The sequence below is a fragment of the Bacillus sp. SA1-12 genome (genome assembly GCF_000981385.1).
Classification (GTDB): Bacteria; Bacillota; Bacilli; order Bacillales; family Bacillaceae; genus Metabacillus.
The window spans coordinates 1-57,671 of record NZ_LATZ01000018.1 but is presented as its reverse complement, the minus strand read 5'-3'; the positions used below and the strand labels follow the sequence as shown (position 1 = coordinate 57,671).

Sequence of the window (57,671 nt, the reverse complement as noted above, 5' to 3'; positions counted from 1 at the left end):
TGCCCATTTTCCTGCTTCAATATTTGCGTGCCCCTCAGCATTTAATTTCGCTCTTTTAATAAGCATCAGCATTAACGCCATTTGCGGCGGCTTAAATTCTTTTACTTTAGAAGAAAGAATCGTGAAAACAGCAATATCAGAGGTGTACCCATCAGGTGTTCGAAATTGTTTGTGATCATATTGTTCTAATGTTTCTTTATTAGACATGGTACGCTCCTATTTGGTTTCTTTTAATTAACAAAATGTTAATTGTTAATTGCATTATATGTTAAATTTTGCACAAAGTCTACAGGTTTTATTAAAAATAGGGAGAAAGTTACATTGAAATTTAATTTGGGTGTTAGGAAGGGGGTTCTGCCGATGAAAGGGAGGAGGGATTATTTTATTGTTTCATTTAATGGAAGAAATTATTTGACATAAAAAAACCTGTCTAGATGGATAAATGGTTCCGTTTTGAGGTGCTTTTCCGAAAAATCGTGCCGAAATGACACTAGCTTTGCCATTGAAAATGGTAATAATAAAAGCAAAACTCGCCACAGTGAAGGAACGACCAAAAACTGGTTCGATATTATGGTGAAAAACAAGTGGTTAGAACAGCCGCCACTTGCTCCCAATAGAAAAGAACTTGCACAAGATAAATAGGATATGCCCCTCATTAGTGAGGGATTTAATTGCTTTTTAATTTAATTGTACAATACTTAATGTCCGTCATAAAAATAGATGTCAATTGCTATGTCAATAATCATTAATAACTCCAAATTCTTTGATAAATAAAGGAAATGACGTATGCCAATTCATACGTCATTTCTTATGTCTTTTATTAAGAAAGCACCTGAAAACGGAACATTCACTAAATGGAATAAACTCTTTTAGACAGCCCAGAGATTTATATTGATAAAATGATTTTATTTTTAGATGGATCAAATGTTATTTGCTGGTTATCTTCAAGAGAAATTTTTGCGCCTATTTTTTCTAGTTTTTCAATAGAAGCTTTTCGTTCTTCATCACTTGGAAATGTAATGGTAAATGTTTTTAAGCCAACTTCATTTTCAGTTGGTGCAGATGCTCCTGCACTTTGCCATGTATTTAGGCCGATATGGTGATGATAACCCCCAGTTGAAATAAATAAAGCTTGATGTCCGTACCGATTTACTGCCCGAAACCCTAGTGCCTGGTAAAATTCCTCTGATTCTTGAATAGATGAGACCTGAAGATGGATATGGCCCATAATCGTTTCAGATGGTAAGCCAATAAAAGTTTCACTGCTCCTTTGGGATAATAAATCCTCAGCATCAAGCGGATGGGTGGCCATTTCAATGGTACCGTCATTTTTTTTCCAAGTATCTTCTGGACGATCAGCATAAATTTCGATCCCATTTCCATCAGGATCTCCTAAATAAAGGGCCTCACTAACAAGGTGATCAGATGCCCCTTGAAGGGGATATCCCGATTTTAGCAGGTGATAAAGGACATTTGCCAATTCCATTCGATTTGGCAACAAAAGAGCTAGATGATATAATCCAGTCTTTCTTCCTGTGTTTCGAATAGGGTGATTGATTTCCTCAAGAACGACTAGCGTTGTTTTTCCGTCTGCTGTAAGATGTGCGACTTTATCGGTTTTCGTAAGAATTTTTAAACCAATAATTTCTTTATAAAATTGTATCGATTGATCTAAATGGCTGATTTTAAGATGAACTTCACTTACATAAGTGTTCGGTTGGCGATGAAAATTCATGGATAGCGACCTCCCTAAAAATAATAAACTTACTTTTTGATAGTAAGTATATAATAGTAAATTGTTTACGTCAAGAAATTAATGATATCTCTGTTAATAGAGCAGCAATGAATAAAAATGCATGGGTATTTATATATAACCATTCTTTTCTAATATAAAAGTTAGGTAAAAAAATTGTTGATTTCCCTGTAATATTGAAATGCAGTGTTATGTATAAGAAGCGATCTCTATTAAATGGAAGAGTAGGGACGTCGCAAGAGTTCTTGCGGATAAGGGATTCCTCCCTATATAGAGGGGATCCTGAACCAGTAATTGACAACAAGTTTTAATAGACAATAGAAAAAGAGAAAGTAACAAAATAAAGCAAAGGAAAATGGTTTGGGATTTTGTAAACGCTTTACTAGATAATTTTATAAAAATACAGAAAATTTAATAGAAAAACACTTGTCAAATTTACAATCTTTAAATATAATAAACCCATGTTATAAAAATCGACATTGAATGAGAGGTTATCTAACATGGCTGAAGCGGTTATTTCAAATCAAAAAAATGATACGGAAATTCTTTCTCAAATTAAAGAGACAATTAAAACGAAAAGCGTAGAACTTATACATCTTCAATTCGTAGATATTGAAGGGATTCTTAAAAATATTACTGTAACTGTTGATCAATTTGATGATGTTGTTGCAGGAAAGCAAATGTTCGATGGTTCTTCAGTAAAAGGTTTTTCGCCAATCAATAAATCAGATTTATACTTAATTCCAGACTTAGCAACGTTTGCAGTATTACCTTGGACAGTTGAAGAAGGATATTCAGAAGCGCGTTTCCTTTGTTCAGCAGCAAACCCGGACGGAACTCTTTTTGAAGGTGATACACGCAATGTGTTAAAAAAGACTGTTGAACGCGCTGCAGATAAAGGCTATTCCATCTCAGTTGGTCCTGAATTAGAATTCTTTTTATTCAAAGCAGATGAAAACGGAAATCCAACAATGGAATTAGGTGATAACGGCGGTTACTTCGAACCATCACCAAAGGATTTAGGTGAAAGAGTTCGTTTAGAAATCTACCGTGCATTAAAAGCAATGGGCTTTACAATTGAAGCATCTCACCATGAGGTAGCAGAAGGCCAGCATGAAATTAACTTTAAATATGCAGATGCTCTTGGCGCAGCTGATATGTCTACAACATATAAATGGGTTGTTAAAACAATCGCACAAAAATTCGGTTTGCATGCAACATTTATGCCAAAACCAGTATTTGGAATTAACGGATCCGGCATGCACGTTAATATGTCATTCTTTAAAGACGGTGAGAATGCATTCTTCGATCCAACTGACGAATTGCAATTATCACAAGAAGCATATTCATTTATTGCTGGTTTAATTGAAAATGTTAAAAGCTTTGCAGCGGTTACTAATCCGCTTGTTAACTCTTATAAGCGTTTAGTTCCAGGATATGAGGCGCCTTGCTATATCGCTTGGTCAGCATCTAACCGTTCTGCATTGATTCGTATTCCTGCGAAAAAAGGCATGGCAACTCGTGTTGAGCTTCGTTGTCCAGATCCATCTTCAAATCCATACTTAACATTTGCTGTTATTGCTTCAGCAGGTCTTGATGGAATTGAAAATGGATTACAAGCACCAGCTTCTATTAACGACGATATTTTCCATATGTCTGAAGAACGTCGTGCTGAATTAGGTATCGAAAACCTTCCAGGAAGCTTAGAAGCAGCGGTTGCTGAATTAGAAAACGGTGAAATTGGCCGTAAAACATTAGGCGACCACGTATTTGGTGAATATGTTGCAGCTAAAAAAGCTGAGTGGGACAGCTATCGTACTGCTGTACACACTTGGGAATTAACAAACTATCAAGCAAAATTCTAATTGATAACATTAGATGTCTAAAAAGGGTCTGACTCTTCCAACAAACACTTAGTTATGGGATGACTAACTATTTAGTTCCTGAATAAAGTGTTAGAGGGGTCAGACCCTTTGTTTTTAGACAGTCTTATATTTCAATGAAAATTGGCAGGATCATTGGTTTTCTTTTCGTTTTTTCAAATAAAAATTGCCCGACTGCCTTTTTAATTTTTTGCTTCATAACATTCCATTGGTATATACGATCATCTTGCAAGTCGTTTATCGTTGTTTTCACAAGGCGATTTATATCTTTTAAGAGATCCTCTGACTCTCTAGTATAGACGAAGCCGCGCGAAATTGTATCCGGGCCGGTAAGGATTTTTCGTTCATGCTTACTTATCGTTACGACGATGACAAGCATTCCATCTTCAGACAATTGTTTGCGGTCCCGTAAAACGATATCGCCGACATCTCCAACACCAACTCCATCTACAAAGGTATTTCCAGCAGGTATTTTTCGAGTTTGCCGCGCTTCCAGATGTTCAATATCAACGACATCACCATTGCTAATAATAAAAGTATTTCCATTCTCTACGCCAACAGACTCGGCCAATTGACGATGCTGGTGCAGCATTCTAAATTCACCATGGATTGGGATGAAATATTTCGGTTTCATTAGGGTAAGCATAAGCTTTAAATCCTCTTGATATCCATGCCCGGAAACATGCATTTTCGTTGAGCTTCCAGAGCCGTAAATAACCTTCGCTCCAAGGGAAAAGAGATTATCGATGATTTTTGAGACGTTTCGCTCATTTCCCGGTATTGGCGAAGCTGCTAATATGACGGTATCTCCAGGCAAGATATCGACATCGCGGTAACTTGAGCTGGATAAACGTGCAAGTGCAGCCAGCGGTTCTCCCTGACTACCAGTACATAGAATCGCTACATTTTCAGGGGCTAATTTATTAATCTCATGCGGTTCGATCAGCATATCATCAGGAACCGTTAAATAACCGCGCTGGATCGCAACATCCACGACATTGACCATACTCCGACCAAGTAATGCCAGCTTTCGATTTGTTTTTATAGCAGCATCAACTACCTGTTGGACACGGTTAATATTGGACGCGAAGGTAGAGATAATAACTTTTCGGTTTGCCTTCATAAAAGCTTCTTCGATATGATCGCCTACTATTCGCTCTGATGGGGTTATGCCTGCTCGTTCTGCATTCGTACTTTCAGATAATAGAACCAATACACCTTGCATGCCGATTTCAGCCATTTTGTGAATATCAGAATATTGATTGTTTACAGGTGTTAAATCAAATTTAAAATCTCCGGTATGGACGACATTCCCTTCAGGTGTATGGAAAACAATCCCTAAACAATCGGGAATACTATGATTTGTTTTAAAAAAGCTTACGCGTACCTTTTCAAACTCAAGGGCTGACTCTGAATCAATCTGAATCAGTTCAGTTTCTCGCAGCAGTTTATGTTCTTTTAATTTTAATTCTATTAAACCTAAGGTAAATCGAGTCGCATAAATAGGTACATTTAATTTTTTTAAGAAGTAAGGAATTCCGCCAATATGGTCTTCGTGTCCATGTGTAACAATTAAAGCTCTGATTTTATCTTTGTTTTCTAGTAAGTAGGTAATGTCAGGGATAATTAAGTCAATACCTAACAGGCTTTCATCTGGAAATTTGGAACCGCAATCAATGATGATGATCTCGTTTGAATACTCGATTGCATACATGTTTTTTCCGATTTCATTTACCCCGCCTAAAGCAAAAATGGATAATATCTCCTTATTTGTACTCAATATGATATCCTCCCATATGTAATTAGAAAAGCATAAGGCGTTAAGTATTAGGTGACAAGCTTATGGCGAACAGGATAGAAGGTATTCTTTATTACCTCTAATTCCTGCTTGACTAGATCCTTGCGACTGGCAAAAACGGTACGTCAATTGCCATCATTGCACTTGTCCTTCATGTGCTTCGCCGATGGCACCAGAAGCCAGACACTAACACTAAATAATCTTTTATACCTGCTTATCTTTGAAATAAGTATAGTATTCCCTATTTATCGTTCATTATCACTAGTTGTTTAAAATGTAAAATGAATCGAATTTCACAGAAGTTGAGTTAGATGAATTCTTCCTTTATAATAATAAATAGAATCGTACTTTTTCTAAAGATAGGGCGGTGGTTAAATGAACAACACTAGCGCAACAAACGTCATAGAAAAGTTTTCAGAATGGCAAAAAGAACTAGGTAAAGCTGAAGGTACAGTTAAAACCTATGTAGGGATTTTAGAAAAGTTTCAAGCGTGGTTACATGAAAAGGACTCAAGCCTGAATCAGATCTCTGCGAATGACGTTCAATTGTATATGAACCATTTAGAAGAACAGCAAAAAAGTGCAGGTACGATCGAAAAATATCTTGCAGCCATTAGTGTTTTTTCCCGCTATTTAGGGAGATCTGAAATTATTACCGGTATTCATAAAAAGGAAAAAATAAAAGACACAGACATTCCTGATTCTCTGGAAGAAACAGAGGAAAAGCGATTATTATTAGAGGTTGAATTAGAAGGTAATCTTCGAAATATAGCAATTGTCTATACGCTTTTGTACACTGGTATTCGAATATCAGAATTATGTGCATTAAATGTAGAGGATATTGAAATAAACAATAAAAAAGGAACCCTTTTTGTGAAAAATAATAAAGGGGAGCTTGAGAGAATCATTCCATTATCGAAAGAAGTAACGAATCACTTGAAAAAATATATTTATTCACTAAGCACCAATCAATCAGCATTATTTGTTTCAAATGCTCATAAACGGATCTCAACCAGAGCTGTGCAATATATGCTGCAAAAATACAATGTAAACCCACATAAATTACGGCACACGTTTTGTCAAAAACTCATTAATAAAGGGATCGATATCCAAACTGTAGCGAAATTGGCAGGACACAAAGATATTAATGTAACAAAAAGATATGCCAGCGCTTTAGAGCCAAATTTAAAGAATGCTATTGATCGGGCTTTTTCATAAAAGATACACACGGGTGCTTTGTCATAGTGTGCAGGGAACCTTTTATGGACGATAAATAGGGTGTCTCAAAAGTTTGTTGAAATAGCAATCTTTTGAGACACCCGATGAAGAAATCAATCAATATGCTTCTTAAAAATGTTAGTGATCATCTGATTCCTCATCAAGCACATGCTCGTCTATATTTTCTTTAAAAGCAAAAGATAGAAGCAGTGAAACTAAAATGCCGCCGCCGATTAAATTTCCAATGGAAGCGGGTATGATATTAAAGAAAATTAATTCTGACCAACTGTATGTAAATCCTTCAAGTACGGTAATGCTAAAATACCCCATATTTGCTACAGCATGTTGGAAATTCCCTGCTTCAAAAATGATAACCGGCAGAAATATGCCTAAAATTTTCCCGGCAACATCTCTGGCAGCTGTTGCTAGAACGGCAGCCATACCAATCAACCAATTCGCTAAAATCCCTGAAAAGAGAACTTGAAACCAACCCCATGTTCCTCGCTCAGTAAACTGCATTTTTTTCTTCATAAAGCCGAGTAGACCTTCATAAAACTCTTTATCTAATGAACCTGATAGATTAAGTAAAAAACCAACAAAAAGGGCTCCTAGAAAATTTCCAAGATAACAAACAAGCCAAAATCGTAACACCTTTTTACTAAGCCAGTATTTGCTATATAGAATATAGCTTGGCAGTAAAACATTAATTTCTGTAAACAGGATAGAACCTGATAAAAAAATCATTGCATACCCCATAGCGAAACCGATTCCGGATAAAAGGTTATAATACCCGTCAATTTTAATATTTGCCGACATTAAAACGGAAGCGAGTGCGCCAAAGGATATAAACGCTCCTGCCATGATTGAAAGGATGAATTGGGAGCGTTTTGTCATTTGCTGTGTTTCTTTCCCTTTCAAAATAAATGATTCGATAATTTGTTCTGGGAAGTAATATTGTCTATCAGGATATAGATGATCTTGCTCTAAATTTTCATTTTTTTTATTCATCATATTCACCATCGTTTTTAAAAAAACAGTTCCCCTTGATTACAAACCGTAAACCTACAATTTATAAAGATAGTTAGCTCAAAGCCCTTTGCTGATTTTGTTTTATTTGATTGGAATGTATCGTGAGGCTCTCAGAAAGGAACTGGACAAGAGGACCTAAAGATGTCAATGCGTTGAGAAGGCTTCCAGATCACCGCTCAAGATGAGCGTCAGTAGCTAAAATCTGCAGGCTGGACTGTCATGCAATAAAGGTAATCATTTTTGGTAAGGTCACCTAAAAGTGAAAAAAGTTGAAAACGAGCCATACTAAAGAGGAAAAGTTTACTAGAAAATTGCAGAGGGTAAACAATTAGTACATTCGTTGAAAACATTAGCAAAAGATGTAAAAAAAGGAGTTGAATATAATGGATGTATTTTTCACCTATTTACTAGTTTCGAGTACGACTCCATTGTTTCTTTGGAAGGAAAGGAGAACATTAGCCATCCTCCATATTCCAGTAGTTGCCGCAATGTGGGGGGTCTATCTCACATATATAAACATGGATTTAGGTGAATTAGGACATTACCTATTTGGATTCACTTTTGTAGTGAATGTCGTCATCGCACACTTAACGATCTACCATGTTTTTGTAAAACGATTCTTTAATAAGAAAATGAGAAATATAAGAGATTATTAAATAAACATGATTTTTTCATTCGGTAACGTTAGTATGCGAAGCAAGTTTCATTCCTGCTTCGCTTTTCTTTTTATATAGGATGGTGAGAAGAGGATTAGAATGTTCCGTATGAGGGAATAGAATACTATTGGGTTATAAAATTGTATTCCAGGATGGAAGGACGTAATTGTATGTTTGAATTTATACTTACTACATTAAATAGCCTTGGAATTTGGGGATTGTTTTTAGGACTGGCCCTTGAGGCATCATCACTTCCTTTTCCAGGAGTGCTTTTTGTATTAACTTATGGATATCTATTAAAACCTTCATGGGGAATGGTCGCTATTTTAACAATAACAGGCAGCTTCGTTTATACTATTTTTAGCTATATTCCATATTTCATAGGATTAAAATTACAAGATAATCTTAAACAAGAAAAATATGAGAAAAAAATAAAAAGAGCGAAGGCATGGTTTGATAAATATGGGGAATGGACCATTTCACTTTCGCGAATTTTAGGAGTCGGAAATTATATTTCTTATTTTGCAGGAATGATAAAAGTGAACCCTTGGAGATATGGGGTGCTTACTTTTATCGGAATTCTCCCATGGGTCTTATTTATGCTTATTCTTGGGAGAGCCGGGATTATTAAAACGGTTATCGATTTATTTACGAGTATTCAAAAATACCTAGTAATCGGACTGGCGCTAGGATTGATTGTTTATCTAGTTTACCGGTTTAAGAAAAATCCCGAAAATAGTCCGAATTAAGGCCGTTATATTCTATGGGTGAAAAAACATAAAAAAAGTAATAAAAAAGAAAAAAACTTTGTTTATCCGATAGACAAACTAAGTAAATGATGGTACTATATCTATAAGAATTAAATATTAACAATCTACCTGATGTAAGCGATAACAAGCAGGTTGTTAATGACCAATCAACATACAATGTCCAGGAGGAATAAACATGGCTTATTTTGAAACGATTAATAAAATCCAATATGAAGGTGCTAGTTCAAAAAATCCATTATCGTTTAAGTATTACAATCCAGAAGAAGTCATTAACGGAAAAACAATGGAAGAGATTCTTCGCTTTTCTGTTGCATATTGGCATACTTTTACAGCAGATGGAACAGATCCATTTGGCGTTGGAACAGCCATCCGCCCATGGAATCATCTCCAAGGAATGGATTTAGCTAAAGCTCGTGTCGAAGCAGCATTTGAATTATTTGAAAAGCTGAACGTTCCTTTCTTCTGCTTCCATGATGTAGATATCGCACCTGAAGGAGCAACATTAAAAGAAACGTATCAAAACTTAGATACAATTGTAGCAATGATTAAGGAATATATGAGCACAAGCAAAACAAAGCTTTTATGGAACACGGCTAATATGTTCACACATCCGCGATATGTACACGGAGCAGCAACTTCGAACAATGCTGATGTATTTGCTTATTCTGCTGCAAAGGTTAAAAAAGGCTTGGAGATTGGGAAAGAACTTGGTGCAGAGAATTATGTATTCTGGGGCGGCCGTGAGGGCTATGAAACACTGTTAAATACAAATATGCAGTTGGAACAGGATAATCTTGCCCGCTTCTTCCATATGGCGGTTGATTATGCGAAAGAAATTGGTTTTGATGCACCATTCTTAATTGAACCAAAACCGAAAGAGCCTACAAAGCATCAATATGATTTTGATGTAGCAACAGGTCTTGCTTTCTTGCAAAAATATGATTTAACAGATTACTTTAAATTTAATATTGAGGCGAATCATGCTACTCTTGCAGGACATACATTCGAACACGAATTACGTGTTGCCCGCATTAACAATATGTTAGGTTCTGTTGATGCAAACCAAGGAGATACATTATTAGGCTGGGATACAGATGAGTTCCCGACAGACTTGTACACAACAACTCTTGCTATGTATGAAATTTTGAAAAATGGCGGCTTAGGCAAAGGCGGACTTAACTTTGATGCAAAAGTAAGAAGGGGTTCATTTGAAGCTGAAGATCTTTTCCACGCACATATTGCAGGTATGGATAGCTTTGCTATTGGATTAAAAGTAGCTAATAAGCTGATTGAAGACAATGTTTTAGATGGATTCGTTGAGCAGCGCTACAGCAGCTATTCAGAAGGCATTGGTCTTGAGATCGTTGAAGGCAAAGCAGACTTCCGTAAATTAGAGGAGTATGCATTACAATTAGGTGAAATTAAAAACGAATCTGGCCGTCAAGAACGATTAAAGGCATTAGTAAATCAATATTTATTAGAAACATTAGCAAATGTTACTGTTTAAATAATATCCAAAGAGGATGACTTAAGGAAGAGAAGACCTTCTTAAAGTTATCCTCTTTTTTATGAATGATGAACAGAAAATATAAATTGAATCACGATAGCCTATCCACTATAATAAATGATAAATTACCATACTAGCATAAATACATAATCAGAGCGGTGTGTGAATGAGGTGAAGCATTGGTATTATTTGATGGTAGAAGCGGTGGTTCAACAAGCAATTATATCTATCAAACATTAAAAGAGCAAATTATCAATTTAACATTAGAACCCGGAACGAAAATGTCCGAGAAAGAAATTGCAGATCAGCTTAAGGTAAGCAGAACTCCAGTGAGGGAATCTTTTTTGAAATTATCGCAAGAGGAACTTTTAGAGATATATCCGCAGCGAGGAACGTTTGTTTCACGCATTGACCTTGCCCATGTGGAGGAATCTCGATTTGTTAGAGAAAATATTGAGAAAGCAATCGTTCGATTAGCTTGTGAAAAATTATCTGAAGATGATTTATTTCAATTGGAAGTTAATATTACTATGCAAGAAGCCTGTGAAAAAAAGGCTAATTATATTAAGTTATTTGAATTAGATGATGAGTTTCATAAAATCTTATATGATGCATGTAATAAACAAAGGACATGGAACATGCTTCAGCAAATGAGCAGTCATTTTAAACGGCTTCGTTTATTGCGTCTTTCCTCAAATCCAGATTGGAATATCATTATTTCACAGCATAAACAAATTTTTGAATTGGTTAAAAATAATGAACCGGATCAGGTAGAAAAAGCGATGACAGAGCATCTGCGGCTGGTTGTTATTGAAAAGGAACTTATAAAACAGCGTTATCCAACTTATTTTAAATAGGAGTTTGCGAAGGATTACAAAACCTTTCGAATGTAAGAGGCTTCACTTTCGGGAAGCCTCTTTTATATGGTGAGAATCTTTTCCGATACGCTGAGGGTTAGTTCACATGCATCAGAACTTGCTCTTTAGTAGAAATTTATAATGGAATCATGCTATAGTTTTGATATTAAATCTTAGAGGGTGTTAACATGTTTTATGTTGTGTTAGATCTTGGCTGTGCCGAATGTGGAGAAAGCTCAAATATACTTGGTATATTTACAACACTTGAGGCAGCTAAAAGTGCTCAAGAAGAGTATATAGAAAAAAATCGCTTGGACGAATATTCAGATCATGAATTTTTTATCTATAAAATAGATCAATTAAATAAAATTTATCATAATAGTTTTGAACATCTTGCTGAATAAACGCAACATACAATCCCTTTCATCATATAGTGTAGAAAAAGGGGTTTCTATATGGAAAAATATTATTGTTCAAACTGTATGTTGCTTAATGATGAGAATGAGGCTTGTTTACAATGCGGCCGAAAAGAACTAAAACGTATTACGATAAATGTTCATAATCAACAGTCAAAATATCACGCTGAAGAGTAAATGACAGTGGCCTTTCGCTGTCATTTTTTGCTTATAACTAAGAAGAAAAGAATCTAGGCTATCGCCATTTGAAGGCGATAAGCCGATGTCTATTCTCCATCTTCAATGGCGATGTTTGTTCGCTTCTCAATACAATCAGTATTTTTAGCGATTTTTATTTCTAAAATGCCATTATTAAAGATGGCATGGATGTCTTTCTCTTCAATCATAATGGGGAAAGTAATGTTCCTTGTTAAGTCTTCTGATGTTTGTTCGTTTTGATTCGGGTCAGATTCAGAACGAACGGTTATAGTGATGATTTCTTTTTCAGCAGTGATGGATATATCTTCTTTTTGTTTTTCTCCTATCTCTGCTTCAATGATAAACTCCTCATTCGTTTCAAAAAGATCGACGCGAAATGTGTGCTCATCCAGTAAGCTTGTGAATGGATCAATAAAAAACTGTGTCATCCATTCTTCAATCCCGTTAATATTCATTGGATTTGAACACTTTCTAATATTCATTTAAATTGACCTCCATAGAACGGAAACTTCTAAAATGTAATGAACCCCTTTAAACTATAAGGTATTCAAGATTGCTTTTTTGGTGAAAGGAATCTGTCCTATAGCAAGTAAATTGATATAAATGAAGTATAAAGGGGCAAGCTCTTGAACAGGAGGGGTAAATAAGCTGAATAAGAATAAAATGGTGATTTGTCTTCCATTCAATTTTGGTTAGCTTTTATAGACGCTGGGTCCTGGCAATCAAACCGCGCAACTTAATTGACTTGTACCTCCAGTGCTTCAGTTCTGATATGTGATATCCAAAGTTCAGCAAAAATGAAAAAAAAAAGAGGCCTTTTAAGCCTCTACATGTCATGTCCACTATTATGCTTCTGACGCGTATGATTCGCGTTCTTCACCTTTTTAGACCCATCCAGCGGTTCTGGCTGACCAGGATTATCTCCTTTAGGTGCATTTTTACGCATATCTTTGCTCGTATTTTTGTTTGTCATGGCAATACCTCCACATAACTTGAAACATCTTTTGGATTTTTACTAAAAAATGCCTTGCCACTATATACTTAAATGTAAGGTCTGGAAATGAAATTATTAGGTAATAGTGACTTTTGCTTGACTGTTATTAATATGCTACACATGACTTGATTTTATGAGCAAAGATTCCTGTAACGATGATTCCTGCCTTACATACTTTTTGATCCTGCTTATCATACTTATATTCCGTCACATATGTGTTGATTTTCGCTTTTGCTGATTGGTTAAAACGGCCATCATTCATTGTTTAGTAAGGAGAAGTTTAGTTTGAAAATAAAATGGTTTGGACATTCTGCTTTTTTACTGACATCTGAAGCGGGAACCAGGGTTCTTATCGATCCATTTTATCGCTTCATTCACTACCGAATGCCAATTGTTGAAACAGAAATTGTTGCCATTACACATAATCATTTTGATCACAATAAAATTCAAGCTGCAGCAGGTGATTACTTACTTGTTAATGAACCGAAGGAATACATCCGCGATGATGTAAGAATTAGGGGAATTAAGACATTTCACGACAAAGTAAATGGTGAGAAGAGGGGGCCAAATATTTTATATCGTTTCCAAATGGACGATTTAACCATCTGCCATTGTGGAGATTTAGGGCATGTATTATCAGAAGAACAATTGAATGAAATTGGCAAACTAGATATTCTTATCATTCCCGTAGGAGGAACATTTACACTAAATGCACGAGAAGCTGCCCAAGTCGTACATCAATTTGAACCCCGTATTACCATTCCTATGCACTATAGAACAAAGGCATTATCGGTAGTTGGCTTCATGTTTTCAAAGGTAGATACGTTTCTTCAGATATCCGGACAGCGAATAACCGAAGTCATAACATTGGAGATTTCAAAGGAAAATGTGTCTGATTATGCTGGTGTTGTCACTATGCAATATGAATAAAAATATTGATTGACATAAAAGATTTTAGAGTGATTAAATAAAGATAACAATATATGGAAGGGTGAAAGCGTACATGATTTAATAATCCGAACTTTAGAATAGTCGATATCAAATACTTCTATGCCAGTGGATGGATAGTTCCAGTGATATATCGATTATGATTTCTGAGGTAGGATTAGATCATGTACATTTGCTTGTGTTAGGAGAAGTCTGTCATGATTACTTTTTCTTTGCCAAGTACTTTACATTGACTCCTGTCTCAGAAATGAGTCCAGGAGTTTTTTGTTTGCAAAGAGATTTTAGGAGGAGTCAGGCATGAATATAGTGATAAAAGAAATTGCGATAGAACGTTCACATTCAGCTCCCTATGGCATTGCAACAGATGATAAGGAGAATGTATGGTTTACTCAACATAAAGCTAATAAAATAAGTTGCTTAAATAAATTTGGAGATATTAAGGAATTTACTCTCCCTACACCAGACGCCCAAGTTTTATGTTTAACTGCAGCTTCTAATGGGGACATATGGTTTACAGAAAATAAAGGCAATAAATTAGGGAGAATTTCAAATCAAGGAGTCATAGAAGAATTTCTGCTGCCCCACCCAAATTCAGCCCCATATGGTATTGCAGAAGGATTGAACGGAGATATTTGGTTTACAGAAATGAGCGGGAATCGAATAGGCAAAATAACATCGAGCGGTTCGATTTATGAATATGAAGTACCATCAGAAGGTGCTTTCCCTTCTTTTATCGTTTTAGGGGATGATGGAGCCATGTGGTTTACTGAAAATCAAAACAATGCCATTGGGCGAATTACGGTAACAGGCAAAGTAACTGAATTTGTCATACCAACTTCAAATTCAGGACCGGTAGGAATAACGAATGGTCCTGATCAAGCCCTTTGGTTTGTAGAGATTTTATCGAATAAGATCGGTCGTATTACCTTATCGGGTGAGATAACGGAATATGAACTTCCGACAGAAAATGCCCGACCACACGCAATAACTGCCGGGATTGACGGTTCATTATGGTTTACTGAGTGGGGAGCAAATCAAATAGGACATTTCTCCCTTGCAGAAGGCCAAATAACCGAATATAAAATCCCTACACCTCAAGCTGAACCACATGGAATCTCGTGTGATAAAAATGGAGAAGTATGGTTTGCCTTAGAGTGCAATAAATTAGGTCATTTATCAATGATTAAGTAGTGCCAAGGAATGAACTGCACTTACTTAGATGAAAGACAAACGGTGGAGGGGGAAAAAGGTGACTCAAACAACAAGTACGATTCCTAAAGCCGCATTGCGCGGTACAGCATCTGGCATATTTTTTATGGCATTTTTCGAAACTCTGTGGGCATACACAGGGATTATGGGATTGCAAGGCTGGGGAATTCCATGGTTATTAATCATTGCTGTAGCAATAGGAAGCGTTCTATATATTAGCGGTGTTTTTTTGTTACGAGCATCGCGGGAATTACCGAATCAAGTTCAAACCACAGCTGTAAGGTATGGGAAGCGAACGTTTTTCTGGTTTAACATCATTTTTGCTGCAGAGTTATTGGCTATAGCTATCACTGTTGTGATTTGTCAAGCTGCTCGTCATACAGAACTTATCCCGATTGTTGTCGCATTCATTGTTGGTGCATATTTTCTTCCTTTGGCTTATCTTTTTCAAGTCAAAGTGTATTATGTAACAGGAGGACTGCTTTGTTTACTGGCTATTCTTACATTTTTGTTTGTTCCTGAGAAGATAACACTTGGGGAACACGAGATTCTTTCATTTATGTCATTAACAGGTATTGGTTCTGCTTTCATTTTGTGGGGAACTGGTTTGTCCATATTGGTAATGGGCAAGAAATTGATAAGATTCGCTCAGCTAAAAACCAGTATTAGTGAAATTGGAATGTAACCTGAAAAAGATTAATAAAAGAAAAGGGATAAAAATAAACACTTCTTTTCAGCGTTTTTTTAAAATCATTCATAAGGAGATCGGTGAATATTTTTTTCATGTTCAGACATACTAACAGATGGTTTTATACTTGCGATGAAAGGAATGTGTGAGTTTTATGCCATATAATAAGGACAAGCAACAATCATTTCAAGCTGCACAGCAAGGGGCTACTGAAGCAATTGATGCCTATCAAAATATCGTTAAAGAAAGCCCGGATTACGGAAGACAGCTTAAACATTTAACAGAAGAAGTAAATGAAGCCTATCAACAAGTGAATAATGCCCTTGAAAATGCATCGGAAACACAAAGAAAGCGGCTTGAACAATACCAAAGTGATCTTGAAAAAATTGTAAATGAGTTAAATTTAAACGATGTATAAAACAAAACGACGGGGGACCGTCGTTTTTTGTCAGGAAATAGATAACATTATATCCTACTGATTTTTTTTACGCTTTTTATTATTTTGTCTTTGTGCAGCTGTCAGCGGTTCATTTTGGAACTCTTCATTATAGCCAGCACCCATTCCTTGTGCACTCGCATCATTCATTCCGACCCGAATGTGATTCGCTTTGCGTTTAGCCATAAGTTCTTCACCCCCTACAACAACTATCATGTGTCAAGAGCGTGATATCCATTCAGTTGCTTGCATGAACGAAAGGAATCAAAAAATTTAGAAAAAATTTTAAGATTTCGGTGCTATTTAGTTAAAAATTTGATATAGTAAAAAAGTAAAACTGGTACGCTTTCATAAGAGAAACTTATACATATCAATAACATCATTGTTATTTACTTATGTTACTAGTTGTATTAAGATTGAAATGTGTGAAATTTAAAAAATGGGGTACCATCCTTCGACAAGAGTCGATCTTGATCTTATTAAGGGGGAGAAAGCAAAATGACTAATCAAGTTACTACAAAACAAGATGCTTTCCAAGCACGTAAAAGCTTTACGGTTAATGGAAAGACGTACAACTACTATTCCTTACAAGCATTAGAAAATGCAGGAATTGGTAACGTTTCGCGCTTACCTTATTCAGTAAAGGTTCTTTTAGAATCTGTATTACGTCAAGTAGACGGCAGAGTCATAACAAAAGAACATGTTGAAAATTTAGCGAAGTGGGGAACTTCGGAACAAAAGGACATCGACGTTCCATTTAAACCATCTCGCGTTATCTTACAAGATTTCACTGGTGTACCTGCTGTCGTTGACTTAGCGTCACTTCGTAAAGCGATGGCTGACATGGGTGGAGATCCTGATAAAATCAATCCGGAGATTCCAGTTGACCTTGTAGTTGACCACTCTGTACAGGTTGACAAAGCAGGAACTTCTGATGCGTTACAGTTTAACATGGATCTTGAATTTGAACGTAATAATGAGCGTTATAAATTCCTAAGCTGGGCACAAAAATCATTTGATAACTACCGTGCTGTACCGCCAGCAACTGGAATTGTTCACCAAGTAAACTTAGAATATTTAGCAAGTGTCGTTCATGCAGTAGAAAATGAAAACGGTGAATTTGAAACATTCCCTGATTCATTAGTAGGTACTGACTCACATACAACAATGATCAACGGTATCGGTGTTCTAGGTTGGGGTGTAGGCGGTATCGAGGCAGAAGCAGGTATGCTAGGACAGCCTTCATACTTCCCAGTTCCAGAAGTAATCGGCGTTAAATTAACTGGTGAGCTGCCAAATGGTACAACGGCAACTGACTTAGCTTTAAAAGTAACACAAGTATTACGTCAGCAAGGTGTTGTTGGTAAATTTGTTGAGTTCTTTGGTCCTGGTGTAGCAAAGCTTCCGCTTGCTGACCGTGCAACAATTGCAAACATGGCACCTGAATATGGTGCAACTTGCGGTTTCTTCCCTGTTGATGAAGAAGCATTAAATTATATGCGTTTAACTGGCCGTGACGAAGAACTAATCCAAGTTGTTGGAGAATATTGCAAAGCGAACGGTTTATTCTTCACGCCTGAAAATGAAGATCCAACATTCACAAAGGTTGTTGAAATTGACCTTTCTGAAATTGAAGCAAACCTTTCAGGTCCTAAACGTCCACAGGATTTAATCCCTCTTTCAATGATGAAGGATAAATTCCATGAGCATTTAGCAGCGCCGGCTGGTAACCAAGGCTTTGGTTTAGAACCTACAGAGATCAATAAAGAAATCACTGTGACATTTAAAAACGGTGAAGAAACAAAAATGAAAACAGGTGCGATTGCCATCGCTGCGATCACAAGCTGTACAAATACTTCTAACCCTTATGTATTAGTAGCTGCAGGTCTTGTTGCGAAAAAAGCTGCTGAATTAGGACTTGAAGTGCCTAAATATGTAAAAACATCATTAGCTCCTGGTTCAAAAGTTGTTACAGGTTACTTAGAAAACTCTGGTCTTCTTCCACACTTAGAAAAGCTTGGCTTTAACCTTGTTGGATATGGCTGTACGACATGTATCGGTAACTCTGGTCCGCTTGCTGATGAAATCGAAGAAGCAGTTGCTGCAAACGATTTATTAGTAACATCTGTTTTATCTGGTAACCGTAACTTTGAAGGACGTATTCATCCGCTAGTGAAAGGTAACTACCTTGCATCACCGCCATTAGTTGTGGCTTACGCATTAGCTGGTACTGTAGACATCGATCTTCAAAACGATTCATTAGGTAAAGATAAAAACGGTAATGATGTATTCTTCAAAGACATCTGGCCAGGAACAGAAGAAATTAACGAAGTTGTTAATAAAACTGTTACACCTGAGCTATTTAGAAAAGAATATGAGCAAGTATTTGATGATAATGCGCGTTGGAATGAAATTGAAACAACAGATGAGGCGTTATATGTTTGGGATGAAAAATCAACTTACATTCAAAACCCTCCATTCTTCGAAGGCTTAACTGCTGAACCTGGCAAAGTTGAAGCGTTAAAAGACCTTCGTGTTGTTGCTAAATTCGGTGATTCCGTAACAACTGACCATATTTCACCTGCTGGTTCAATCGGTAAAGATACACCTGCAGGACGTTACCTCCAAGAAAATGGCGTAACTCCAAGAGAGTTTAACTCTTACGGTTCTCGCCGCGGTAACCATGAAGTTATGATGAGAGGTACATTCGCTAATATCCGTATCAAAAACCAAGTTGCTCCTGGTACAGAAGGCGGCTATACAACTTACTGGCCAACTGGCGAAGTTAAATCAATCTATGATGCATGCATGGATTATAAGAAAGATGGCACAGGACTCGTTGTATTAGCTGGAAAAGATTACGGTATGGGAAGCTCTCGTGACTGGGCTGCTAAAGGAACAAACCTTCTTGGCATCAAAACAGTTATCGCTGAAAGCTTCGAGCGTATTCACCGCAGTAACTTAGTGCTAATGGGTGTTCTTCCGCTTCAATTTAAAGAGGGAGAAAGCGCAGAAGTGTTAGGATTAACTGGAAAAGAAACAATTGAAGTTGCTATTGACGAAACAGTTAAACCACGTGACTTCGTAAAAGTGACAGCTACAGATGAAGCTGGCAACAAAAAAGAATTTGAAGTATTAGTTCGTTTCGACAGTGAAGTTGAAATTGATTACTACCGTCACGGCGGAATTCTTCAAATGGTATTACGTGATAAATTACAAGCGTAACATAGTAAAAAGGAACGGGATCCCGTTCCTTTTTTCGTTTTGCAAGTGTTTGTGTCTAATCCGCAAACAAAAACCACCATCCATTGTTCTTTCTTATGTTCCATGATTTAATAGAGAAAGGGATCAATTTGAGGGAGATCAAGTCATGTTTGACGCATTTCAACTAGGACCGTTTACGGTTCAGTATTTTTATATCATTGTCCTAATTACCTTTCTTACTACATATTATTTGATAGGCGTATTAGTAAAGGAATCTGCGCCAAAACAGTTTATTAAAAAGCATTATTGGACAGTTGTTTTGATCTTAATTTTTACGTATAAATTTAGCATTGTTTTGTTTCGGCCGGAACTCTTGTGGACAAATCGCTGGATCTACTTTACTGGCGGCCAAAAAGGGATTTATTTAGGGTTTGTCATAAGTTTGGTCTATCTAGGAGCGGCAGCGAAAAAAGATCAACTTTCGATAAAATCGTTTGGTTTTTCGCTTCTGCTTGTAACGATTAGCTATATTTTACTATTTCATCTAATAAAAATTGTGGTTTTGTCTTTTGCTTAGGAGGTCTTGTAAAAACATATGAAAAAAATATTAGCTATTTCGATTTTAGTCTTTCTGGTGGGGTATGCGATTTATTATGCCATTAATCCGAGTAACGTGAGAGTAGGTGTAACAGAAGGCAATGCTGCACCAGACTTTGAATTAACGACGCTTGACGGCGAAATGATGAGCTTGTCCAATCTGCAGGGGAAAAAGGTAATCGTTAATTTTTGGGCAACATGGTGCCCTCCATGCCGGTCCGAAATGCCTGATATGGAGAAGATTCATCATGAATTTGGTGACGATGTTGTGATCGCAGCAGTTAACCTTACGAGTTCAGAGAAAAACACGGAATTGGTTGAAAAATTCGTGAAAGAATTGAATTTAACATTCCCGGTATTATTGGATGAAAAAGGGGCCATTAATAAGCAATTTGAAGTGTTATCATACCCTACATCTTATATTATAGATGAAGATGGAATCATTACGTCAAAATTTGTAGGAGCTATGACCTATGAACAAATGAAAGACCTGCTTGAATTAGAGTAAAGGCTTGAGGCAAAATGTCTCAGTCTTTTTTTTTGTCTTGCTGCTTTTTAATAATGGAACTTCAGGTGCTCGCTTTCCATCCTAGCAGGAGTCTTGCATTCCATTCATCAACCTTTTTCTGCAGTAATGATCCGTAAAAACGAAAAAACAACCATTTTTTAGAAAAGTGCTTTTATATTTATCAAAGCTTTTTAGAAAAAATGTACTAAATTTTTTGAAAATTGGACATCCTTTTTAATAACGTAAGCGGAGGTGAGATGTGTGAGAAAACATAAAAAAAGAACATTTGAGGAGTTAGTTTTAGAAAATAAGCAGCAGCTTTTAAAGGATCAAGAGGCTCTTGAGAGAATTGAGGAACGCTGGGAGCAAAAGATGCTTAGGAAATTAGATTAACAAGCTTTACTAGTCATGTATCGCCTTTTTTATGGGCATTCTATCCGTTGAGGAGGCGATAAACCATGACAAACCAAAGTAATGATACACAAAGTCATTTTAATCCTAACCATGTTGGAACAAAACCGCGTGGGTTTGGGAATAATAAAGGCAAAAAAATGCAAGATACATCTGGAAAGCATGCTCAAGTAATGCAAACCAAGGGTGAGTAATTCTTACCTTTAGCAAAAAATAAGTTTAAAAATCCCTTCAAAATAGCAGACTAAAATTGTTGTTTCATATGCTAACACGAAAGGAAGGATTTAAATGGCAAACCAAAACCGTCCAAATCCAGATGATCGCTCAGACAACGTTGAAAAACTACAAAGCATGGTTCAAAATACGATTGAAAACATTGAAGAAGCACAAGATACCCTTCAATTTGCTTCACCTGAAGAACGTGAAAGAATTGAAGCGAAAAACGCTCGCCGCGAAGAAAGCATTCATGCATTGCGTGAAGAAATCAAGGATGAAGCACAAGCGCGCGAAGAAGGATACCGTAATAATCAGCAATAAATCAGGCTTTTTGCCTGGTTTATTTTTTTCTGCATAAATCACTTCAATAGGTGAGGTTTAACCAAAAGTGTCATAAGTCTTTTTCATTCATGCATTTAGCTTTTCTATGATATGATGGATAAATGGAATTGGTTTACATTGCGATTAAGGGCAGCAAGGAGAGAATAACATGCTTGTATCAAAAAAAGAAATTGAAATTCGATATGCTGAAACCGATCAAATGGGTGTTGTTTATCATGCGAATTATTTAATTTGGATGGAAGTAGGCAGAACAAAATTAATTCAAGACCTTGGGTTTTCATACGCTCAAATGGAGAAGGATGGAATTATTTCTCCTGTAATTGATATTGAAATATCCTACAAAAAGCCAATGCGTTATGGAGAAACAGCGATGATTCATACATGGATAGAAGAATATAACGGAATGAAAAGTGTTTATGGGTACGAAATCTACACATCAACAGGAGAATTAGCTGTACAAGCTAAATCCAGCCATGTATGTGTTCATAAGGATACGTTCAGACCAGTAAAATTCCGCAAGCTCTTTCCAGACTGGCATGAAGCATATGAGAAGGCGAAGAAGTAATGGCTTTTGGCATCTCAAGGAAAGAATTAGCAAAATGGAAGGATGAAGTTTCACGTGGTGAAATTTCTTTTTTAACTCATTTTTGGCTGGATGATCGGTTTCCCCATTCACATTGTGTCACAAAGGCTGGCTGTAATAATATTGAAAAATTAGCAGCCTGGGGAGCACAATTCGGGCTAAAAAAAGAATGGATTCACTTTAATGATCAGTATCCACATTTTGACTTATTAGGTGAAACCCAGCTGAATATTTTAAAACACTATGGGTTGGAAGATCATATTCAACGTTTTAAATTACATAATAAAAAATGACAAAAGGTCAAAAGCTAACATAATGGCGGCTTTTGACCTTATTTTCATGCAATATCATTATTGCTCGATATAGGTAAAGGTTGGCTCGTTACCTTCTTCATCTAATTCAACACGCAGATTATGGTTGTCAAAATACCAAAGATCACGATTTTCTACAAAGAAAGTAATCCCATTAAGTTCTGCACTTGCTCCGATTTCTTCAGGCTGCTGTTTCGCCACACCAAGGGAAAAGCCTTTTTGAACATTACTGCATCCGCCATAACGGACAAAAAATTGAACCATATCGCCTTTTTGCAGCTGTAATTCCTCTATATACCAGTTGGCAGCTTTATCATCAATGATCATTTCCATTTTCAACACTCCTCTTGTTATTCTGCGAAGATTTTATGTCTTAAAAACAGCTGAAAATAAAAGCTGCTTATTTCATTATAATATAGAACGAAAAATAGAACCATGATTGTACCTGGTGTAACATGTAAATTTTTTGTGAAGGATAATAACCACTATTCATTTAACGAGTTCGGTTTAGAAGTAAAAGAACAATTAATAGCTAAAATCAAAACTGAATTAGAATCTTAGCTGTTATTGGTAAAAAACCTTTATGAATTTGATATGACTCGAGCGTATCCTATAGAAAGGCACTCAAAGCCAAAACCCTCGTTGGAAATCATGTAAATGTCTCATAGAAAGGCACTCAAAGCCAAAACCTTCTTTGAAAATCATGTAAATATCCCATAGAAAGGCACTCAAGGCCAAAACCCTCGTTGGAAATCATGTAAATGTCCTAGAGAAGGGCACTCAAAGCCAAAACCCTCTTTGAAAATCATGTAAATGTCCTAGAGAAGGGCACTCAAAGCCAAAACCCTCTTTGAAAATCATGTAAATGTCCCATAGAAAGGTACTCAAGGCCAAAACTCTCTTTGGAAATCATGAAAATGTCCTAGAGGAAGGTCAGATTATATAAAAACGAACTGTATCTTCATAGAATAGTCCTTAAGAAGAAAACATGATTCACTTCAATGTCCTTTAACAATGAAATGGCATGGTGAAAATTACTTCTCACCCTGTTAAATACGGTGTTACATCAGATGTAATTCCACTGCAGTTTTTTCCAAACTGATAGATCAACAAAAAGAGGCAGTCCGACTCATAGGTGAATCGGACTGCTAAATAGTGTGAGATTTACTATTTTTGTTACTATTTAAGTGGTTTTTAAGGAAAAACCCTTATTTAATGGACATCTTATTTTATATCCATTTAACTTTCGGTTCTGTTTTATCGATGATTCGTTTAATATTTGCCCGATGCCGGTAGATGACAAATAGGGTTAATAGCGTAATCACTATGATTAAAGGGATATCCCCTGTAAATAGGCTGTAAATGATGCCGTAGACACCTGCTAGCATAGATGATAAAGAAACATACTTTGTTAAGTAAAGAACAAGGAAAAAGAATGCAATCATTGTTATAAACAAGAGCGGTACATATAGCAGGAGTACACCGGCTGAAGTTGCTACCGCTTTTCCGCCTTTAAATCCTGCGAAAATAGGATATGTATGTCCGAGAACCGCAATAATACCGACTAAAAGCGGATCTAATTCACTATTAAAAAAGAAAGGCAATGCTGCAGCAAGTGTACCTTTTAGGATGTCGGCACTTGTTACAATTAACCCGGCTTTCACTCCAAGTGTACGGAAAGTATTGGTTCCGCCTAAATTCCCGCTTCCATGCTCACGAATATCGACTCCATATCCGAGCTTGCCTACAATCAGTCCAGATGGAATTGATCCTAGTAAATACGCTAAAATAAAAATAATGGCTTCAATCATATACGTGCTCCTTTGTGTAATCTTCCTTTATTCTATCATGGAGGTAGAGTAAAACTCTATGAGAGAATTAAAAAAACAAAAAAATCATCATTGGCTTTCCTAGTATTGGAGGGATTTGAACTTTCGATACAGGATAAAACAAGAAAGCTTTGAACACACTTTATAAAGAAATAGACCGATTTATTTGTATGTCAAGGCAGTACTTGCTATTATGAAGGTAAAGGAGTTGGATGAAAATGGCGATTGAAAATCCATCAAGACAGGAAATTGGGGAGATTTTAAAAAACAGCAAAACCATTGCCGTTGTCGGCTTATCGGATAATCCGGAACGCACATCCTACATGGTCAGTAAAGCGATGCAGGATGCTGGATATGATATTATTCCAGTCAATCCTACGGTCGATGAAGTGCTTGGTAAGAAAGCGGTTGCCTCTTTAAAGGAAATTGATGGGCATGTGGATATTGTCAATGTGTTCCGCCGTTCTGAGCATTTACTTGATGTGGCAAAAGAATTTTTAGAAATAGATGCCGATGTTTATTGGGCACAATTAGGTCTTGAGAACGAAGAAGCGTATGATTTGTTAAAAAAGAATCAAAAAACAGTTATTATGAATCGATGCATTAAGGTTGAACATGCAATGACGAAATAAAGGGAGACTTTCCATCTGAAGAGGCTATATTCTTCCCTAAGGATGGTTAGCACACTTAAACCGTCACATTCTAATGTCTCATCTGATTAGGCTGCAATATCTCATGTGATCTTTACTGGCAAGTTTTCCCTCTATTCATCTTTTTTGAAATAAGTGAATGTTGAAGTGGGATATACTGCCAGTAAGGATTAGGATAAAAAAAGAATGTGATCATTTTTAGAAAAATCCTTGTAAAAAACAAGGATTTTTTCCTTTCTTACACGAATATGGTTTGCTAAAAGAGCAAATGAACAGATACAATAAACATGGATATTACGTAATTTGCCCGAACATAATAAACATATTTTACAGGAAAAATAAGCATTTCTTAAAAACTGTGGGTTGTCGATACGCAAATTATTGTATAAAATACTAAAACATGCGTTCTTAATTTTAGAGAGATGATTTGATAGTGTGTCAACTGAAAGGGGTTTAGTCGTTTGAGTAATAAGCAACAATTTGATTATAATGATGATGCCATCCAGGTGCTTGAAGGGCTGGAAGCAGTAAGAAAACGGCCTGGTATGTATATAGGCAGCACGGATAGCAGAGGATTGCATCATCTTGTATACGAGATCGTCGATAACTCAGTGGACGAGGCCTTAGCTGGTCATGGAGACCATATCATTGTTACGATACATAAAGATAATAGTATATCAGTTCAAGATAAAGGCCGCGGAATGCCGACTGGAATGCATAAGCTTGGAAAGCCGACACCTGAGGTGATTTTAACTGTCCTTCATGCCGGAGGGAAATTTGGCCAAGGCGGTTATAAAACAAGCGGCGGTCTGCATGGTGTTGGTGCATCTGTTGTGAATGCACTTTCCGAATGGCTGGTCGTAACGATTCAGCGTGATGGCTTTATTTATGAACAACGTTTTGAAAATGGCGGGAAACCTGTCACCACCCTTGAAAAAAAGGGGAAAACAAAAAAGACAGGTACGATCATTCACTTTAAGCCAGATCCAGCCATGTTTAGTACAACTACCTATAATTTTGAAACGCTAAGCGAACGCTTACGGGAATCTGCATTCCTGTTAAAAGGATTAAAAATTGAGCTAATTGATGAACGTCATGACCAAAATGAAGTTTATCATTATGAAAATGGGATTGAAGCATTTGTCTCTTATTTAAACGAAGAAAAGGATGCCCTTCATCCTGTCGTAGCGTTTGACGGAGAGCAAAATGGAATAGAAGCCGAATTTGCTTTTCAATTTAATGACGGCTACTCGGAAAACATTTTATCTTTTGTAAACAACGTTCGTACGAAGGATGGCGGAACACATGAGGCCGGCTCAAAAACCGCCATGACGAGAGCGTTTAATGAATATGCGCGAAAAACAGGGCTGCTGAAGGAGAAGGACAAAAACCTTGAGGGTTCCGATATTCGTGAAGGACTTGCCGCAATCGTATCTGTGCGGATACCTGAGGAGCTGCTGCAATTTGAGGGTCAAACGAAAGGCAAGCTCGGTACAAGCGAAGCAAGATCTGCTGTAGATGCGATTGTTTCCGAAAACCTTTCTTATTTTCTGGAGGAAAATCCAGATGCAGGTACATTGCTTGTTAAAAAGGCGATTAAGGCATTTCAAGCGAGAGAAGCTGCCCGCAAAGCAAGGGAAGAGGCCAGAAGCGGTAAGAAACGAAAACGATCAGAAACCACGTTAAGCGGTAAACTTACACCGGCACAGTCGCGAAACCCATTAAAAAATGAGATCTATCTTGTTGAGGGTGATTCTGCCGGCGGTTCAGCCAAGCAAGGGAGAGATCGTCGTTTTCAGGCGGTATTGCCTTTAAGAGGTAAGGTTATTAACACAGAAAAGGCGAAGCTTGCTGACATTTTTAAAAATGAAGAGATCAATACGATCATTCATGCCATCGGTGCAGGCGTTGGTGCTGAATTTGCGGTTGAAGATATTAACTATGATAAGGTGATTATCATGACGGATGCGGATACTGATGGTGCCCATATTCAAGTTTTGCTCTTAACTTTCTTTTATCGCTATATGAAGCCGCTTATTGAGAACGGAAAGGTATTTATTGCGCTACCGCCTTTATACAAAGTAAGCAAAGGGACAGGGAAGAAAGAGATTATTGAATATGCCTGGTCTGATGATGAATTAAAAGATGCTATTTCAAAGGTTGGCAAAGGATATATGATCCAGCGTTATAAAGGGTTAGGAGAGATGAATGCTGATCAGTTATGGGAAACAACGATGAACCCGGAAACAAGAACGCTCATCCGCGTGAAAATTGATGATGCTGCACGTGCTGAGCGCCGTGTGACAACATTGATGGGTGATAAGGTTGAACCACGACGTAAATGGATTGAAAGCAATGTCGCATTTGGTCTTGATGAAGAGACAAATATATTAGAAAACGAACATTTATCGGTTGCAGAGGAGGTATAGGACATGGCAGAATCAGTTGAACTATTTCGTGACTTACCTCTTGAAGATGTACTAGGTGACCGTTTTGGACGTTATAGTAAGTACATTATTCAAGATCGTGCGCTTCCAGATGCGCGTGACGGCTTAAAGCCTGTACAACGAAGAATTTTATATGCCATGCATGTTGACGGAAATACAAATGATAAAAACTTTCGTAAATCCGCTAAAACAGTAGGGAATGTCATTGGTAACTATCATCCCCACGGAGACTCATCCGTTTATGACGCAATGGTGCGTATGAGCCAAGATTGGAAGGTGAGAAACCTTCTAATTCAAATGCATGGAAATAACGGAAGTATTGACGGTGACCCGCCAGCTGCTATGCGTTATACGGAAGCCCGCTTATCCGCGATCGCTTCTGAATTGCTGCGTGACATTGAAAAAGAGACAGTCGAATTTGTTCCAAACTTTGATGACACAAGCAAGGAGCCGCTCGTACTTCCTGCCATGTTTCCCAATTTATTAGTCAATGGTTCAACAGGAATTTCAGCAGGTTATGCAACGGACATTCCGCCTCATCATTTAGGTGAGGTCATTGATGCGGTCATAAAAAGAATGGATAAACCGGACTGTACAGTCGATGAGTTAATGAAAATTATGAAAGGTCCAGACTTTCCTACAGGCGGTATTATCCAAGGGATCGAAGGAATTAAAAAGGCGTATGAAACTGGAAAAGGCAAAATCATCATCCGCGGTAAGACGAGCATTGAAGAAATTCGCGGCGGAAAACAGCAAATTGTCATTACAGAAGTTCCATATGAGGTAAACAAAGCGAATTTAGTAAAACGCATGGATGAATTCCGGATTGAACGAAAGGTTGAAGGAATATCCGAAATACGGGATGAAACGGACAGGACAGGTCTTAGAATCGTCATCGAGCTGAAAAAGGATGCAAATGCAGAAGGTGTATTACATTATTTATACAAAAACAGCGATCTGCAAATTACGTATAACTTTAATATGGTGGCTATCCATAATCGCCGGCCAATGCAAATGAGCTTGCCTGCCATTCTTGATGCGTATATTGGCCATCAAAAGGAAGTTGTCACAAATCGCTCGAAGTATGAACTCCGTAAAGCACGCGAACGCCAACATATCGTAGACGGCCTAATGAAAGCTTTATCGATTTTAGATGAGGTGATCGCGACAATCCGTGCTTCTAAAGATAAACGTGATGCAAAGGATAATTTAATTCAAAAATATGAATTTACCGAGCCTCAGTCTGAAGCAATTGTCTCCTTACAGCTATACCGTTTAACAAATACGGATATTACTGCACTAAGAAAAGAAGCAGAAGAGCTTGAAAAGAAAATCAATGAACTAATGAGCATTTTGAATGATGAGGCTGTTTTGCTGAAAGTCATTAAAACAGACTTGAAAAAGGTGAAAAAGACGTATGCGGATGAGCGCCGCTCAGTCATCGAAGCTGAAATTGAAGAAATAAAGATCAATCTTGAAGTCATGGTTGCCTCTGAAGATGTGATCGTGACAGTTACCAAGGATGGCTATGTAAAGCGAACAAGTCAAAGGTCTTATGCGGCATCGAACGGCCAAGACTTCGGGATGAAGGATAGTGACAGGCTGCTGTCACAAATAGAGATCAATACGACAGATGTCGTCCTTCTCTTCACAAATAAAGGGAATTACTTGTATTGTCCTGTTCATGAATTACCTGATATACGTTGGAAGGATCTTGGCCAGCATATTGGAAATATCATTCCAATTGACCGCGATGAAATCATTCTTAAGGCAATACCTGTAAAGAATTTTGAAGAAAATCGTTATCTGACCTTTATTACGAAGACAGGTATGGTCAAGAAGACAGAGTTAAGCCAATACAAGGCGCAAAGGTATTCAAAACCGCTTGTTGCCTTAAATTTAAAAGGCGATGATACCCTTGTTGATGTTCATCTAACTTCTGGAGAGCATGACTTATTTTTAGTAACCCATTTAGGTTACGGGCTATGGTTTGAGGAAGAAGAAGTGAGCATTGTTGGTCCAAGGGCTGCCGGTGTAAAGGGGATCAACCTAAAACCGGATGATCATGTTGTTAGCGGGAAAATAATGGAACGCAATCATAAAGCCTTCCTTGTTATAGCAACCCATCGAGGGGCCGTTAAGAAAATGTCGCTGTCTGATTTTGAAAAATCATCACGTGCTAAGCGCGGTCTGGTTATGCTTAGAGAGTTAAAAAATAATCCGCATCGAATTGCCGGAGCAGAAATCGTCAAAGATAAAGGGAATTTTTATCTTGAAACAGAAAAAGGGATGATTGAAAGTGTCGATGTGCGTTCATTAAGACCTAATGATCGTTACAGCAACGGATCCTTCGTTATTGATGAACAGGATGCAGGAGCAGTCATCCGTGTATGGATAGAAAATACAGATGCGGAAGAACAAAAGGTAAATGAGGAATAAAAATGAGGCTGTCTCGGTTGAGACAGCCTCTGTTCTTTGTTTATTTCTTTTGGAAGAAATCTGAAAATGCATGTATGAACTCTATTCCTTGGTACGTAAATAGACTAAGTGCAGTGATTGAAAAAAAGACAACTGGAATCAATCTTAACCAAAACATCATTTATTACCTCCTATAAAATCATTTTAGGTTGTGAATAAATGATTTTTAGAAAAGTAGGATGATTGGTAATATACCGAGTAAAGGAACTGTTTTAATTTTCGCCGCGCCTTAGTTGAAGCAGTGCATAAGAAAATCATGGCAACGACTAAGATCAATGAATCCTTTACTAGAATGCTGTAAGCAAAAAACCCATGCTTTTGGCCATCTTCTTGTAGATTCATAATTTCTGATGATGCATCATCTTCAACGGCTAGCACTTTACCATGATGGACTGGCTGCTGTAAGTGCGACATTGAAACGAAATGAAACCCAACAATCACTAACAATAGCATCATCATTGATTTAACCAGCAAGCGAAGTTTCAATGTTGTCACCCCTTTGCCGTGGAATAGATTTATCATAAACCTTTTTAGATGATTTGAAAAGAGTTTTATTTGTCTGAATGAATCAAATTTTATCAGATTTGCAATGTGAGATTTTTGATATTAAAAAAAGATAGATTTAATGATAATGATTCCGCGATTGCAAGATCAAGCGGTAAAGCGGTAATTGAGACAATATGAAAAACCGCTGGATCGCAGCGTTATTTTTGGCGATCCAGCGGTTTTTTCGGGATAAATTGAAAAATGTCATGTGTTTCGAAGCTGTCAACTAAGCGATTTAACCAATCATAGTATTCCAATGCTTCATGAAGCTTTTTTATATCAAGATTTATTTCATGAACGATTTCTTCTGAAAGATCAGGATTTTCAAGGAGGAGATGCAGATCACGCAGCGATTTCTCAATAGCCGTTACATTAATGGTCACACCATTGCGCCATTTGATCGTAAAAAAATCAATAAAGGTCTGATACCAATCTTCTTCAGCTACATATAAATCCTTTCGATTTCCCTTCTTCCAAACCTTGTCCACCATATGCAAATCCATCAGCGATCGCACGGATGTGCTCATACTTGTTTTGCTCATACCTAATTCAATTTTCATCTCATCTAAGGTCATCGGTTGATTTTGAAAATAAAGCAACCCCCATAATCGACCTACTGACGGTGTCACACCGTATAAATTCATATTTTGAGAAATTGCTTCTATTACACGTTCACGAGCTTTCTCAAGTTCGTCTTTACCTTGCAAGACCTTTCACATCCTATAAGCAGTTATATATACAGAGTACCTATTTCCAATTTGAAAGTAAAGAAGATGAATAAAAAGGAATATGGAGGAATTTTAAGAATACAGTTTATAAAGTACGTACAGTTTTTTCTGTACATAGTTTACGAAGGTATTTGAGCTTATTTGCGCTTTGTAATCATATTGGACTATTTCTATAATTAATAAGGCAGAGTGTTCGTGACAATAAATCATAGAAAGGAAGGATCCATTTTTACTGAAAGTCGCGTATGTAATGAGTTTAATAGAGGTGAAAAAATGAATAGGAAAGATAGAACGGTTAAAATAGCCATTCGGGATGTGTCGAAAATTTTTGGCAAAAACACCAAAAAGGCGGCACAGCTGCTCAAACTAGGTAAAACAAAGCAAGAAATATTGAAAGAAACAGGCTCAACAGTAGGGGTTAATCGGGCTAACTTTGAAGTGTATCCCGGAGAAATCTTCGTGATCATGGGCCTTTCTGGGAGCGGTAAATCTACTCTTGTTCGGATGTTTAATCGATTGATTGACCCAACAAGCGGTCAAGTCTTCATTGACGGTGAGGATATCGTAGCAATGAACAAGGAAGAGCTAAGAAATGTGCGGAGAAAAAAACTAAGCATGGTTTTCCAACGGTTTGCTCTTTTTCCTCATCGCACTGTTCTCGCTAATACGGAATACGGATTAGAAATTCAAGGGATCGATAAAGAAAGCCGTAAGCAGAAAGCGTTGGATGCCCTTAAACTGGTTGGACTTGAAGGATATGAGAATCAATTGCCAAGTCAGCTTAGCGGAGGAATGCAGCAGAGGGTTGGTCTGGCTCGAGCGTTAGCAAATGATCCTGATATTCTATTAATGGATGAAGCGTTTAGTGCTCTTGATCCGCTTATAAGAAAGGATATGCAGGATGAATTATTAGATCTGCAAACAACAATGGAAAAAACCATCATATTTATCACACATGATCTTGATGAGGCATTGCGCATCGGAGATCGAATTGCCTTAATGAAGGATGGAAATATCGTACAAATTGGTACGCCGGAAGAAATTTTGATGAATCCATCCAATGACTATGTTGAACGGTTTGTGGAGGATGTTGATTTATCAAAAGTGTTAACGGCAGGCCATGTCATGAAGCGTGCTGAAACGGTCCAGGTTGAAAAAGGGGCGAGGGTAGCGCTTAGAGTAATGAAGGATAACGGGATATCAACGGTTTATCTTGTAGATAAGCAAAAGAAATTGTTAGGGGCCATCACTGCAGCCGAAGCAAAAAAGGCGATGGAAAAGAATCTTTCCCTGGCAGAAGTGATGAAAAAGGATCTAACAACCGTACAGCAGGATACATTATTAACAGATCTTTTTGATGATGTTTCAACAGCAGAGATCCCTGTTGCTGTCGTTGATCAAGAAAATCGATTAAAAGGAATTGTCATTCGAGGGGCTGTCATTGGAGCATTGGCTGGGAATGATGCCTATATAAATGGAACCATGCCTCAGGAGCTCCCTGTAACTGACGAAAGGGAGGTGCTTTAAGATGCAAGAATTCTTCCCGAAATTACCGATAGCTAACTGGATTGATTTATTTATTGAATTTCTTGTTGATCAATTTGAACCATTCTTTGAAGGAATTGCAGATGGCTTGGAAGGTTTTGTCGAAGGAATTGTAGCAGGTTTAGGATTTATTCCAGCACTTATCATCATCATTTTGGTTAGTTTACTAGCCTGGAAGGTGTGTAATTGGCGAATTGCTTTATTTACATTGATCGGGTTGCTATTAATTGATAATTTAGGATACTGGGAAAACATGATTGATACGATTGCTCTCGTTATTACGTCGGTCGGTATTTCTATAATTCTGGGTATACCGATAGGAATTTGGGCATCTCAAAGTGAAACAGTTGGAAAGATTGTTACGCCAATTCTTGACTTTATGCAAACAATGCCTGCATTTGTTTATTTATTACCAGCAATCTTTTTCTTCAATATCGGTGTGGTTCCAGGGGTGGTTGCCTCTGTTATTTTTGCCATGCCGCCAACGATCCGTTTAACCATTTTAGGGGTTAAGCAGGTACCAGAGGATTTAATTGAAGCAACACAAGCATTTGGTTCAACGACAGGGCAAAAATTACTTAAGGTTCAATTACCATTGGCTATGCCGACAATCATGGCCGGGATTAATCAAAGCATCATGCTTGCCCTATCGATGGTTGTTATTGCCTCAATGGTCGGTGCACCTGGCTTGGGAGCGGATGTTTATCGTGCAGTCACACAACTGCAAACAGGAACGGGGTTTGAGGCTGGTTTAGCAATCGTAATTATTGCGATTATCTTAGACCGGATGACCCAAAATATCGGAAAATCGAAAAAAAGGGGAACAGTTTAATGTTTATGAAACTATCAAAGCTAACATTAGCATTAGGATTAACGTTCGGACTTGCTGCATGCAGCAGCGGCGAGGCGAACTCTGGGGAAAACGCATCTGTTGGAGAAGCGGTCGATTATAAAATCACAGGTATTGACCCAGGTGCAGGGATCATGAAAGCAACATCCGCTGCCATTGAGAAATATGAGCTATCAGATTGGGAGCTTATTGAGGGATCAGGTGCAGCAATGACCGCTGCCCTAAAAAAAGCGTATGATGATGAAGAGCCAATTATCATCACCGGCTGGACGCCACACTGGATGTTTTCGAAATTCGATTTGAAATATTTAGAGGATCCAAAAGGTGCATATGGTGAAGCGGAAGATATTCACTCAATCGCTCGTAATGGCTTAGCTGAAGATCTTCCAGGTGTCCATAAGGTATTGGATCAATTTCATTGGACTCCAGATGATATGGGGATTGTGATGAGCGCGATTCAAGATGGAACATCACCAGAAGAAGCAGCTGCAGCATGGGTAGAGGATCATGCTGACAAAGTGGCGGAATGGACAAGAGATGCGAAGCCAGGTAATGGCGAAGCGGTAAAATTAGGGTATGTGGCATGGGATAGTGAAATTGCCAGTACAAATGTCATTTCAAAGGTCCTTACCGACTTAGGCTATAAAGTAACCATCAGCCAGGTAGAAGCTGGCCCAATGTGGGCTGGTGTTGCTGATGGCAGTATTGATGCACATATAGCTGGCTGGCTGCCGCTAACACATGCTGACCAATCTAAAAAATACGAAGGCCAATTTGAAGACTTAGGTGCAAATCTGGAAGGTGCTAAAACAGGCTTGGTTGTACCAAAGTACATGAAAATTGATTCGATTGAAGACTTAAAAGAATAAGAGAAAGACGAAAAATACCTGCGTAATGAGTAAAGACGCGGGTATTTTTTTGTTTTAAAGTGTTTTTATTTACAAAAAAACTGCGATGAAGCAATATAAATATAGACTAATATAAGGAGAGAAACATATGTTTGTTGTGAAAGACCTAAGCTATAAAAATATTTTGCAAATAAGCAAGGCGGAAATCCCTGCAAAAAAAGTTACATGTTTAGTTGGGGAAAGCGGGGCAGGAAAATCCACCTTCTTAAAAATGCTAAATCTTATGCTATCACCTGACCAAGGTGACATTTTTTTTCAAGGTCAGAATGTAGAGGACATCGACCCGGTTCAACACAGGAGGAAAGCAGTAATGCTCTCCCAGCATCCGACGATTTTTCCAGGGACCATTCGTGAAAATCTAAACAAAGGGCTGGTTTTTTCTGAAAAGAAGCTTAAAGGAGATGATGAGCTTAAACATTCCTTAGAGCTTGTGAATTTACATAAGAAATTAGATGAGGAGGCTGAAAGGCTTTCTGGAGGGGAAAAACAGCGGCTTGCTTTAGCAAGAGTCTTGCTTATGGACCCTGAAGTCTATTTACTTGATGAACCAACCTCAGCGCTTGATGCCGAAACAGAGGAGCTTGTGATGGATCGTTTTATCAGTGAGATAAAAGAAAAAGGAAAAACTGTGATTATGATTACACATTCTCAGAGGCTTGCTGCCAAATATGGTGAGAATATGATCAAACTAGAGAAAAGAGCAGGGGAAAAAAATGAGTAATGTCATAAAGGATATCGAATTTTGGCGGTTGGTTGCCGGGTATTTATTTATTCTCTTATTAATCGTTTTTGTAAAATGGCGGGGATTAAAACGGGAAAAACAAATTATCGTTTCGACAGCCAGAATGACCATCCAATTGATTTTAGTAGGCTATATCTTAACATACATTATTGAACAGCCAAATCCATTCCCTATTTTGCTTATTATCATCTTAATGTTATGGTTTGCTGTTTACAATACATACAAGCAAGTGGCGATTCCGTTAAGCAGGAAGCTAAAGCAGATCATTGCGATCTCGATGGCAGCAGGTTCAATTGTCACGCTGCTTTACTTTAATTTTGTCGTGATTCATTTTCAGCCATGGTATGAACCGCAATATCTCATTCCAATTGCAGGAATGATTATCGGGAACTCAATGACCGGCATTACATTGGGGGTAAAGAATTTAATTGAAGGGATTCAAAGGGAAAAACAGCTTATTGAAGGTGCTCTTATGCTTGGGGCAACACCAGAAGCGGCAACGAAATCAGTCGTCAATTCAGCTTTTGATTCAGCTATCTTGCCGTCCATTAATAGTTTGGTAGGAATGGGGATTGTGTTTTTACCAGGCATGATGACAGGGCAAATCTTAGCAGGCATAAGCCCATTAATTGCAATTGAATATCAGATAGCTGTTTTATTAGGAATAACCGGAAGTGTGGCATTAACTGTCATGATCTTTACCTATTTTGGCTATCGCACGTTTTTTAATGAGCGAGACCAATTTGATGTTTGACTTTGCTGGTTTTGTTCAAGTCCTTAGTAAACACCGCTTTTCTTTGGAGAGTCATTTAGGGGAGTAAGGATGCATAAACAACGATTTGTTTAGCAAGAATGTTATCTTTCAAAAAAAGAAGCTATTGTGTGTAAGCTTCTTTTAGTTTTCATTTTTTTAACTCAATGTCAATCTCACTTAGGATGCTGCAATATGCTTTTCTTCTTCAACTAACTGATGAAGGTTAGTTTAAGTTGATATTTTCATAACATTATAAAAAGATGATTTTCTATTTGGGAAAATCATCTTTTTGAATACTAGTTTTAAAATCCTAGAATGCAATATGCTATTTTTTACCAGTTGTTTGACTGTATTGGCACCACCATATGAAACTGCTGCTACAAATTTTCATTACCGACCAAAAGAGCGAGTGAAGGATTGTCCTGATTGCACGATTTGACGTACTATTTTTAAACGCAGAGATTCATATTCCAAAAGAGCGTCAGAAACTGTAGTTCCTTCTATTGCCTTTGCAACACATTCGGCTAAGGTAGCAGCATCTTCTAATGAAGAATTAAATCCTTTTGCGGTTAGTGGTGTAAGTACATGTGCAGCATCTCCAACCAATGCTATACGGCCTCTTACAAGGCTGTCAGGAACATATTCGGCTATGGGTATACCTGTAAGGTTACGTGTTTGAATGCTATGAAGAATAGCTGCTAACCATGGTTGATCCCATCTAACAGTAGCTTGCTCTGCTAGTTCAATCCGTGTCTGTTCTAGAATGTCAGGTCCATTAAGCGAATGTCGAACAACGGTTCCTTCTACACATCCTAGACGACGTAACAAATTGTTGCGAGTATTATCGTACCAAGCCCATCCTAGCCGTCGATTTCCTAATTCGTAGGAACCGTCCTCTGCACCAACTATAGATCCGAGTAAAAAGTCACCGACACCATCTGGCATAACAAACCTTGGAGCATAAAGGCTAGGTCGATGCTCTTTAGATATGTCTTTCTCATCTACAATAACAACCCATATTAAGTATCCCGCAAAAGTTGCGTTTGGTTTGTGCGGTACAACATGACGACGCACAATGATACGGTGACCATCGGCACCAATCAAAATATCCCCATGGAAGATCTCCCCCTTATCCGTTATTACCCAAGCTGAGTCCTTATCCTGATTAACTGTTTGAATGCGAGTATCGTAACGTAAGTCAATTTTAGGATCAGCTTTTGCTTCTTTGCGTAATCGAAACTCAATAGATGTCCAAGCCTCAGCAGATTTCATTCCACCTGAAGCAAGTTTTCTCAAGAATTTCGCTGTTTTCGTTCGATCAGTTTCTCCGTTGTCAACTTGAAGCCCAGCTCCACTACGTCGTTCCTCTCCAGCTCTCTCTAAAATGGTAACATTGATTCCAGCTTGTGATAGAGCAATCGCTGTCATTAGTCCAGAAAGAGACGCACCGACAACTATAGCAGTACTGTTTACTTCTCTAATGGACTCGTTTTTATCAGTCATTGTTATTTCTCCTTATCCTACTTGCAATATTAATGTTTTGTTAGAATTTAAAGTTGAAGGAACAACTCAAATAAACTAATTCATAATCTAACCTTGATACCATATCTCGGTTAGTTAAAGAAAAATGCTTTGCTTCATGATTGAAGCAAAGCACCTTACTTGTGTTAGTAGACTCACTATGATAAACCTCAGTTTGAAAATACTAAAACAATTTGTGTAACAATTTTAAACTTCAAATTTAACATTGCCTAGCCATCTTACAAATTCAGGATCTCTATGCGAAAAGAACACGCTATCCTTCGTATCTAAAGTAGCAATCGTCTCCATATCTTCTTGATTTAATTCAAAGTCAAAGATATTAAAGTTTTCAATGATTCTCTCTTTATGAACTGACTTTGGAATCACAACTATTTCTCTTTGTGTCAACCAACGTAAAATTACCTGTGCAACAGATTTATGATATTTTTCAGCTATTGCTACTAAAGTTTCGTTTTGGAACATGTTATTTTTTCCTTCAGCAAACGGACCCCAGGACATGATCTGAACCTTGTTCTCTTTCATAAGGTTATGACTATCTACTTGTTGGCAGAAGGGATGGGTTTCAACTTGATTTACTGCTGGAACTACTTCATTATGGTCAATCAAATCCACGAGACGATCTGGATAGAAGTTGCTGACTCCAATTGCCCGAATCTTACCTTGAGCGTATAATTCCTCCATCGCACGCCATGAACCATATACATCCCCAAATGGCTGATGAATTAAATATAAATCTATATAATCCACTTGTAGTCGTTCCAGTGACTTTGCAAATCCTTTCTTTGCGCTCTCATAGCCAGCATCCTGAATCCAAAGTTTGGTGGTAATAAATATTTCTTCCCTTGGCACACCACTTCGTTTAATTGCCTTTCCAACTGCTTCTTCGTTCATATAAGCCGCTGCAGTATCAATCAAGCGATAGCCTGCCATAAGAGCATCATTAACTGCCTGTTCGCATTGGTTTGCATCCTCAATTTGAAACACACCAAAGCCTAGAATAGGCATCTCAACACCATTGTTTAACATTACTTTTTGAATCATATTCTCCTCCTAGACCCATAAGGGTTCCAATTTTATTCCTCTTTTTCTTGAGCCAAAAACTTAATGATGTCCAACTATTGGATGTGGTACATAAGGATCCTCCAGAAAAGTAACTTCTTCTGGCGTTAGTCTAACTGAAAGAGCAGCTACAGCCTCTTCGAGATGAGTTATTTTTGTTGCGCCGATAATAGGAGCTGTTACTGGATTCTTTTGTAGCAACCAGGCTAGAGCAATTTGGACACGAGAAACTCCGTTTTTTTCTGCAATTTCGGCAACTCGTTTTATTACTAACTGATCTTTATCTGCTGTTGCATCATATTTAATTTTTTGAAACTGATCTGTTACAAAACGATGTGTTGTTTCCGACGAGTCTCTTGTTAATCTTCCTGATGCAAGGGGACTGTAAGGAGTCACCCCAATTTTTTCCTCGATGCAAAGGGGTAACATTTCTCGTTCTTCTTCACGGTAAATTAGATTGAGATGGTTCTGCATGGAAACAAACTTCGCCCAACCGTTTTTCTCTGCTACATGTAATGCCTTTTGGAATTGCCATGCATACATTGCGGAAGCACCTATGTATCTTGCTTTTCCCGCCTTCACAACATCATGTAACGCTTCCATTGTTTCTTCAATAGGTGTATTGTAATCCCAGCGGTGGATGATATAAAGGTCTACATAATCCGTTCCAAGTCGGTTAAGGCTCTTATCAATTTCACTCATGATGGCTTTGCGGGAAAGACCCGCACAATTTGGACCTTCTTGCATGGGATTATAAACCTTAGTCGCTAGTACAATTTCGTCACGATTAGCATAATCTTTTAAAGCTCGTCCTAGAATTTCCTCGCTTGCTCCAAGAGAATATACATTTGCCGTATCGAAGAAATTAATACCTAACTCTAGAGCTTTTTTTATAATTGGACGTGAATTTTCCTCATCAAGTACCCAAGGTAGAACCCATTTCTTAGCATCACCAAATCCCATACACCCAAGACAAATTCTAGATACATCTAAACCACTATTACCGAGTTTTGTATATTCCATCTTCACACCTCTATCTTTCTTTTAGATTATTTGTCGGTCCTAAAAAATCTCATTTTATTTCACCACTACTTGAATGAAATTCCTTAAATCCACCTCCTGGGAAACATATTAAATGCTTGAGTTAACTCCATGTCAACAGTTTTTAATAGGTCATTTTTTGATGCTTAGGAAGTGTTGATGCCTCTACATATCTTTTAATCATTAACCAATAATGTACGTACTAGGTTGTTAGGCAGTTGATAAATAACTTGATGTGGAGTTAACTCCAGCATTTATGCTTTCGTAAGTAAAGGAGGTAACGAACAGATGAAATCACAAAAACGAAAATACAAAAAACAAGAACTTATATGCTATAACGGAAATAAACGTATTACGGCGTTGCCCATATTCGAATTAACCACTCCTGCTCCCACACTAATCTATGCACATGGATATGGATATAACATGGAGCCGTATCCCATGAAGTTGCTTGCAGAACAAGGGATTGCTACTTATAGCTTTGATTTTTGTGGTGGTTCCGCAAACAGCAGGAGTGAAGGAACACCGAAGGAAATGTCTGTAATGACAGAAATAACAGATTTGAATGCGGTAATTGACACTATAAAACCACAGAATTTTGTTGATGAAAAAAACCTGTTTCTCTGTGGATTGAGCCAGGGGGGGTTTGTTAGTACGGTTACTGCTGCAAATAGATGTTCAGAAATTAGAGGGTTAATTTTGTTATGCCCTGCTTATGTAATTCAAGATATGTTTAAAAACCGTTTTAAGCAAAAGGAGCTTATACTTGATACTTTCAATTTCAGCCATATGACACTCAGCAGAAAATATGTAGAAGATATTTGGGATAATGATGTTTATGAAATAATGAAAAGCTATACCAGAGATGTCCTAATATTCCACGGTGATGCAGACAATATGGTTCCTCTACACTACTCAAAGCGTGCAACAACTACTTTTTCTTCTGTAGAACTAGTCGTTCTCCCTGGAGCAGGCCATATACTTACAATGGATGATGAAGAGAAGGTCGTCAGGATGACACTGGATTTTATCAAAGAAAGATTGGGTAGTTTTTAAGAGTCTTTGTTAGTAGAAAAAATCTTATAAAACTTGTGTTGGAGTGCGCCTTTAAGGATTATAGTGAGCAGAATATTGAAAAGAAGTTTAAAAAGAAAATTATTAAATACCCTTGACATGGAGTTCACTCCAGTTGTTATAGTTTCGTAAGTAAAGGAGGACAAAAATATGTTGATCTCAGAAGTAAGTGAAAAATTTGGCATCTCACTTGATACCCTACGTTATTATGAACGAATTGGTCTAATTCCCCGTATAACCCGTAACGATAGAGGGCAACGGGAGTACACAGAAGAGGACTGTCAGTTGATTCAAGGAATTTTGTATTTTCGTGAAGCAGGCATGTCGATAGAGTTGTTGCTAGAGTACATGAAAATGGTTCATCAAGGCGATGAGACCATTCAAACAAGAAAAGAACTGTTAATCGAACAAAGAGACAAGTTGGTTGAAAGAATTAATGAGCTTCAGAAACCCTTGGAACTTTTGAATCGAAAAATAGTGAATTATGAACGTTCTGTCGTAGTAAATGAAAAAAAGATGAAAAGAGATATAGAAGATTAAGGTAATGGAGAGAGGAGCTAAATATGAATAAACAAAATAATAATTTACTAATACTCATATTAACTATAGGAGTTTTTGGAATTTTAACTACAGAGATGGGTGTCATTGGGATATTACCTACCATAGCTGAGCAATTTGATATAAGTGTATCTAGAGCAGGGCTGCTAGTGAGCCTCTTTGCGCTGGTTGTTGCAATATCTGGACCTATTATGCCGTTATTGTTTTCAGGAATAAATCGTAGGACGGTCATGCTACTTGTACTTGGTATTTTCATTGTAGGCAACTTTGTCTCAATGTTTGCATCTAATTTTACAGTTTTGCTAATCGCTCGTGTCATTCCAGCCTTTTTTCATCCAATATATTGTTCATTGGCTTTGACAGTAGCTGCGACTTCTGTTAGCACAGAAGAAGCTCCAAAGGCTGTATCTAAAGTGATTATGGGAGTATCCGCAGGCATGATACTTGGTGTACCAATCACTAATTTTATTGCTAATCAAACTTCCATACAAATGTCGATATTATTCTTTGCCATCGTAAATAGTATTGCTTTCGTAGCTACATTGATATTTGTTCCCTCCTTACCTGTTAAAGAAAGACTTTCTTATGGAGCTCAGATTAGTGTATTGAAAAAGCCAATTGTTTGGTTAGCCATTGCAACAGTGATATTTTTAAATTCAGGAACTTCGAGTATTAATACCTTCATTACTGAATATCTTGAATCTATTACGAATATCTCGGGGAACATTTTAACTTTTGCGTTATTTTTATTAGGGGTAGCAAGTCTTATTGGAGCCTTGTTAGGTGGAAGGCTGCTTTCTAAAAATGCCGTTAAAACTGCAATATCTTTCCCAATCGTATTAGGAATCGTTCATTTATTGTCATTCATAACAGGGAAGTCCATTGGACCTATGATGATAACCATTTTATTGTGGGGGATATTATTCGCTATATCAAATAGTGTTAGTCAATATTGGATTACCTCTGCGGCTCCAGATGCTCCTGATTTCGCAAACGGATTGTTTTTATCGTGTGGGAATATAGGGGTAACAATAGGTACAGGAGTAGGTGGATTAATTATAGCAGGAATGGGTACGCAATATATCGTATTAGGAGGATTATTATTCTTACTTTTGGGCTTAGCATCTATTATTCTGAGTCGTTATATGTTCACTGCTAGGACAGAACATTTTGCTAGTTAAGAATGTGCTGTCTTTAGGCAGCTTTTTTTCATTAAAATAAGTTCGGAGTTAAAGAGTTTGTGAAGGATTCTACTTAAACAATAGGGGGCAAGAATTAAAGATGGGATCGCTGCGGCGATCTTTTTTCTTGTGGAGCTAACGGTGAAGGATAGTAAAAAAGAGGGATTTTAAACGCTTTAATAGAATGAGTCTTAATCCTAATTCATCGTATATAGAAAGGCTGATTAAAGTGGAAGAAGTATTTAAGATTGCTGAAATATTGGTTGAAAATTTAAAAACGAAATATAAGGTTGATATTGCTTTAATTGCATATTATGGTACCTATGCTCAAGGAAGAGCAACTAAATTATCAGATTTAGATATGTTTTTTATCCCTAGTACGGATAGAGGTTTTCAAGCTAGTTTTCATCGTCTGTTGTTATCTGTTTGTCATAAAGAATGAATAACGAGTATTCCTAGCAACATATTAGGGGGCACGCCTAAACCGCGTGCCTCTTTTGATGGAAAATCGATCTGTTGATCTTGAAAATGGATATTAATGACCTAAAGAAGCCAAGGCTGCCATCAAATTGGCAATAGCCCGATTTGGACGCATTGTTGTGTTGAACAACACTGCAGGTAATTTTTATGGTGGCTTCTTTGAGGAATTGATTATAAGAAAGAATTTTTAATATGTTTCGAGCTTTTCCTATACATCTGATAAAGAATTTGTAAATTTCGATTGAATTTCTTTTAAAAACATATCAGCTGCAGCGGAAAAAACCTGATGCTTCTTCCAAACAATATTTAAGCCAGATTCAAGTCTTGGCTCTAGCGGTCTAAAACAAAGGTTACTATCACCAGACGTATTCACTATTTTATCAATTGTTACCGCATAACCAATACCCTCATTAACCATAATGGCAGCATTATATGCAAGATTGTAGGTAGTCACGACGTTTAATTTATCAAAGTCTTCACCAAACCAATCCGCAAATTCATTTTTAGAAAATGTCTGCTTCATAGCCTGTCGTGAACAGATCAAGGGAACATTTAATAAATCCACTCCTTGAATGGTATCTTTGAAAGCAAGAGGACTGTCTTTCCTCATCACAACGCCCCAAACATCTTTGCCAGGGATATCGATATAATTGTATTTTGATAAGTCAGCTGGTTGAATTAAAATACCAAAGTCAAGCAATCCTTTGTCAAGCCGTTCAGTCACATCGTCTTCGTTTCCACTGTAGAGGTGATACCGGATATTTGGATAACGAAATTGTAATTCTTTTACTACCCGTGCAATCTGTTTCATGGCTTCTGTTTCCCCACCACCTATGTAAACATCACCACTTATTGTTTCTTCCATGGAACTAAATTCTGCCTCTAATTTATCGACCATATCAAGGATTTCTTCTGCTCTCCTTCGCAGTATCATTCCTTCATCTGTAAGAATGATACTGTGGCTACTGCGAATAAATAATTTTTTCCCTAATTCTTGTTCAAGGTCTTTTAACTGTCTTGACAAGGTTGGTTGTGTTACATGCAAAAAATCAGCAGCCGCCGTCATGCTTCCTTCTCTTGCAACTGTAAGAAAATATCGTAAAACTCTTAAATCCACATGTAACTCCTCCTTTATAATGCTTTAGTATAAATGTTTCTGATATGCATTTCAAACATATCTTGATATGAGATATAAGTAATTGGATATAAACAATAAGCAAGTTAAAATAAATAACGAAGAACGTTGAATTCTTTAGTTGATACAAGATTAAGAAAGGGTGTCATTTAATATGTCTACTATTCAAAATAAAGTTGTTGTCATTATGGGTGCATCAAGTGGAATTGGTGAAGCAACCACCAAGAAACTTGCACAAGAAGGAGCAAAGCTAGTCATTGCGGCTCGACGTGTAGATCGCTTGAAAGCACTGGTTGAATCCATACCAAATGCTGAAATTTCATATGCTGTTGCAGATGTTAGAAATAAAGAGGAAGTACAAGCTGTTGTTGATTTGGCAATCGAGAAATATGGTCGTGTCGATGTACTCTACAATAATGCTGGAGTGATGCCACTTGCTCCACTTTCAGAAACGCGCTTTGATGAATGGCGACAGATGCTAGACATCAATATTATGGGTGTTTTAAATGGGATTGCTGCAGTATTACCTATCATGAAAAAACAACAATCAGGTCACATTATTGCAACTGACTCTGTAGCTGGTCATGCTGTATGGAATGGTTCAGCTGTGTACTCTGGGACAAAATTTGCTGTTCGTGCCATTATGGAAGGGTTACGTCAAGAAGAACGGGAAACTAGCATTCGCAGCACCATTATTTCTCCAGGAGCGGTGGATACTGAGTTATATAACACTATAAATGATCCGGACACACAAGAAATGGCAAGGAAAAGTGCACGTACCGAAGGATACGGAATAAAGTCAGAGGACGTGGCAGAAGCAGTAGCTTATGCCATTAACACTCCTGAAACTGTTTCGATAAGCGAAATCTTGATTCGTCCAACCAAACAAGCTCTTTAATAGATGTCCGAGAAGAAATATTTTCCAAAAAGATAAAATCGAAGATAAAACTAGGAGGTAAAAAATATGCCTGAAAATAAGAAAGTTTGGTTTATCACAGGTGCTGGACGTGGAATGGGCGTTGAGTTTGTAAAAGCTGCTATTACTGAAGGTTATCAGGTCGTTGCCACTGGACGTAATACTGATAAATTATCCCAAGTTTTTGGAGAACACGATAATCTGTTAATTGTAAAGTTAGATGTCACTGACCCAACAGATGCTGAGATTGCAGTTAAGTCGGCTGTTGAACGATTTGGACGTATTGATGTATTAGTCAACAACGCAGGTAACTTCTATGGCGGATTCTTTGAGGAATTAACCCCACAACAGATAGAACGGCAACTAGCGACAAATCTTATTGGTCCCATGAACGTAACCCGTGCCGTATTGCCAGTGATGCGTCATGCTCGCTCTGGACACATCATTTCAATCTCTTCTCTTGCAGGATTAGTTGGATTTGAATACAATGCCGCTTATGCAGCTTCGAAGTTCGGTCTTGAAGGTTTTATGGAGTCGTTACATCAGGATGTCGCTCCATTCGGTATTAAAACGACTATTGTGGAACCAGGGTTTTTCCGTACCGAACTTCTAGAACCAGAATCAAAATTCCTTGCTGAACCATCTATTGAAGATTACGCCGAGCGTAATGCGCAATATCATGCTTTTTGGAAAGAAAAAAATGGGAAACAAGAAGGCGATCCAGTAAAACTTGCTAAGGCTCTAATTACCATCGTAAATCAGGAACAAGCACCATCCCGATGGATCGCCGGTGCAGATGCCGTTGCTGGTGCTGAACAAAAGGTGGCAGAACTACAGAAACAGATCAATGCTTATTTGGAACTTTCCACGTCCCTCGACTATTAGGATTCATAAACTGTTAGACGATGTACTATCGTAAAATAAAATACTGCCCTCAATTATTAGGGCAGTATTTTATAACTTATTAAGGTGGAAATAACATTGGATAAACCATATATTATCTGCTACAAGCTAACTTTATTGGGTGGGAATTAATTGATAAATTAAACCTGATTTTTGTTCCCATTGCAGATGGTGCATCTAATTCCGTGACGCTATTTGAAACGAGCTCTTTTCTAGCAAAACAGCATCCAGTAAATTTCTTCTTAAAAGAAAAAACTGGATGAGGGTGGGTTATGGTTGTAGTATGTAACAAAACACATGATTAATCATCTCGTAGCCCTGTAAAAAGAGTCTTAATAGGGTTATTTTTCTCTTATTTTATATAATTAACGCTTGAAAAAGAAGTTAGGAGGTACCTTTTTGACTAAACGAAATAATTTGTTAATTTTCATATTGACCGTAGGAGTTTTCGGCATCTTAAATACCGAAATGGGAGTTATTGGGTTATTGCCTTCCATTGCTGATTATTTTAACGTTAGCATATCAAAAGCAGGATTGACGGTTAGTTTATTTGCTCTAGCTATTGCGGTATCTGGACCAACGATGCCGTTATTGTTATCCGGGATCAATCGAAAGAAGGTGATGTTACTTGTATTAGGTGTTTTCGTTGTGGGAAACATCGCATCCGTATTTGTAACTAATTTTAACCTTCTATTAATCATTCGTATCGCGCTAGCTCTTTTCCATCCGGTTTATTGTTCCATGGCATTTACCGTAGCCGCTTCCTCAGTAAATCCTGAAGAAGCTCCAAAAGCTGTTTCAAAAGTATTTATAGGTGTATCTGCCGGTATGGTAGCCGGTGTCCCAATTGCAAGTTTTATAGATAGTGCTGTTTCGTATGAAATGGCGATGGCATTCTTTGCTATTGTAAATGCAGTTGTATTGGTCGCTACATTGATTTTTGTACCATCTATGCCTGTTGAAGAAAGACAATCTTATGGTGAGCAACTTGCTGTATTAAAAAAATTCATTATATGGGTTTCTATAGTAGCTGTCATTTTATTAAATGCCTCCGTATTTGGGGTATATAGTTATATTGCTGAGTATCTGGAAACTGTTACCCAAATGTCTCCGAATACCATCAGTTTAACGTTATTCGTTTTCGGTGGAGCTAATATTATTGGAAACATCGTTGCAGGGAGGGTACTAACTAAACGTCCAATTAAGTCCATCTTAACTTTTCCTTTGTTGTTGAGTGTAGTTTACATCCTTTTATTTTTCACTGGAGAGTTTGCCGTACCTATGGTAATACTCACTTTCCTGTGGGGAATATTGGCTGGAGGAATCATGGCTAATATTAATCAATATTTGATTTCATCTACAGCTCCAGAAGCTCCTGATTTTGCCAATGGTTTATTTATTTCAGCATGTAACGTAGGAACAACAGTTGGTGCAGCTGCAGGTGGATTATTCATTTCAGAAATGGGCACACCATACGTCGTATTAGTAGGAATCCTATCCGTAATCCTAAGCCTTGCTGTTATCCTGCTAAGAAACAATATGTTTAACGCTTCAAGACAAGCAGAAAAGCATAGAGAAGGATCTTTTGCTTCTAATTAAGCAGAAGCATAGATTGACATAAACAATCTAGATTTCAGCGATCAGTAAAAGATATTTTTGGGCTCTGATCCATTTTTATGAATGATAAAATAGCCATATTTAATTGGAGATCATCTCGAAATCAGCAATAAAATTTTCAGTTGAGGAGTGAAAAAATTGAATAAAGTAAAAATTGCAGGAAGGAACGTTTTTCCCATTGGCTTAGGCACTTGGAGTATGGGAGACAAAGCATATAAATTTGAACAAGAAGTAGAAGCAATAAGAGTTGGTCTTGATAATGGCGTTCAAGTTATTGATACTGCTGAAATGTATGGTGATGGAAATGCAGAGAGATTAGTTGCACATGCTATTAAGCCTTATAACCGTGAAGAATTATTTCTCATTTCAAAAGTTCTCCCTTCAAATGCATCAAAAAAGCAATTACCGATTAGTATAGAAAATAGCTTAAAAAGATTAAATACAGATTATTTAGATCTATACTTACTCCATTGGAAAGGGAATATTCCTATTGAAGAGACTATTGAAGCCTTAGAGAAAGTAAAAAGTCAGGGGAAAATTAAGTCATGGGGTGTTTCTAATTTAGATGTTGATGATATAGAAAAAATAATGCAATTACCTGATGGTATAAAATGTGCAACAAATCAAGTACGTTATAATTTGGGAGATCGAGGAATTGAATTCGATTTAGTACCTATGATGAACAAACTTGAAATGCCATTAATCGCCTATGCCCCAGTTGCTAGGGGTGATAGCTTCGGTACTAATCTAACTAAACAAAAAGTTTTAAATGAAATTGCTGATAAACATCATTCAGATAGATTTCAAGTTTTATTAGCATGGTGTATTCGAAATGGTCAAACAATTGCTATACCACAATCTAGTAATACCGCTCACGTGTTAGATAATGTGAAAGCAGCTAAGATTCAATTAACACAGCAAGATTTGGAGCAATTAGACTCAATCTATCCAAAACCTAGTATGAAACAGCCACTCGCGTTATGGTAAGAAGAGAATGTAGAAATTACAGTGTAGGCAAAATAATTACAAGAGAAAGTAAAATGCAGTAGATTCATCATCTCCGATTAGGGCCTTCGTGTCTATATTTGCTAACAAAAAAAGCTCAGCAACTTTCTTTGAATTATTGAAGAAGATAAAAAAATTGTAGTATGGAGTTTCTAGCATGATTGAGAATTCACTATATAAAAATACTCGTTTTTAAGGTGCAAAATTGGTTTTAGTTGCTCCTCTTGCGATTATTTGCAAAAACTTCACAAAACGTATTTTAGAAGAAACAAATAATGAAGGAGTAGATTTGATTTTTAACACAGTAGGATCTAAAGAAGCTACAGAGGACTTAAAACGACTGGCCTTTTCCGGGCGCTTGGCTTATATCTCTGATGCACCTGATATGTCTAATGTTAAGCCCTTTACGCTCTCACCTTCCATACATGAGGTTTCGCTTGGCGCAGCTCATACGAGTGGTTCAACTTCCGCAAAGAAAAACTTAGCATTTATGGCTAAGGTATGATTAAAAGAGTTGAAAAGGGAACTCTCGATCCGAAGATCAATGAAGTTCTTCCATTGGAAGAATTTCCTGCTGCTTTGAATAGTTTAAAAGGTCGTCAAGTACGAGGAAAAATCATCATTAGAATGCAATCATAATAAAAAGATAGGGGGATGCTCAGAGTATCCTTTTTTTTATTCTGAATCACTCCTTTTATCCTCTATTAATTCTATTGCTCACAAATAGTTGCAAGTGGTAAACGTTCCCCTAGCAAGGTAAAAGAAAGATCATTTCCCCTCATAAGTATAAGATTTCTTACGAAAGAATATAAATTGGCGACGGTGGAATGAATAATTATTTAAATTTTATGATAATTCATAAAAATGGTATTAAATAATATTTTGACATTATTTAATAGATGATAGGGCTATGCATATTTTTAAAAAGATTGATAAAGTACTTTCATATCTACTAAAGACTTCTTAAAAGTACTCGACAAAAGAAATTTAGTTTGAAAGAATATGTAGTTTGTCTTTTTGAAAATGAGATAATAAAAAGTTTGGATGTTCATGTTCAGAAGGAAGAGATTTTACAATAAGTCATAAAAAGCTAGAACAATGTAAGTGCTAAATTTATCGTTAACACGATATATCCGGATTACGTAAGAAAAAAACAATAGTGTAGATAATAAAACTTATCTTTCTGGACTGATGAGCAACTTGAAATGGGAGAGAAGATTAATGTCAGAAACCAATCGTTTTCGTCATGAACGAAAACAAGCGGAACAAACTAAACAAAAACAACATAAAGGGAAAAAGTCTCCCTTAATTAAAAAAGTTTTACTTGCTTGTCTATTGCTTGCTGTAGTTTCAGCAGGAGTTGGAGCTATTTCGTTCTCTTCAATGGTCAAAGATGCTCCTCCAATAGATGATGCAAAACTAGTTGATCCACTTTCTACTAAATTTTATGATAAAAACGGAAAGTTCCTCTATGAATACGGTAAGGAAAAGCGGACGAAAATTACTTATGATCAAGTTCCTAGAGTGTTGGAACAAGCATTTATTGCCACTGAAGACTCACATTTTTATGAACACCAAGGAATTGACATAAAACGGACTTCTAAAGCAATTTTCGAGAACTTAACTGGAGAATTCGGATCTCAGGGAGGAAGTACAATTACCCAGCAAGTAATCAAAAACTCATTTTTAACTTCCCAGAAAACAATAAAACGTAAAGTTCAAGAATGGCACTTGGCATATCAGTTGGAAAAAAAATATTCTAAGCATGAGATTTTAATGATGTATTTAAACAAGATTTATCTTGGAAATCGATCGTACGGAGTTGCAGCTGCAGCGAAGAGTTATTATGGTATTGAAGCAAAAGATTTGAAAAAATTGACACTTCCCCAGGCTGCCATGTTAGCAGGGCTGCCGCAAAGTCCAAATAATTTCGATCCGTCCAAACCAGAAAATGAAGAAGCAGCGACCAAACGCCGTAATCTTGTCTTGAGTTCCATGCATAAAAAAGGTTATATAACTGATAAAGAAATGCGACATGCGATGAAAGTCAAAGTAACTGCTGGCATTGTTCAAAATAATCAACAAGGTATGCGGTATGAAGCCTTTTTGGATGCTGCTGTGAAAGAAGTAGAAGAAAAACTAAAAGATGTAGATATCGGAACTGATGGTTTATCTATTTATACCACTTTAGATCCTAAAGCACAGGATTATGCGGACAAAATATTAAACTCAAATGATATTATTAGTTATCCAAATTCTAATTTTCAGGGAGCCTTCGTTTTCTTAAATACAAAAACTGGTGAGGTAAGGGCAATCGGAAGTGGACGAAATGACTATAAAGCAGCATTCCGGGGAAACAATTTTGCGGTTGCTATCAAACGTCAACCTGGCTCAACATTTAAACCGATTTTTGACTATGGTCCTGCCGTTGAATATTTAAAATGGTCAACCAATCACCAAATAAATGACCAGAAAACAACTTACTCAAATGGTCAACCTATTTCTAACTGGGATCATCAATATCACGGTATGTTGTCCATACGAACTGCACTTCAATGGTCGTACAATATTCCTGCTCTTCTCACATTGAGAGAAGTAGGTATGAGTAACGCAAAGAACTTCGCTGAACAACTTGATATTACTTTTGATAAAAACCAGGTATATGAATCTTACGCTATCGGAAGTAATACTGTTAATCCTTTAGAGATGGCAGGAGCCTTCAGTGCCTTTGGAAATGACGGATTATACAATAAACCTCATTTTGTCCAAAAAGTTGTCTTTCCTGATGGGAAAATAATTGGCTTTAGGTTGAAACCTAAACGTGTAATGAAAGATTACACAGCATATATGGTTACAGATATGTTAAGGACCGTTGTAGACAATGGGACAGGAAAAACAGCAAATATCCCTCAATTAGATGTTGCTGGTAAAACAGGAACAACGAATTTTGACGGAGAAACTCGTGCTCAATTTGGGTATCCCTTAAAAGCAACAAATGATAGTTGGTTTGCTGGATATACACCACAATACACAATGGCTGTTTGGACTGGTTATGCAAAAAATGGTCCGGGAAACTATATGCTTGGTGATACGACGAAAATTTCACATTTAATTTTTAAAGCGATGATGCAAAAATTTGGAACCGATACATCCAGTTTCCAGCAACCAAACAGTGTCTACAGAGTGAATAATGAACTGTACATTAAAGGTGTAGGTTCTAAAGATGTTCCACCAAAACAAAAAAGCGACAAAGTAAAAACATCTCCTGAAAATGGTGGAAATAAAAAGAAAGAAAATCAAAAACAAGAAGAAAAGAAACATAAACAAGAAGAAAAAAAATATAAGCAAGAAGAAGATAAACGTAAGAAAAAAGAAGAAAAAAATAAACATGATTAAAAGGGATTACCATTTATGTACTAATAGTACAGTTTAGCAATACAACGGTTTTATCATAATTAATGAAGATTCTTTGGTGGGGATTCCCTACCTCTTTTTTTATTTAGTCGGGAATAACAAACCAAACAACAGGAGATTGTGAAGGATACACTTAAGCTAACGGGTAGCTTTGCTTCAATAAGGAGCAAGGCAATTTTTTTATTCAACGAACGGTTGGTATTATTGCGTTTTTTCCTCCTCCCAAATTACCTTGGGTGATGAGATTTATAATTATATTTTAAGGTGTGGGATTTAGTTTGTATTCTCTTTTAAAATTTTTTGGCTTAATTTTTTCTTAAAGTAAATGATGCAATTGTTCAATTTGAGCAATCGCTTTTTCACTAACATGGCAGATTAATTAAATGGTTACTCAGTCCTTTATGTCGATTTTCAAAACCTTGACTAACTTTCGTTGGAAATGGAAAACTAACAAAAAAATAATTAAAGAGGTGTGAACTAATATGAGGAATTACGCGAAATGCCTTATCTTGTGTATAGTGGCTTTATTATCTTTTAACATGATTACAATAGCTAATGCAGAGGTTTCGAAAGTAGGAAAAATTAAGAAAGAAACGTATGCTACAACAGAGGATGTTTTATTGAATCTGATGGAACCAAAGCTAAATAAAATTATTACAGAAAAGTATGGGAAAGAAATGTCTTGGTATGTTGATAATGTTACAAAGGTAGAATTGATAGTAGATCATACAAAGAATCCTACTGACGTTTGGTATGATATGAAATTTGCTGTTAGAGTTCATAACCCAGATAAAAAAGGACATGAACCATTACTTGATATTATTGAAGTCAGAGTTGATATACCTAATTTATTAACTGAAGACAGATATAAAGAGACAGAATCAACGCTGACATTAAAGTTGATAGATTATATTCAAATTCGATAAAAAGAGGTATCAATATATTCCCTTTTTCTTTCATTAGTAAGAAATTGTATACTGACTAATAGAGTCTTATTCATCGACCGGGTGCGATACTTCAATAAGAAAAGCGATTCTTCAATAAGAAGGATCGCTTTTCTTATTAAAGTAACGTGCAGGATAGTGAAAACGATAAGTTTAATTTTATGTTATACATCACAAGAAATATCAAATAAAGAAATTGATACTTGTTATAATTTTATATAGGAGTGAGGAAAATGAATGAACAGATACAGCATATGGTTGATTGGATTGAATCTCATTTAAAAAATCAACTTTCCTTAGATGAACTATCTAATTATATGGGGTATTCCCCTTATTATTGTTCTTTTAAATTTCACCAACTAACAGGTATAAGTATTAGGCGTTATGTTCTTCTTAGAAGATTGTATTTATCTACGGAAGATTTAGCAAATAATAAGAAAATTATTGATGTTGCCTTTGATTACGATTATTCATCACAAGAAGCTTATAGCAGAGCCTTCAAAACCATTTTTGGTATCAATCCTAAAGAATATCAAATTAACAAAATGCCAGTTCAATCAGTGGTTAAACTTACTATTAATAAAGAGGGGGAATGGTGCAATTTGGATATTTCTAGAAAAATTGAAGTCAAAAATTTACAACATGAAAAGAGTGAGTTGTTTGACAAGGACGTACTACATATTTTAAATGGTCAAGTTATGTATGAGGAGTTTAAAGAAAACAGATTAATGGGAGATTCCGATTATGCTCCGTTTAATGAAGCGATGTGTGTGAATCCCACTACTGAACAAATTTTTGATGCAGAGTTTATAAACACACGAGCTTCAGGACATCAGGATTCAGTAGAAGGTTATATTGAAAAGGTAATTGTACCATTAGCTAATCTTTTTAATAAAGAGTATAAATGTATCGTTTTATGGTTTGGTGAAGATATGTTTTGTCAAATGAACCTACTTACCATACTTTCCTATCTCGAACAATCAGACTATGGGGGTAAAGTGTTTTTAAATAGTTTCAGAGAGGATGAATTTAAAGTTAATCAAACTGAACTTAAATTGGGTCATTATGATTCTGTATATACAGAAGTGTTGGTCAATCATGTTAAACCATCAAATAAACTGTTTCCACTTATGTATCAAGCGATTTGCATATATTTAGATATGCTAAAAGGAGATAATGCAGTAGTAAAGTATATTAAAAAGAACAAAGATATACCAACATCAGAATTAATCAAGAGGCTATTTGCTCTTTTCCCAACAGTAGGTTATGGAGATTTACAATATATAGAGCTTATTAATAGAACTAGATAATTTAAAGTGCCCTAACAAAGGATATAAAGATTACATCTTATATAATTTGTGAAAAAATGCACTTAAACAAACTGGGTGCGATTCTTCAATAATGGGGATCGTCTTTTCTTATTCAAGTAACGGGGCAGCATTCCTGTAATAAAGGAAAATAGAGTTTGAACAAAAAAATAACCTCTTGGTAGAATGAGAGAGTCCAAAAGCTGGCCAGCGAAAAGGACAATACTCAAATACCAGGAGGCCTAAAATGAATTATAACCAAAATAAAAAGATTGCTCAAATTACTTCTCAAACTCTAATTATAGGGGTCGACATCGCAAAGTTCAAGCATGTGGCACGTGCCCAGGACTTTAGAGGAATGGAGTTTGGATCACCTTGTTATTTTGAAAACACAAAAGAGGGATTTCAACATTTTATTAAGTGGATTTCAGATATAAAGAAAGAACAAAGCATGGATAAAGTAGTAGTTGGGATGGAACCGACAGGCAATTATTGGTTCAACTTAGCTCAAGTTTTGAAAGAAAATGAGATTAAGTTTGTAGCTGTTAATCCCTTGCACGTTAAGAAAAGCAAGGAACTCGATGATAATTCACCAACTAAAAATGATGTGAAAGATGCCAAAGTAATTGCCCAGCTTGTCAAGGACGGAAGATACGCCGAACCTACAATACCACAAGGAGTTTATGCCGAACTCCGGGTGGCTAAGAAAATACGCGATCTTTTAACGGATGACCTCCAGACGGTACAAGGCCAGGTTCATAACTGGATTGACCGGTACTTCCAGAATTTCTTACAGTCTTTAAAAAGTGGGAAGGCAAGGCGGCATTACAATTCTTAAAACTATATGCTTTACCGCATGAAATAATAAAATACTCTGAACATGAACTGCTTATCCACCTAAGAAGAGCAGTAACTCGAAGTGTGGGACTAAATAAGATTAGAGAGTTAAAACAAGCAGCCGGTAAGTCCATCGGACTTCGACAAGGGTCTGATATGGCTAAACTAGAGCTGAAAACGTTACTTGATAAATATGAATTAATCCAGATTAAATTCGAAGAATTAGATGCCAAAATAGATATTTTACTTGATGATATACCAGGTGTACCACAAATGTTGGCCATTAAAGGTGTTGGAAGGGATACGGTTGCCGGTTTCTTTGCGGAAGTAGGTGATCTAAATGATTATACTCATCCCCGGCAAATTATTAAGCTGGCTGGCTTAAGTTTAAAAGAAAATACATCAGGTAAGCACAAAGGAAAAACGACAATTACAAAGAGGAGCCGGAAGAAATTAAGGGCTCTGTTGTTTAGAGTTTGTATGATTCTAGTCGCAAAAAATTCAGCTTTTAAAGCATTACATGCTTACTATACTCAACGTTCTGATAATCCATTAAAGAAAATGCAATCTATTATCGCTTTATGTAATAAACTGATCCGTATTTTCTTCAGCATAAGTAAAAAGCAATTTGAATTTAAGGAAGAAAAGATGTTAAAGGATATTCCTCACTTTTCAGTAGAAAAGAAGGTAGAAATGGCCGCTTGATTTTGTTTTAGATTAGATTCAATAGTAGCTGCAGTTTTAAAGATTTGGGTACATTTGAAGCGCGGATTAGTCGGCGCAACTAAATTACGGGCATAGGACCCTGTGGGGCAGCATGGCTGACATCCACCTCATGGAAAGGTTGGACGAAGGAATTTGAGAGCGAAGACTCTGTGAGGCATGGGAGGGTAGACCTCCATGAGAAATGTGGAGATCCACCAGTGCGATCATATTTTAACTCATTCACCAATTTCTGTAAGTAATTGGTTGGTGGGCTATAAGTCTTTTTTCTCAACGGGTCCAGATTTATCCTTTTCAGTAATATACACCCAACTATTGAGCAATTACCGTAAGGTAAACTACTATGAAAATCTAAGAAAAATGGAGAAATCGGGAGTTTTTCCTTTCTTTATTGAGGGAGGATAGTTCAATAAGAAAAGTGAATATTACCATATAAAAAAATGTAATTATAAGATGAGGAGATAAAATGAAAAATAAAGAGGTTGAAGCTTTTTATTTGTAGACTTTGCAATATTGCAACTTAATAGAGCATTGGAATAAGGAAAACTTTAAATTAAATAATCTTCTTTCTTCCCTTTTGGATTTGTATTCAAAAGCGTTGTATCTTCCAGATGTTGAACCAAAAGATGATGAAATTTCCAATTTAGATATATCTGTTCCTCAGATTAATTTCGGCCAATATAACCATTATTGGGAAGTTTTTAACCCTTACCAATTAGAAGAACCAGTCGGTGCTAGCTTAACTGATGACATCTTGGATATTTACGAAGACGTGAAAAGAGGCATCCACTTATATGAAAAAGATGAGTACACAGGGGCTGTCTCAGAATGGAAAATAAATTTTGAAATACATTGGGGCAGTCACGCAGTTAATGCAATACGTGTTTTACATTCAGCTATTTTTAGATGATTCTTTTTCAGCTAACGGATGCAGTATAATTGAAGAAGAGGATTCTTTATTAGAGGGTGATGGTGTGAAGATTTGCACTTAAACTCCCTCAGTTTGATTCAATTTACTCTTAAATACTCGCTTATTCGCAGGATTTCAAATCCACATGTAAGAACAATGACGGATATATGGAATGAGTATTAGAAACAAGGCTACATGAAGGCATGCGGGAATAGAGGAGTGAATCATAACTCCATTTATTTCCATATACTGCACGTATACTCCACGCCGTCCCTGGAGGCTTTCCCTCCCATGTCTCAACGGGTCTTTTGCCCTCTCATTCCTTCGTCATGCCTATCCAAGGGGTGGAGGCCGGTATTGCTAAAGGTATGGGTCTGTGCCCTTGTGTTTAAGTATTCCAGTACTCCGTGCTTTCTTTGAGATCCTACGAATAAGCCAACATTCAATAAAGCAACTTTTTCTATTTCATATGTTCAGTTATAAGGTAATTAACTTATGCTGCTAAAGGTACCAAAGGGTGAACTTTTTCTGCACAATAGGGTTCATTACGTCGGGCAATTCCTACTATCATTCTTGCAAATTTACCAATCAGTTTCATAATAGATTTCATTTTTTTCATCTTTTTCACTTTGACATTGTGGGCATGAATTTCTCTGAACTCAGGATTGTTCATCACAAGACACATTGTTGCTAGGTATAAGAATCGCCTTAGACGAGACCTTCCTCTCTTAGAAATGACAATTTGTCCTTTCCATTTACCAGAGCTTGCCTCGACTAAATGTAAACCCGCGTGTCGTAATAGAGAATTGCCATGTGCGAACTGACTTAGATCACCAGTTTCACCTAAAATGCCACCTAACATTACGATTGTTAATCCTTTTATACTAAGTAGTTTTTCTGTAAAAGTAATACTTCCAAGAGCTTCAGATACTTCTTTATCTACTATTTCCAATTGGCTTGTGGCGAGGTCGAATTCTTCAAGTAATTGTTTTAGGTGTAATTTATATGCATCATGT

The 57,671-nt window shown here is 37.0% G+C and carries 57 protein-coding genes and 1 pseudogene (1 of these 58 running past the window's edge); 42 read left to right on the top strand and 16 right to left on the bottom strand.

Features of this window, described 5'->3' with window-relative positions; genetic code table 11:
• Nucleotides 1–207 carry the 5' end (the start) of an NUDIX domain-containing protein gene (locus tag WQ54_RS12335; protein ID WP_046516968.1) on the bottom strand. Its footprint begins 573 nt before the window's first position, so 207 of the gene's 780 nt are visible here — the first part of the coding sequence; its start codon is at nt 205–207; its stop codon lies beyond the left edge, outside the window.
• A 679-nt stretch (nt 208–886) separates the two neighbouring features.
• Complete coding sequence (locus tag WQ54_RS12330) at nt 887–1,735, bottom strand: VOC family protein (protein ID WP_046516966.1); 849 nt, start codon at nt 1,733–1,735, stop codon at nt 887–889.
• A gap of 518 nt (nt 1,736–2,253) precedes the next feature.
• On the opposite strand from WQ54_RS12330, the gene glnA reads away from it, so the two are divergent.
• Nucleotides 2,254–3,618: a type I glutamate--ammonia ligase gene (gene glnA, locus WQ54_RS12325; RefSeq protein WP_046516965.1), complete on the top strand. Its 1,365-nt coding sequence runs from the start codon at nt 2,254–2,256 to the stop codon at nt 3,616–3,618.
• A gap of 124 nt (nt 3,619–3,742) precedes the next feature.
• On the opposite strand, the gene WQ54_RS12320 is transcribed toward glnA, so the two are convergent.
• Nucleotides 3,743–5,416, bottom strand: coding sequence for a ribonuclease J (locus WQ54_RS12320; RefSeq protein ID WP_046516963.1), 1,674 nt, complete (start codon nt 5,414–5,416; stop codon nt 3,743–3,745).
• A gap of 393 nt (nt 5,417–5,809) precedes the next feature.
• Here WQ54_RS12320 and WQ54_RS12315 point away from each other — a divergent pair, with 393 nt between their 5' ends.
• Entirely contained in the window at nt 5,810–6,652 is an 843-nt protein-coding gene (locus tag WQ54_RS12315) for a tyrosine-type recombinase/integrase (protein ID WP_046516961.1), read from the top strand.
• Between the two features lie 138 nt (nt 6,653–6,790).
• On the opposite strand, the gene WQ54_RS12310 is transcribed toward WQ54_RS12315, so the two are convergent.
• Entirely contained in the window at nt 6,791–7,663 is an 873-nt protein-coding gene (locus WQ54_RS12310; protein WP_231597518.1) for a formate/nitrite transporter family protein, read from the bottom strand.
• Nucleotides 7,664–8,064: 401 nt separating this feature from the next.
• On the opposite strand from WQ54_RS12310, the gene WQ54_RS12305 reads away from it, so the two are divergent.
• From WQ54_RS12305 to WQ54_RS12285, 5 genes are all read left to right on the top strand, one after another.
• Nucleotides 8,065–8,337 carry a spore morphogenesis/germination protein YwcE gene (locus WQ54_RS12305; RefSeq protein ID WP_046516957.1) on the top strand — a complete coding sequence of 91 codons (273 nt, stop codon included), beginning with the start codon at nt 8,065–8,067 and terminating at the stop codon, nt 8,335–8,337.
• Nucleotides 8,338–8,507: 170 nt separating this feature from the next.
• On the top strand, nt 8,508–9,086 hold the full coding sequence (locus tag WQ54_RS12300) for a DedA family protein (protein ID WP_046516955.1): 579 nt from the start codon (nt 8,508–8,510) through the stop codon (nt 9,084–9,086).
• 196 nt (nt 9,087–9,282) lie between these two features.
• Nucleotides 9,283–10,614, top strand: coding sequence for a xylose isomerase (gene xylA, locus WQ54_RS12295; RefSeq protein ID WP_046516953.1), 1,332 nt, complete (start codon nt 9,283–9,285; stop codon nt 10,612–10,614).
• Nucleotides 10,615–10,793: 179 nt separating this feature from the next.
• On the top strand, nt 10,794–11,471 hold the full coding sequence (locus WQ54_RS12290; RefSeq protein WP_046516951.1) for a GntR family transcriptional regulator: 678 nt from the start codon (nt 10,794–10,796) through the stop codon (nt 11,469–11,471).
• Between the two features lie 188 nt (nt 11,472–11,659).
• Nucleotides 11,660–11,875, top strand: a complete 216-nt coding sequence (locus tag WQ54_RS12285) for a hypothetical protein (RefSeq protein WP_046516949.1) — start codon at nt 11,660–11,662, stop codon at nt 11,873–11,875.
• 278 nt (nt 11,876–12,153) lie between these two features.
• Here the strand turns inward: WQ54_RS12285 and WQ54_RS12280 are convergent, their stop codons facing one another.
• Both WQ54_RS12280 and WQ54_RS12275 read right to left on the bottom strand, forming a co-directional pair.
• Entirely contained in the window at nt 12,154–12,567 is a 414-nt protein-coding gene (locus WQ54_RS12280) for an Hsp20/alpha crystallin family protein (protein ID WP_046516948.1), read from the bottom strand.
• 344 nt (nt 12,568–12,911) lie between these two features.
• On the bottom strand, nt 12,912–13,058 hold the full coding sequence (locus WQ54_RS12275) for a small acid-soluble spore protein P (protein WP_046516947.1): 147 nt from the start codon (nt 13,056–13,058) through the stop codon (nt 12,912–12,914).
• Nucleotides 13,059–13,364: 306 nt separating this feature from the next.
• Here WQ54_RS12275 and WQ54_RS12270 point away from each other — a divergent pair, with 306 nt between their 5' ends.
• From WQ54_RS12270 to WQ54_RS12255, 4 genes are all read left to right on the top strand, one after another.
• Complete coding sequence (locus WQ54_RS12270) at nt 13,365–14,009, top strand: MBL fold metallo-hydrolase (protein ID WP_046516945.1); 645 nt, start codon at nt 13,365–13,367, stop codon at nt 14,007–14,009.
• A gap of 315 nt (nt 14,010–14,324) precedes the next feature.
• The gene (locus WQ54_RS12265; protein ID WP_046516943.1) at nt 14,325–15,218 is read left to right on the top strand and encodes a virginiamycin B lyase; all 894 of its coding nucleotides are present in this window, start codon (nt 14,325–14,327) and stop codon (nt 15,216–15,218) included.
• Nucleotides 15,219–15,276: 58 nt separating this feature from the next.
• Complete coding sequence (locus WQ54_RS12260; RefSeq protein ID WP_046516942.1) at nt 15,277–15,921, top strand: hypothetical protein; 645 nt, start codon at nt 15,277–15,279, stop codon at nt 15,919–15,921.
• A gap of 157 nt (nt 15,922–16,078) precedes the next feature.
• Nucleotides 16,079–16,342 (top strand): hypothetical protein, encoded by a 264-nt coding sequence (locus WQ54_RS12255; protein ID WP_046516940.1) that lies wholly within the window; start codon nt 16,079–16,081, stop codon nt 16,340–16,342.
• 54 nt (nt 16,343–16,396) lie between these two features.
• On the opposite strand, the gene sspO is transcribed toward WQ54_RS12255, so the two are convergent.
• Nucleotides 16,397–16,546 carry a small acid-soluble spore protein O gene (gene sspO, locus WQ54_RS12250; protein ID WP_046516938.1) on the bottom strand — a complete coding sequence of 50 codons (150 nt, stop codon included), beginning with the start codon at nt 16,544–16,546 and terminating at the stop codon, nt 16,397–16,399.
• 312 nt (nt 16,547–16,858) lie between these two features.
• Between sspO and acnA the strand changes: the two genes are divergently transcribed.
• From acnA to WQ54_RS12210, 8 genes are all read left to right on the top strand, one after another.
• Entirely contained in the window at nt 16,859–19,585 is a 2,727-nt protein-coding gene (acnA, locus tag WQ54_RS12245; RefSeq protein WP_046516936.1) for an aconitate hydratase AcnA, read from the top strand.
• A 145-nt stretch (nt 19,586–19,730) separates the two neighbouring features.
• A complete protein-coding gene (locus WQ54_RS12240) occupies nt 19,731–20,141 on the top strand; it encodes a hypothetical protein (RefSeq protein ID WP_046516934.1) in 411 nt (136 codons plus the stop codon).
• Between the two features lie 18 nt (nt 20,142–20,159).
• On the top strand, nt 20,160–20,669 hold the full coding sequence (locus WQ54_RS12235; RefSeq protein ID WP_046516933.1) for a TlpA disulfide reductase family protein: 510 nt from the start codon (nt 20,160–20,162) through the stop codon (nt 20,667–20,669).
• Nucleotides 20,670–20,930: 261 nt separating this feature from the next.
• Entirely contained in the window at nt 20,931–21,062 is a 132-nt protein-coding gene (locus WQ54_RS12230) for an FbpB family small basic protein (protein WP_046516930.1), read from the top strand.
• 65 nt (nt 21,063–21,127) lie between these two features.
• On the top strand, nt 21,128–21,274 hold the full coding sequence (locus tag WQ54_RS12225; RefSeq protein ID WP_046516928.1) for an acid-soluble spore protein N: 147 nt from the start codon (nt 21,128–21,130) through the stop codon (nt 21,272–21,274).
• 94 nt (nt 21,275–21,368) lie between these two features.
• The gene (tlp, locus tag WQ54_RS12220) at nt 21,369–21,617 is read left to right on the top strand and encodes a small acid-soluble spore protein Tlp (RefSeq protein WP_046516926.1); all 249 of its coding nucleotides are present in this window, start codon (nt 21,369–21,371) and stop codon (nt 21,615–21,617) included.
• 169 nt (nt 21,618–21,786) lie between these two features.
• A complete protein-coding gene (locus WQ54_RS12215) occupies nt 21,787–22,203 on the top strand; it encodes a thioesterase family protein (protein ID WP_046516924.1) in 417 nt (138 codons plus the stop codon).
• Complete coding sequence (locus WQ54_RS12210; RefSeq protein WP_046516922.1) at nt 22,203–22,514, top strand: hypothetical protein; 312 nt, start codon at nt 22,203–22,205, stop codon at nt 22,512–22,514. The genes WQ54_RS12215 and WQ54_RS12210 overlap by 1 nt, the downstream gene beginning before the upstream one ends.
• Before the next feature lie 57 nt (nt 22,515–22,571).
• Here the strand turns inward: WQ54_RS12210 and WQ54_RS12205 are convergent, their stop codons facing one another.
• Both WQ54_RS12205 and plsY read right to left on the bottom strand, forming a co-directional pair.
• Nucleotides 22,572–22,865, bottom strand: a complete 294-nt coding sequence (locus WQ54_RS12205) for a HesB/YadR/YfhF family protein (RefSeq protein WP_046516920.1) — start codon at nt 22,863–22,865, stop codon at nt 22,572–22,574.
• A gap of 896 nt (nt 22,866–23,761) precedes the next feature.
• Nucleotides 23,762–24,343 (bottom strand): glycerol-3-phosphate 1-O-acyltransferase PlsY, encoded by a 582-nt coding sequence (plsY, locus tag WQ54_RS12200; protein ID WP_046516917.1) that lies wholly within the window; start codon nt 24,341–24,343, stop codon nt 23,762–23,764.
• A gap of 236 nt (nt 24,344–24,579) precedes the next feature.
• Between plsY and WQ54_RS12195 the strand changes: the two genes are divergently transcribed.
• From WQ54_RS12195 to parC, 3 genes are all read left to right on the top strand, one after another.
• A complete protein-coding gene (locus WQ54_RS12195; RefSeq protein ID WP_046516915.1) occupies nt 24,580–24,993 on the top strand; it encodes a CoA-binding protein in 414 nt (137 codons plus the stop codon).
• A gap of 479 nt (nt 24,994–25,472) precedes the next feature.
• A complete protein-coding gene (parE, locus tag WQ54_RS12190; protein WP_046516912.1) occupies nt 25,473–27,440 on the top strand; it encodes a DNA topoisomerase IV subunit B in 1,968 nt (655 codons plus the stop codon).
• 3 nt (nt 27,441–27,443) lie between these two features.
• Entirely contained in the window at nt 27,444–29,897 is a 2,454-nt protein-coding gene (gene parC, locus WQ54_RS12185; RefSeq protein WP_046516901.1) for a DNA topoisomerase IV subunit A, read from the top strand.
• Between the two features lie 183 nt (nt 29,898–30,080).
• Here parC and WQ54_RS12180 read toward each other — a convergent pair whose 3' ends face one another.
• Both WQ54_RS12180 and WQ54_RS12175 read right to left on the bottom strand, forming a co-directional pair.
• The gene (locus WQ54_RS12180; RefSeq protein ID WP_046516898.1) at nt 30,081–30,422 is read right to left on the bottom strand and encodes a hypothetical protein; all 342 of its coding nucleotides are present in this window, start codon (nt 30,420–30,422) and stop codon (nt 30,081–30,083) included.
• Between the two features lie 218 nt (nt 30,423–30,640).
• The gene (locus WQ54_RS12175) at nt 30,641–31,189 is read right to left on the bottom strand and encodes a GbsR/MarR family transcriptional regulator (RefSeq protein WP_046516895.1); all 549 of its coding nucleotides are present in this window, start codon (nt 31,187–31,189) and stop codon (nt 30,641–30,643) included.
• A 294-nt stretch (nt 31,190–31,483) separates the two neighbouring features.
• On the opposite strand from WQ54_RS12175, the gene WQ54_RS12170 reads away from it, so the two are divergent.
• From WQ54_RS12170 to fetB, 5 genes are all read left to right on the top strand, one after another.
• Entirely contained in the window at nt 31,484–32,737 is a 1,254-nt protein-coding gene (locus tag WQ54_RS12170; RefSeq protein WP_046516892.1) for a glycine betaine/L-proline ABC transporter ATP-binding protein, read from the top strand.
• A 1-nt stretch (nt 32,738) separates the two neighbouring features.
• The gene (locus tag WQ54_RS12165) at nt 32,739–33,587 is read left to right on the top strand and encodes a proline/glycine betaine ABC transporter permease (protein ID WP_046516890.1); all 849 of its coding nucleotides are present in this window, start codon (nt 32,739–32,741) and stop codon (nt 33,585–33,587) included.
• Nucleotides 33,587–34,474 carry a glycine betaine ABC transporter substrate-binding protein gene (locus WQ54_RS12160; protein WP_046516887.1) on the top strand — a complete coding sequence of 296 codons (888 nt, stop codon included), beginning with the start codon at nt 33,587–33,589 and terminating at the stop codon, nt 34,472–34,474. The genes WQ54_RS12165 and WQ54_RS12160 overlap by 1 nt, the downstream gene beginning before the upstream one ends.
• Nucleotides 34,475–34,601: 127 nt before the next feature.
• The gene (locus WQ54_RS12155) at nt 34,602–35,234 is read left to right on the top strand and encodes an ATP-binding cassette domain-containing protein (RefSeq protein WP_046516884.1); all 633 of its coding nucleotides are present in this window, start codon (nt 34,602–34,604) and stop codon (nt 35,232–35,234) included.
• Nucleotides 35,227–36,009, top strand: a complete 783-nt coding sequence (gene fetB / locus WQ54_RS12150; protein ID WP_046516882.1) for an iron export ABC transporter permease subunit FetB — start codon at nt 35,227–35,229, stop codon at nt 36,007–36,009. Before WQ54_RS12155 ends, fetB begins: the two co-directional genes overlap by 8 nt.
• Before the next feature lie 390 nt (nt 36,010–36,399).
• Here the strand turns inward: fetB and WQ54_RS12145 are convergent, their stop codons facing one another.
• From WQ54_RS12145 to WQ54_RS12135, 3 genes are all read right to left on the bottom strand, one after another.
• A complete protein-coding gene (locus WQ54_RS12145) occupies nt 36,400–37,512 on the bottom strand; it encodes an FAD-dependent monooxygenase (protein WP_046516880.1) in 1,113 nt (370 codons plus the stop codon).
• 225 nt (nt 37,513–37,737) lie between these two features.
• Nucleotides 37,738–38,589 (bottom strand): aldo/keto reductase, encoded by an 852-nt coding sequence (locus WQ54_RS12140; protein ID WP_046517017.1) that lies wholly within the window; start codon nt 38,587–38,589, stop codon nt 37,738–37,740.
• Nucleotides 38,590–38,652: 63 nt separating this feature from the next.
• Nucleotides 38,653–39,633 carry an aldo/keto reductase gene (locus WQ54_RS12135; RefSeq protein ID WP_046516877.1) on the bottom strand — a complete coding sequence of 327 codons (981 nt, stop codon included), beginning with the start codon at nt 39,631–39,633 and terminating at the stop codon, nt 38,653–38,655.
• A gap of 306 nt (nt 39,634–39,939) precedes the next feature.
• Between WQ54_RS12135 and WQ54_RS12130 the strand changes: the two genes are divergently transcribed.
• The 4 genes from WQ54_RS12130 to WQ54_RS12115 all read left to right on the top strand — a co-directional run bounded on the left by WQ54_RS12130 (nt 39,940) and on the right by WQ54_RS12115 (nt 42,906).
• Nucleotides 39,940–40,707, top strand: a complete 768-nt coding sequence (locus WQ54_RS12130) for an alpha/beta hydrolase (RefSeq protein WP_052737766.1) — start codon at nt 39,940–39,942, stop codon at nt 40,705–40,707.
• A gap of 168 nt (nt 40,708–40,875) precedes the next feature.
• A complete protein-coding gene (locus WQ54_RS12125; RefSeq protein ID WP_046516874.1) occupies nt 40,876–41,265 on the top strand; it encodes a MerR family transcriptional regulator in 390 nt (129 codons plus the stop codon).
• A gap of 23 nt (nt 41,266–41,288) precedes the next feature.
• A complete protein-coding gene (locus tag WQ54_RS12120) occupies nt 41,289–42,464 on the top strand; it encodes an MFS transporter (protein ID WP_046516872.1) in 1,176 nt (391 codons plus the stop codon).
• Between the two features lie 229 nt (nt 42,465–42,693).
• Complete coding sequence (locus WQ54_RS12115) at nt 42,694–42,906, top strand: nucleotidyltransferase domain-containing protein (protein ID WP_156177905.1); 213 nt, start codon at nt 42,694–42,696, stop codon at nt 42,904–42,906.
• Nucleotides 42,907–43,152: 246 nt separating this feature from the next.
• Here the strand turns inward: WQ54_RS12115 and WQ54_RS12110 are convergent, their stop codons facing one another.
• Entirely contained in the window at nt 43,153–44,061 is a 909-nt protein-coding gene (locus tag WQ54_RS12110) for a LysR family transcriptional regulator (RefSeq protein WP_046516865.1), read from the bottom strand.
• A gap of 172 nt (nt 44,062–44,233) precedes the next feature.
• Between WQ54_RS12110 and WQ54_RS12105 the strand changes: the two genes are divergently transcribed.
• The 11 genes and pseudogenes from WQ54_RS12105 (at nt 44,234) to WQ54_RS31900 (ending at nt 56,655) form a co-directional block, all read left to right on the top strand.
• Nucleotides 44,234–44,977 (top strand): SDR family oxidoreductase, encoded by a 744-nt coding sequence (locus WQ54_RS12105; protein ID WP_046516862.1) that lies wholly within the window; start codon nt 44,234–44,236, stop codon nt 44,975–44,977.
• A 66-nt stretch (nt 44,978–45,043) separates the two neighbouring features.
• Nucleotides 45,044–45,880, top strand: a complete 837-nt coding sequence (locus WQ54_RS12100; RefSeq protein WP_046516859.1) for an SDR family NAD(P)-dependent oxidoreductase — start codon at nt 45,044–45,046, stop codon at nt 45,878–45,880.
• Between the two features lie 417 nt (nt 45,881–46,297).
• A complete protein-coding gene (locus tag WQ54_RS12095) occupies nt 46,298–47,497 on the top strand; it encodes an MFS transporter (protein WP_046516856.1) in 1,200 nt (399 codons plus the stop codon).
• A gap of 156 nt (nt 47,498–47,653) precedes the next feature.
• On the top strand, nt 47,654–48,502 hold the full coding sequence (locus tag WQ54_RS12090; RefSeq protein ID WP_084822008.1) for an aldo/keto reductase: 849 nt from the start codon (nt 47,654–47,656) through the stop codon (nt 48,500–48,502).
• Between the two features lie 223 nt (nt 48,503–48,725).
• Nucleotides 48,726–49,025 carry a hypothetical protein gene (locus tag WQ54_RS12085; protein ID WP_052737765.1) on the top strand — a complete coding sequence of 100 codons (300 nt, stop codon included), beginning with the start codon at nt 48,726–48,728 and terminating at the stop codon, nt 49,023–49,025.
• Complete coding sequence (locus WQ54_RS35445) at nt 49,022–49,159, top strand: zinc-binding dehydrogenase (RefSeq protein WP_331435108.1); 138 nt, start codon at nt 49,022–49,024, stop codon at nt 49,157–49,159. The genes WQ54_RS12085 and WQ54_RS35445 overlap by 4 nt, the downstream gene beginning before the upstream one ends.
• A gap of 582 nt (nt 49,160–49,741) precedes the next feature.
• Complete coding sequence (locus tag WQ54_RS12080) at nt 49,742–51,916, top strand: transglycosylase domain-containing protein (RefSeq protein ID WP_046516854.1); 2,175 nt, start codon at nt 49,742–49,744, stop codon at nt 51,914–51,916.
• A 500-nt stretch (nt 51,917–52,416) separates the two neighbouring features.
• Nucleotides 52,417–52,860, top strand: a complete 444-nt coding sequence (locus WQ54_RS12075) for a DUF3888 domain-containing protein (protein WP_046516851.1) — start codon at nt 52,417–52,419, stop codon at nt 52,858–52,860.
• A 251-nt stretch (nt 52,861–53,111) separates the two neighbouring features.
• Nucleotides 53,112–54,188 (top strand): AraC family transcriptional regulator, encoded by a 1,077-nt coding sequence (locus WQ54_RS12070; RefSeq protein ID WP_046516848.1) that lies wholly within the window; start codon nt 53,112–53,114, stop codon nt 54,186–54,188.
• A 244-nt stretch (nt 54,189–54,432) separates the two neighbouring features.
• Nucleotides 54,433–55,727: pseudogene (locus WQ54_RS12065) on the top strand (IS110 family transposase).
• 523 nt (nt 55,728–56,250) lie between these two features.
• Nucleotides 56,251–56,655 carry a DUF5063 domain-containing protein gene (locus WQ54_RS31900; RefSeq protein ID WP_052737764.1) on the top strand — a complete coding sequence of 135 codons (405 nt, stop codon included), beginning with the start codon at nt 56,251–56,253 and terminating at the stop codon, nt 56,653–56,655.
• 493 nt (nt 56,656–57,148) lie between these two features.
• Here WQ54_RS31900 and WQ54_RS12055 read toward each other — a convergent pair.
• The coding region (locus tag WQ54_RS12055) for an IS110 family transposase (protein ID WP_046516846.1) at nt 57,149–57,671 on the bottom strand (523 nt) is incomplete at its 5' end.

What these genes read in the sequence shown, in the direction of transcription:
- WQ54_RS12135 (WP_046516877.1), bottom strand. Translation starts at nt 39,633, where the DNA reads ATGGAATATACAAAACTCGGTAATAGTGGTTTAGATGTATCTAGAATT.
- WQ54_RS12280 (WP_046516948.1), bottom strand. Translation starts at nt 12,567, where the DNA reads ATGAATATTAGAAAGTGTTCAAATCCAATGAATATTAACGGGATTGAA.
- xylA (WP_046516953.1), top strand. Translation starts at nt 9,283, where the DNA reads ATGGCTTATTTTGAAACGATTAATAAAATCCAATATGAAGGTGCTAGT.
- WQ54_RS12205 (WP_046516920.1), bottom strand. Translation starts at nt 22,865, where the DNA reads ATGGAAATGATCATTGATGATAAAGCTGCCAACTGGTATATAGAGGAA.
- plsY (WP_046516917.1), bottom strand. Translation starts at nt 24,343, where the DNA reads ATGATTGAAGCCATTATTTTTATTTTAGCGTATTTACTAGGATCAATT.
- WQ54_RS12265 (WP_046516943.1), top strand. Translation starts at nt 14,325, where the DNA reads ATGAATATAGTGATAAAAGAAATTGCGATAGAACGTTCACATTCAGCT.
- WQ54_RS12330 (WP_046516966.1), bottom strand. Translation starts at nt 1,735, where the DNA reads ATGAATTTTCATCGCCAACCGAACACTTATGTAAGTGAAGTTCATCTT.
- WQ54_RS12300 (WP_046516955.1), top strand. Translation starts at nt 8,508, where the DNA reads ATGTTTGAATTTATACTTACTACATTAAATAGCCTTGGAATTTGGGGA.
- WQ54_RS35445 (WP_331435108.1), top strand. Translation starts at nt 49,022, where the DNA reads ATGATTAAAAGAGTTGAAAAGGGAACTCTCGATCCGAAGATCAATGAA.
- WQ54_RS12235 (WP_046516933.1), top strand. Translation starts at nt 20,160, where the DNA reads ATGAAAAAAATATTAGCTATTTCGATTTTAGTCTTTCTGGTGGGGTAT.
- WQ54_RS12215 (WP_046516924.1), top strand. Translation starts at nt 21,787, where the DNA reads ATGCTTGTATCAAAAAAAGAAATTGAAATTCGATATGCTGAAACCGAT.
- sspO (WP_046516938.1), bottom strand. Translation starts at nt 16,546, where the DNA reads ATGGCTAAACGCAAAGCGAATCACATTCGGGTCGGAATGAATGATGCG.
- WQ54_RS12165 (WP_046516890.1), top strand. Translation starts at nt 32,739, where the DNA reads ATGCAAGAATTCTTCCCGAAATTACCGATAGCTAACTGGATTGATTTA.
- WQ54_RS12130 (WP_052737766.1), top strand. Translation starts at nt 39,940, where the DNA reads ATGAAATCACAAAAACGAAAATACAAAAAACAAGAACTTATATGCTAT.
- WQ54_RS12315 (WP_046516961.1), top strand. Translation starts at nt 5,810, where the DNA reads ATGAACAACACTAGCGCAACAAACGTCATAGAAAAGTTTTCAGAATGG.
- WQ54_RS12210 (WP_046516922.1), top strand. Translation starts at nt 22,203, where the DNA reads ATGGCTTTTGGCATCTCAAGGAAAGAATTAGCAAAATGGAAGGATGAA.
- WQ54_RS12225 (WP_046516928.1), top strand. Translation starts at nt 21,128, where the DNA reads ATGACAAACCAAAGTAATGATACACAAAGTCATTTTAATCCTAACCAT.
- WQ54_RS12155 (WP_046516884.1), top strand. Translation starts at nt 34,602, where the DNA reads ATGTTTGTTGTGAAAGACCTAAGCTATAAAAATATTTTGCAAATAAGC.
- acnA (WP_046516936.1), top strand. Translation starts at nt 16,859, where the DNA reads ATGACTAATCAAGTTACTACAAAACAAGATGCTTTCCAAGCACGTAAA.
- WQ54_RS12285 (WP_046516949.1), top strand. Translation starts at nt 11,660, where the DNA reads ATGTTTTATGTTGTGTTAGATCTTGGCTGTGCCGAATGTGGAGAAAGC.
- WQ54_RS12275 (WP_046516947.1), bottom strand. Translation starts at nt 13,058, where the DNA reads ATGACAAACAAAAATACGAGCAAAGATATGCGTAAAAATGCACCTAAA.
- fetB (WP_046516882.1), top strand. Translation starts at nt 35,227, where the DNA reads ATGAGTAATGTCATAAAGGATATCGAATTTTGGCGGTTGGTTGCCGGG.
- WQ54_RS12310 (WP_231597518.1), bottom strand. Translation starts at nt 7,663, where the DNA reads ATGATGAATAAAAAAAATGAAAATTTAGAGCAAGATCATCTATATCCT.
- WQ54_RS12100 (WP_046516859.1), top strand. Translation starts at nt 45,044, where the DNA reads ATGCCTGAAAATAAGAAAGTTTGGTTTATCACAGGTGCTGGACGTGGA.
- WQ54_RS12145 (WP_046516880.1), bottom strand. Translation starts at nt 37,512, where the DNA reads ATGACTGATAAAAACGAGTCCATTAGAGAAGTAAACAGTACTGCTATA.
- tlp (WP_046516926.1), top strand. Translation starts at nt 21,369, where the DNA reads ATGGCAAACCAAAACCGTCCAAATCCAGATGATCGCTCAGACAACGTT.
- WQ54_RS12160 (WP_046516887.1), top strand. Translation starts at nt 33,587, where the DNA reads ATGTTTATGAAACTATCAAAGCTAACATTAGCATTAGGATTAACGTTC.
- WQ54_RS12120 (WP_046516872.1), top strand. Translation starts at nt 41,289, where the DNA reads ATGAATAAACAAAATAATAATTTACTAATACTCATATTAACTATAGGA.
- WQ54_RS12080 (WP_046516854.1), top strand. Translation starts at nt 49,742, where the DNA reads ATGTCAGAAACCAATCGTTTTCGTCATGAACGAAAACAAGCGGAACAA.
- WQ54_RS12255 (WP_046516940.1), top strand. Translation starts at nt 16,079, where the DNA reads ATGCCATATAATAAGGACAAGCAACAATCATTTCAAGCTGCACAGCAA.
- WQ54_RS12195 (WP_046516915.1), top strand. Translation starts at nt 24,580, where the DNA reads ATGGCGATTGAAAATCCATCAAGACAGGAAATTGGGGAGATTTTAAAA.
- WQ54_RS12240 (WP_046516934.1), top strand. Translation starts at nt 19,731, where the DNA reads ATGTTTGACGCATTTCAACTAGGACCGTTTACGGTTCAGTATTTTTAT.
- glnA (WP_046516965.1), top strand. Translation starts at nt 2,254, where the DNA reads ATGGCTGAAGCGGTTATTTCAAATCAAAAAAATGATACGGAAATTCTT.
- parC (WP_046516901.1), top strand. Translation starts at nt 27,444, where the DNA reads ATGGCAGAATCAGTTGAACTATTTCGTGACTTACCTCTTGAAGATGTA.
- WQ54_RS12105 (WP_046516862.1), top strand. Translation starts at nt 44,234, where the DNA reads ATGTCTACTATTCAAAATAAAGTTGTTGTCATTATGGGTGCATCAAGT.
- WQ54_RS12305 (WP_046516957.1), top strand. Translation starts at nt 8,065, where the DNA reads ATGGATGTATTTTTCACCTATTTACTAGTTTCGAGTACGACTCCATTG.
- WQ54_RS12125 (WP_046516874.1), top strand. Translation starts at nt 40,876, where the DNA reads ATGTTGATCTCAGAAGTAAGTGAAAAATTTGGCATCTCACTTGATACC.
- WQ54_RS12170 (WP_046516892.1), top strand. Translation starts at nt 31,484, where the DNA reads ATGAATAGGAAAGATAGAACGGTTAAAATAGCCATTCGGGATGTGTCG.
- WQ54_RS12070 (WP_046516848.1), top strand. Translation starts at nt 53,112, where the DNA reads ATGAATGAACAGATACAGCATATGGTTGATTGGATTGAATCTCATTTA.
- WQ54_RS12075 (WP_046516851.1), top strand. Translation starts at nt 52,417, where the DNA reads ATGAGGAATTACGCGAAATGCCTTATCTTGTGTATAGTGGCTTTATTA.